50 protein-coding genes and 1 pseudogene are annotated in these 57,671 nt (G+C 39.5%); 18 read left to right on the top strand and 33 right to left on the bottom strand.

Annotated features, from left to right (window positions below; genetic code table 11):
• From Aru01_RS07480 to lptF, 3 genes and pseudogenes are all read right to left on the bottom strand, one after another.
• Positions 1 to 638, bottom strand: a pseudogene (locus Aru01_RS07480) (2,3-bisphosphoglycerate-independent phosphoglycerate mutase); the annotation flags it as partial.
• 129 nt (positions 639 to 767) lie between these two features.
• A complete protein-coding gene (gene lptG, locus Aru01_RS07485; protein WP_016654707.1) occupies positions 768 to 1,838 on the bottom strand; it encodes an LPS export ABC transporter permease LptG in 1,071 nt (356 codons plus the stop codon).
• Positions 1,838 to 2,938 (bottom strand): LPS export ABC transporter permease LptF, encoded by a 1,101-nt coding sequence (lptF, locus tag Aru01_RS07490; RefSeq protein ID WP_040330963.1) that lies wholly within the window; start codon positions 2,936 to 2,938, stop codon positions 1,838 to 1,840. The genes lptG and lptF overlap by 1 nt, the downstream gene beginning before the upstream one ends.
• A 146-nt stretch (positions 2,939 to 3,084) precedes the next feature.
• Between lptF and Aru01_RS07495 the strand changes: the two genes are divergently transcribed.
• From Aru01_RS07495 to Aru01_RS07510, 4 genes are all read left to right on the top strand, one after another.
• Positions 3,085 to 4,536, top strand: a complete 1,452-nt coding sequence (locus Aru01_RS07495) for a leucyl aminopeptidase (RefSeq protein WP_016654705.1) — start codon at positions 3,085 to 3,087, stop codon at positions 4,534 to 4,536.
• Complete coding sequence (locus Aru01_RS07500; protein ID WP_016654704.1) at positions 4,529 to 4,936, top strand: DNA polymerase III subunit chi; 408 nt, start codon at positions 4,529 to 4,531, stop codon at positions 4,934 to 4,936. The genes Aru01_RS07495 and Aru01_RS07500 overlap by 8 nt, the downstream gene beginning before the upstream one ends.
• Before the next feature lie 35 nt (positions 4,937 to 4,971).
• Positions 4,972 to 5,580, top strand: coding sequence for a hypothetical protein (locus Aru01_RS07505; protein WP_016654703.1), 609 nt, complete (start codon positions 4,972 to 4,974; stop codon positions 5,578 to 5,580).
• Between the two features lie 163 nt (positions 5,581 to 5,743).
• Positions 5,744 to 5,962, top strand: a complete 219-nt coding sequence (locus Aru01_RS07510) for a hypothetical protein (protein ID WP_016654702.1) — start codon at positions 5,744 to 5,746, stop codon at positions 5,960 to 5,962.
• 78 nt (positions 5,963 to 6,040) lie between these two features.
• On the opposite strand, the gene Aru01_RS07515 is transcribed toward Aru01_RS07510, so the two are convergent.
• From Aru01_RS07515 to glnK, 7 genes are all read right to left on the bottom strand, one after another.
• Positions 6,041 to 6,586, bottom strand: a complete 546-nt coding sequence (locus Aru01_RS07515; RefSeq protein ID WP_016654701.1) for a VTT domain-containing protein — start codon at positions 6,584 to 6,586, stop codon at positions 6,041 to 6,043.
• Between the two features lie 103 nt (positions 6,587 to 6,689).
• Complete coding sequence (locus tag Aru01_RS07520) at positions 6,690 to 7,349, bottom strand: riboflavin synthase (RefSeq protein WP_016654700.1); 660 nt, start codon at positions 7,347 to 7,349, stop codon at positions 6,690 to 6,692.
• A gap of 21 nt (positions 7,350 to 7,370) precedes the next feature.
• On the bottom strand, positions 7,371 to 8,669 hold the full coding sequence (locus tag Aru01_RS07525; protein WP_016654699.1) for a DNA adenine methylase: 1,299 nt from the start codon (positions 8,667 to 8,669) through the stop codon (positions 7,371 to 7,373).
• Positions 8,666 to 9,760, bottom strand: a complete 1,095-nt coding sequence (gene ribD / locus Aru01_RS07530; protein WP_040331007.1) for a bifunctional diaminohydroxyphosphoribosylaminopyrimidine deaminase/5-amino-6-(5-phosphoribosylamino)uracil reductase RibD — start codon at positions 9,758 to 9,760, stop codon at positions 8,666 to 8,668. Before ribD ends, Aru01_RS07525 begins: the two co-directional genes overlap by 4 nt.
• 37 nt (positions 9,761 to 9,797) lie before the next feature.
• On the bottom strand, positions 9,798 to 10,262 hold the full coding sequence (nrdR, locus tag Aru01_RS07535; RefSeq protein ID WP_016654697.1) for a transcriptional regulator NrdR: 465 nt from the start codon (positions 10,260 to 10,262) through the stop codon (positions 9,798 to 9,800).
• Between the two features lie 150 nt (positions 10,263 to 10,412).
• The gene (locus Aru01_RS07540; protein WP_016654696.1) at positions 10,413 to 11,810 is read right to left on the bottom strand and encodes an ammonium transporter; all 1,398 of its coding nucleotides are present in this window, start codon (positions 11,808 to 11,810) and stop codon (positions 10,413 to 10,415) included.
• A 62-nt stretch (positions 11,811 to 11,872) separates the two neighbouring features.
• A complete protein-coding gene (glnK, locus tag Aru01_RS07545; protein WP_016654695.1) occupies positions 11,873 to 12,211 on the bottom strand; it encodes a P-II family nitrogen regulator in 339 nt (112 codons plus the stop codon).
• A gap of 290 nt (positions 12,212 to 12,501) precedes the next feature.
• On the opposite strand from glnK, the gene Aru01_RS07550 reads away from it, so the two are divergent.
• Positions 12,502 to 12,735, top strand: a complete 234-nt coding sequence (locus Aru01_RS07550; protein ID WP_016654694.1) for an accessory factor UbiK family protein — start codon at positions 12,502 to 12,504, stop codon at positions 12,733 to 12,735.
• A 65-nt stretch (positions 12,736 to 12,800) separates the two neighbouring features.
• On the top strand, positions 12,801 to 14,291 hold the full coding sequence (locus Aru01_RS07555; RefSeq protein WP_016654693.1) for a YifB family Mg chelatase-like AAA ATPase: 1,491 nt from the start codon (positions 12,801 to 12,803) through the stop codon (positions 14,289 to 14,291).
• A 120-nt stretch (positions 14,292 to 14,411) separates the two neighbouring features.
• Here Aru01_RS07555 and Aru01_RS07560 read toward each other — a convergent pair whose 3' ends face one another.
• The 3 genes from Aru01_RS07560 to Aru01_RS07570 form a co-directional block, all read right to left on the bottom strand.
• Positions 14,412 to 16,883 carry a type VI secretion system Vgr family protein gene (locus Aru01_RS07560; RefSeq protein ID WP_016654692.1) on the bottom strand — a complete coding sequence of 824 codons (2,472 nt, stop codon included), beginning with the start codon at positions 16,881 to 16,883 and terminating at the stop codon, positions 14,412 to 14,414.
• Positions 16,884 to 17,287: 404 nt separating this feature from the next.
• Entirely contained in the window at positions 17,288 to 18,052 is a 765-nt protein-coding gene (locus Aru01_RS07565; RefSeq protein WP_016654691.1) for a TorF family putative porin, read from the bottom strand.
• Positions 18,053 to 18,326: 274 nt separating this feature from the next.
• Positions 18,327 to 19,079 carry a TorF family putative porin gene (locus tag Aru01_RS07570; protein ID WP_016654690.1) on the bottom strand — a complete coding sequence of 251 codons (753 nt, stop codon included), beginning with the start codon at positions 19,077 to 19,079 and terminating at the stop codon, positions 18,327 to 18,329.
• Positions 19,080 to 19,452: 373 nt separating this feature from the next.
• Here Aru01_RS07570 and Aru01_RS07575 point away from each other — a divergent pair, with 373 nt between their 5' ends.
• A complete protein-coding gene (locus Aru01_RS07575; RefSeq protein WP_016654689.1) occupies positions 19,453 to 20,748 on the top strand; it encodes an OprD family outer membrane porin in 1,296 nt (431 codons plus the stop codon).
• 93 nt (positions 20,749 to 20,841) lie between these two features.
• On the opposite strand, the gene ppa is transcribed toward Aru01_RS07575, so the two are convergent.
• Both ppa and Aru01_RS07585 read right to left on the bottom strand, forming a co-directional pair.
• A complete protein-coding gene (gene ppa / locus Aru01_RS07580; protein ID WP_016654688.1) occupies positions 20,842 to 21,369 on the bottom strand; it encodes an inorganic diphosphatase in 528 nt (175 codons plus the stop codon).
• A 125-nt stretch (positions 21,370 to 21,494) separates the two neighbouring features.
• On the bottom strand, positions 21,495 to 21,893 hold the full coding sequence (locus Aru01_RS07585; RefSeq protein WP_016654687.1) for an MAPEG family protein: 399 nt from the start codon (positions 21,891 to 21,893) through the stop codon (positions 21,495 to 21,497).
• 106 nt (positions 21,894 to 21,999) lie between these two features.
• Here Aru01_RS07585 and Aru01_RS07590 point away from each other — a divergent pair, with 106 nt between their 5' ends.
• Entirely contained in the window at positions 22,000 to 22,383 is a 384-nt protein-coding gene (locus Aru01_RS07590) for a hypothetical protein (protein ID WP_016654686.1), read from the top strand.
• A 79-nt stretch (positions 22,384 to 22,462) separates the two neighbouring features.
• Here Aru01_RS07590 and Aru01_RS07595 read toward each other — a convergent pair whose 3' ends face one another.
• From Aru01_RS07595 to Aru01_RS07620, 6 genes are all read right to left on the bottom strand, one after another.
• Positions 22,463 to 24,136, bottom strand: a complete 1,674-nt coding sequence (locus Aru01_RS07595) for a long-chain-fatty-acid--CoA ligase (protein WP_016654685.1) — start codon at positions 24,134 to 24,136, stop codon at positions 22,463 to 22,465.
• A gap of 145 nt (positions 24,137 to 24,281) precedes the next feature.
• Complete coding sequence (gene parC / locus Aru01_RS07600) at positions 24,282 to 26,507, bottom strand: DNA topoisomerase IV subunit A (protein ID WP_016654684.1); 2,226 nt, start codon at positions 26,505 to 26,507, stop codon at positions 24,282 to 24,284.
• A gap of 181 nt (positions 26,508 to 26,688) precedes the next feature.
• Positions 26,689 to 28,008, bottom strand: a complete 1,320-nt coding sequence (gene niaP, locus Aru01_RS07605; protein WP_016654683.1) for a niacin transporter NiaP — start codon at positions 28,006 to 28,008, stop codon at positions 26,689 to 26,691.
• 48 nt (positions 28,009 to 28,056) lie between these two features.
• Positions 28,057 to 28,698, bottom strand: a complete 642-nt coding sequence (locus Aru01_RS07610; protein WP_016654682.1) for a trimeric intracellular cation channel family protein — start codon at positions 28,696 to 28,698, stop codon at positions 28,057 to 28,059.
• A 62-nt stretch (positions 28,699 to 28,760) separates the two neighbouring features.
• Positions 28,761 to 29,225 (bottom strand): YchJ family protein, encoded by a 465-nt coding sequence (locus tag Aru01_RS07615; protein WP_016654681.1) that lies wholly within the window; start codon positions 29,223 to 29,225, stop codon positions 28,761 to 28,763.
• Between the two features lie 130 nt (positions 29,226 to 29,355).
• Positions 29,356 to 30,939, bottom strand: coding sequence for a TerC family protein (locus Aru01_RS07620; protein ID WP_016654680.1), 1,584 nt, complete (start codon positions 30,937 to 30,939; stop codon positions 29,356 to 29,358).
• Positions 30,940 to 31,280: 341 nt separating this feature from the next.
• Here Aru01_RS07620 and Aru01_RS07625 point away from each other — a divergent pair, with 341 nt between their 5' ends.
• The 5 genes from Aru01_RS07625 (at position 31,281) to Aru01_RS07645 (ending at position 36,045) form a co-directional block, all read left to right on the top strand.
• Positions 31,281 to 31,910, top strand: a complete 630-nt coding sequence (locus Aru01_RS07625; protein WP_016654679.1) for an LOG family protein — start codon at positions 31,281 to 31,283, stop codon at positions 31,908 to 31,910.
• Between the two features lie 104 nt (positions 31,911 to 32,014).
• Positions 32,015 to 33,406 (top strand): multidrug transporter subunit MdtD, encoded by a 1,392-nt coding sequence (mdtD, locus tag Aru01_RS07630; protein WP_370736882.1) that lies wholly within the window; start codon positions 32,015 to 32,017, stop codon positions 33,404 to 33,406.
• Between the two features lie 155 nt (positions 33,407 to 33,561).
• On the top strand, positions 33,562 to 34,239 hold the full coding sequence (locus tag Aru01_RS07635; protein ID WP_042111255.1) for a glycoside hydrolase family 25 protein: 678 nt from the start codon (positions 33,562 to 33,564) through the stop codon (positions 34,237 to 34,239).
• Between the two features lie 21 nt (positions 34,240 to 34,260).
• A complete protein-coding gene (gene dinB, locus Aru01_RS07640) occupies positions 34,261 to 35,319 on the top strand; it encodes a DNA polymerase IV (RefSeq protein WP_040331005.1) in 1,059 nt (352 codons plus the stop codon).
• A 372-nt stretch (positions 35,320 to 35,691) separates the two neighbouring features.
• Positions 35,692 to 36,045 carry a RidA family protein gene (locus Aru01_RS07645; RefSeq protein WP_016654675.1) on the top strand — a complete coding sequence of 118 codons (354 nt, stop codon included), beginning with the start codon at positions 35,692 to 35,694 and terminating at the stop codon, positions 36,043 to 36,045.
• A 95-nt stretch (positions 36,046 to 36,140) separates the two neighbouring features.
• Here Aru01_RS07645 and Aru01_RS07650 read toward each other — a convergent pair whose 3' ends face one another.
• The 3 genes from Aru01_RS07650 to Aru01_RS07660 form a co-directional block, all read right to left on the bottom strand.
• Positions 36,141 to 36,677: a DUF2726 domain-containing protein gene (locus Aru01_RS07650; RefSeq protein ID WP_016654674.1), complete on the bottom strand. Its 537-nt coding sequence runs from the start codon at positions 36,675 to 36,677 to the stop codon at positions 36,141 to 36,143.
• A gap of 436 nt (positions 36,678 to 37,113) precedes the next feature.
• Positions 37,114 to 39,477 (bottom strand): YgiQ family radical SAM protein, encoded by a 2,364-nt coding sequence (locus Aru01_RS07655; protein WP_016654673.1) that lies wholly within the window; start codon positions 39,475 to 39,477, stop codon positions 37,114 to 37,116.
• A gap of 302 nt (positions 39,478 to 39,779) precedes the next feature.
• Complete coding sequence (locus Aru01_RS07660) at positions 39,780 to 42,326, bottom strand: heavy metal translocating P-type ATPase (protein ID WP_016654672.1); 2,547 nt, start codon at positions 42,324 to 42,326, stop codon at positions 39,780 to 39,782.
• 72 nt (positions 42,327 to 42,398) lie between these two features.
• Between Aru01_RS07660 and cadR the strand changes: the two genes are divergently transcribed.
• Positions 42,399 to 42,851, top strand: coding sequence for a Cd(II)/Pb(II)-responsive transcriptional regulator (gene cadR, locus Aru01_RS07665; RefSeq protein ID WP_016654671.1), 453 nt, complete (start codon positions 42,399 to 42,401; stop codon positions 42,849 to 42,851).
• 170 nt (positions 42,852 to 43,021) lie between these two features.
• Here cadR and Aru01_RS07670 read toward each other — a convergent pair whose 3' ends face one another.
• The 7 genes from Aru01_RS07670 to Aru01_RS07700 form a co-directional block, all read right to left on the bottom strand.
• Positions 43,022 to 43,537, bottom strand: a complete 516-nt coding sequence (locus tag Aru01_RS07670; RefSeq protein WP_016654670.1) for a fimbrial protein — start codon at positions 43,535 to 43,537, stop codon at positions 43,022 to 43,024.
• 29 nt (positions 43,538 to 43,566) lie between these two features.
• Positions 43,567 to 44,595, bottom strand: a complete 1,029-nt coding sequence (locus Aru01_RS07675; protein WP_016654669.1) for a fimbrial protein — start codon at positions 44,593 to 44,595, stop codon at positions 43,567 to 43,569.
• Between the two features lie 10 nt (positions 44,596 to 44,605).
• Positions 44,606 to 47,188 carry a fimbria/pilus outer membrane usher protein gene (locus Aru01_RS07680; RefSeq protein ID WP_016654668.1) on the bottom strand — a complete coding sequence of 861 codons (2,583 nt, stop codon included), beginning with the start codon at positions 47,186 to 47,188 and terminating at the stop codon, positions 44,606 to 44,608.
• Positions 47,189 to 47,206: 18 nt separating this feature from the next.
• Positions 47,207 to 47,899: a fimbria/pilus periplasmic chaperone gene (locus tag Aru01_RS07685; RefSeq protein WP_016654667.1), complete on the bottom strand. Its 693-nt coding sequence runs from the start codon at positions 47,897 to 47,899 to the stop codon at positions 47,207 to 47,209.
• Between the two features lie 88 nt (positions 47,900 to 47,987).
• Positions 47,988 to 48,533 carry a type 1 fimbrial major subunit FimA gene (gene fimA / locus Aru01_RS07690; RefSeq protein WP_016654666.1) on the bottom strand — a complete coding sequence of 182 codons (546 nt, stop codon included), beginning with the start codon at positions 48,531 to 48,533 and terminating at the stop codon, positions 47,988 to 47,990.
• Positions 48,534 to 49,029: 496 nt separating this feature from the next.
• Positions 49,030 to 50,235 (bottom strand): MFS transporter, encoded by a 1,206-nt coding sequence (locus Aru01_RS07695; protein WP_016654665.1) that lies wholly within the window; start codon positions 50,233 to 50,235, stop codon positions 49,030 to 49,032.
• Positions 50,236 to 50,358: 123 nt separating this feature from the next.
• A complete protein-coding gene (locus tag Aru01_RS07700; RefSeq protein ID WP_016654664.1) occupies positions 50,359 to 51,174 on the bottom strand; it encodes a PhzF family phenazine biosynthesis protein in 816 nt (271 codons plus the stop codon).
• 614 nt (positions 51,175 to 51,788) lie between these two features.
• Here Aru01_RS07700 and Aru01_RS07705 point away from each other — a divergent pair.
• Genes Aru01_RS07705 through Aru01_RS18850 form a run of 3 tightly spaced genes read left to right on the top strand, consistent with a single transcriptional unit; the run spans position 51,789 to position 53,854 of the window.
• Positions 51,789 to 52,871, top strand: a complete 1,083-nt coding sequence (locus Aru01_RS07705; RefSeq protein WP_016654663.1) for a hypothetical protein — start codon at positions 51,789 to 51,791, stop codon at positions 52,869 to 52,871.
• Positions 52,872 to 52,883: 12 nt separating this feature from the next.
• Positions 52,884 to 53,549: an AzlC family ABC transporter permease gene (locus tag Aru01_RS07710; protein WP_016654662.1), complete on the top strand. Its 666-nt coding sequence runs from the start codon at positions 52,884 to 52,886 to the stop codon at positions 53,547 to 53,549.
• Positions 53,546 to 53,854 (top strand): AzlD domain-containing protein, encoded by a 309-nt coding sequence (locus Aru01_RS18850; RefSeq protein WP_016654661.1) that lies wholly within the window; start codon positions 53,546 to 53,548, stop codon positions 53,852 to 53,854. Before Aru01_RS07710 ends, Aru01_RS18850 begins: the two co-directional genes overlap by 4 nt.
• Before the next feature lie 12 nt (positions 53,855 to 53,866).
• Here the strand turns inward: Aru01_RS18850 and Aru01_RS07720 are convergent, their stop codons facing one another.
• Both Aru01_RS07720 and acs read right to left on the bottom strand, forming a co-directional pair.
• A complete protein-coding gene (locus Aru01_RS07720) occupies positions 53,867 to 54,244 on the bottom strand; it encodes a VOC family protein (protein ID WP_016654660.1) in 378 nt (125 codons plus the stop codon).
• Positions 54,245 to 54,444: 200 nt separating this feature from the next.
• Positions 54,445 to 56,400, bottom strand: coding sequence for an acetate--CoA ligase (acs, locus tag Aru01_RS07725; protein WP_016654659.1), 1,956 nt, complete (start codon positions 56,398 to 56,400; stop codon positions 54,445 to 54,447).
• A 279-nt stretch (positions 56,401 to 56,679) separates the two neighbouring features.
• Between acs and Aru01_RS07730 the strand changes: the two genes are divergently transcribed.
• Entirely contained in the window at positions 56,680 to 57,663 is a 984-nt protein-coding gene (locus tag Aru01_RS07730) for a mechanosensitive ion channel family protein (RefSeq protein WP_016654658.1), read from the top strand.
• Positions 57,664 to 57,671: the final 8 nt, after the last annotated feature.

Consider the following 57,671-nt stretch of genomic DNA (forward strand, 5'->3'; position numbering starts at 1 on the left):
CTTTCAGTCAATAGACGGTAAGCCTGTTCAACACGATCCCAACGGTTATCACGGTCCATAGCAAAGTAACGACCAATCATGCTGACGATACGACCTTGATTTGGATACTGTGCAAATAACGCATCTAATTTTGCCAAAGAAGGTTCAGCACTTTTCGGTGGTGTATCACGGCCATCAAGGAAGGCGTGTAAATAAACTGGCACACCGCGTTTTAATGCCAACTCACACATGGCAATAATATGATCTTGATGCGAATGTACGCCACCTTCGGAAAGTAGACCCATCACATGAACTGCTGCATTTTTTGCTTTAGCTTGTTCAACTGCATCAATTAAAATTTGATGTTCAAAGAATGCACCTGTACGAATATCTTTGGTAATACGTGTAAAGTCTTGATACAAAACTCGGCCAGCACCAAGGTTCATATGCCCCACTTCAGAGTTACCCATTTGACCATCAGGTAAACCAACATCTTCACCAGAACCAGAAATTAGACTATGTGGATGCTGATTTTTCATTGCTGTTAAGTTTGGTGTTTTCGCAGCAAGAAAAGCATTATCCTCCGTTGCCTCACGATGGCCTACACCATCCATAATGACCAATAGATGAGGAGTTTTGCCTACAGATGCATCCGTCATAATTCATACTCTTTTGTTTCGATATTAAACTGTATCTTAGCCAATTTTTAACCAAGACTCTAATGGGTGATTACGCTAAGCGCAATCTACTTTGCCACTAATCTATATGTAGCAAAGCATTCACAAGATTTATCTTGCTCGATATAGCAAATAGCCACCAACGATATACATGACAACAATGGGTAGAAACACAAACCATGCAGGTGATGGTGAGTACACCAAACTTGCATAACTTGCAAAGTCCTGAAGGTAATACACGCCGAGTCCGACAAACAATGCGATCACCAGACGAAAGCCCATAGATTGTTGACGTAATGGTCCAAAAACAAATGAACAAGCAATTAAAGTCAGAGCCAATAGTGAGAAAGGTGCACCCACTTTCTTCCAGAATGCTAGCTGATAGGTTTTAGGAACCTGACTATACTGCTTCATATAGCTCATAAAGCCGATTAATTCTGTCGGTGCCAGATCATCGGGATCTTGGGTCACCATATGAACAAATTTCGGTTGCAGTGCAAGGTTAAACATATGCTGAGGGATAGCTTGCAACTGCGCAGCACCACTATCGAGTATAGATAACTGTTGATTGCTATTTAACTGCCACTTACCCTCTTTAAGGAACTCACCTTGTTGTGCTTTCATTAAAGATTTTAGGCGATATTCATCGTCAAAGTTAATCACTTTGACATGGTTCAGTTTTCCTGCGGAGTTTGCGTAGTCAATATAGATAAAACGCTGTCCTTCACGAATCCAATAACCACGTACTTCACCCAAAACACTGACCGCTTGTTGGTCTTTGGTCAGGCGTGCTTTCTCTTTGGTATAAGGCAGTACCCACTGAACAACCATCAATGAGAGTAAAACTAAAACCAATGCAGGTCGCATCACCCAGCCCACGATCCGCCAAAGACTAATCCCTGCAGCACGCATCACCACCAATTCACTATTGGAGGCCATGCTCCCCAAGCCAAGTACAGCACCAATCAACGCTGAGATAGGCAAAATACGGTTAAAGTTATAAGGCGCATCCCACAGTACGTATTTGAGTGCTTCTAACGCACCATAGCCTTCTTTAAGGTTACTTAGCTCACCTACATAGGAAAATAGAATAAACAGAAAGGCCAAAACCAGTGTTGTTCCCAACATGGTCAAAGTCGTTGTCAGCGTCACATGGCGCGCTAAGATTTTAGTCGACTGCATTATGACCTCGCACGCTGTATACGTTTTTTAATTTTAGGAGCAAACTTTTGTTTACGTGAGAAAATTGCACCAAATATGGCATAAAACAATAAAACTGCAGGATAAGCCCAGACACCAACCTCTCCCTTGCTCATTCGTGTTTTGATCGCAATCAAACAAACAACCATACTGGCAAAAATTAAAATCGCAGGGAATAAACGGATATAGCGTCCTTGACGTGGTGTCACTTCAGACAGCCCCACAGCAAGAATTAAAGCCACAAACATAGAGAATGGCATAAAGATACGCCAACCTAACTCACTCAATACAACAGGGTTTTCTCGTCCTGCCCATAGCGTGCTCATTGTTAGGCCTTCGACTTCATTACTGCTATATCTGGCTTCTTTATCACTTTGAATACGAATACGATAGCTTTGGAACTCTGTCTTGGTATATTTTGCAGTAGTTGGATAAATCTCGTAACGACGCCCTTGAATCAAATCAACTACGCTCGCACCACTATCAGAGGTTTCGATACGTGTTGCTTCTTTGGCAAGAATCATGGTATCTGGCCGACTATCACGGTCAGCTCTTTGATAAATAAAAATATCTTTTAAATTTTTTCGATCTTGTGACAAAGAACCTGCATAGATCGTATAGCTTCCCGCCTGAATAAACTCTTGTGGACGTACAAGATCAAAACCTGCACGCACCGACTGAGTTGAATACAGCTGATAAAACTGACGTAATCCCCAAGGCGAGATCCACGTCAATAACAACATATGTGCGATTAAAAAGGCAATCGAGGTTGGGATCAGCAGACGAGCTAATCCATGCTTGCTCACCCCACTCCCATTGAGTACTGCCATTTCATGGTCAACATATAAGCGACCAAATACCAGCATTAACGCAATAAAGAAGCCAAGTGGAAGAATCAAAATCAGAAATTCAGGCAGACGAAATCCAATAATGCTAAACAAGATGCTGACATCGAGGTTGCCTTGTGCAGCTAAACCAAAGTATTTGATTAAGCGAGCACCTAATATGATCAAGGTTAACAAGCTCACCACCACCAATGTGGTTGCCATTACTTGTTTAAATAGGTAGCGTCTAATTATCAAATCAGATCTTCCAAAAAATTAAAATAAAGTTTGTGATCGCTAGTTTACCCGAATGTTAAAATATAAAACCACATCGATATTCGATTAATGATAGTCTTTCAATGTCTAAATGATTCATAACGTTAATGCAGGTAACCATACAGTTTATGAAAATCACCATAAATGCTGCACTTTCAGCACAAACTCAAAGCGAATATTTATCTATATTGGTTGATCAAAATGCACTTGCAAAGATCCAAACCACTTATCAAATTAATGACTTAGACAATCTACTGAATATTTCTCAATATAAAGCTGGTTTTGCCGAACAACTCCCTTTACTCGGTAAGATTGAACAACAAGCCAATGCAGCTTTACTGGGTCTAGACGATGCCGCGCAAGTGAAACCTGCCAAATTAGCCAAACTTGCTCAAACCATCTTAGACAATAGCCAGAAAAAGTTTAAACAAATTAGCATTGATATTTCAGCTCTTCCTCAAGAATTACATTATCTTTTTGCCCTGAGCCTAACTCAAGCGGCTTATGGTTATGATGCATATAAATCTAAAAAAAGCACTGCGATTCTCACTCAAATTGACCTAATTTCTGATGTAACCAGTCTAGATCAGGCTCAAGTTAACCTCATTCAAGCGGTTGCAAAAGGACAAAATTTTGCCCGTGACCTAGGTAACTGTCCTGGCAATATCTGTTTTCCTGAGTATCTCGCACAGCAAGCAATTGATTTAGCAGAGCAATATCCACAGCTATTGAAAGTCACTGTACTTGAAGAAGCTGAAATTACTGAACTTGGTATGCATGCTTTCTTGGCTGTGAGTAAAGGTTCTGATCGCCCGGGTCGTATCATTAGCCTAGAATACCGTGCTGACCTCGAACAAGCTCCAGTGGTATTGGTTGGTAAAGGCATTACTTTTGATACAGGTGGTATTTCATTAAAACCAGGCCCAGGCATGGATGAGATGAAATATGATATGTGCGGCGCAGCCTCAGTGCTGGGTACATTACGTGCGCTTTGTGAAGCAGAATTACCTGTACATGTAGTTGGTACAATTGCGGCAGCAGAAAATATGCCTTCTGGCCACGCAACTCGCCCAGGCGATGTAGTCACCAGTATGAGCGGTCAAACCATTGAAATTTTAAACACTGACGCAGAAGGCCGTTTAGTCCTATGTGACACGTTAACCTATGTCAAACGTTTTAACCCTGCTGTTGTTATTGATATTGCGACGTTAACTGGTGCTTGTGTTGTAGCTTTAGGTAAAGTGGTCAGTGGTCTTTTCTCCCCAGATGATGCTTTAGCAGATGAAATCACTCAAGCGGGACAAGAGAGTTTTGACCGTGTATGGCGCTTGCCGATTCTAGATGACTATCAAGAGCTCTTAAACTCAAGCATCGCAGATATTGGTAATATCGGTAATGCAGGTCCTCAAGCAGGTTCAATTACTGCGGCATGTTTCCTTGAACGCTTTGCTCGTGACTATCGTTGGGCACACCTTGACGTGGCGGGTACTGCTTGGGTTTCTGGAGCAAATAAAGGGGCAACCGGTCGCCCAGTTCCGCTTCTTGTTCAATTCATTGCCAACCGAATCCAAAATGACTAAGGTTAACTTTTACCTTTTTGAACAAAGCAATGAACGGTTAGTGCATAGCACTAGCCGTTTGTGTAGAAAGATCTTAAGAAAGCCAGTTAAAATCTGGTTATATTGTCCAGATCAACACTTACAGCAACAGTTGGATGATGAGCTGTGGAGTTTTGATGCCAGTAGTTTTTTAGCGCATGGTATCAATCAAACACAGGCACCAATTTGTATTTCTGCTGAACTACCTGATGATAAGACTTGGATCGTATTCAATTTTGATCAACACGCAATTGATCCAACAATACAATTTGAACATATCATCGAAATCATAGAAAATAACGAGCCTGCAAAAGTCATTGGTAGAGAAAAATTTAAAACATATCGCCAACATGGAATACAGGCACAAACCTATAAGCTTTGACGTATACGTCAACATCCGAATATGAGGAAAATATCGTGACATTAAATGTCGGTCAAGACTTTAAAAAACGTTGGCTCAATGCACCTGAAATTGTGCGTCAAACTTTACTTGAAGATTTAACACGTATTGGTGAGTTACTTAAAGTTGAGACGGATCTAGCACAATGGCTAGATCACGATTTACGTTCACAGCAAGTCTCTCAGCTGAAAATTGAACAAGCCCACATCGCGCTTAAAGAACAGCTCATTGAGGCAGCAAGACAACGTAAACAGCATGCTTTAGAACTGTCTCTTGCAGAAAAGCGTGCAACACAACAGGCTTATATCGAACAATTGAAGCACGATGAAGCTGAACAGTTCCAACAGCAGCAGCACAGTTTAAGCACACTAAAAGACAAAATTGATGCAGAAATAATCGCTTATAGTAATCGTTTTGATCAAGTGAATATCACTACTGAGACTGGTGGCTCGACTACAGCTCACCGAGTCGAAACTCAACATAGCGAACAAGAAATAGCCAATATTCGCCTACGTTTAGAACTAGAATCTGAGCAAATTATTCAGCAGGCGCTCAGTGCATTAAAAGTTAACTTACAACAAGCAGCTCAAGAAGAGATTAATTTCATACTGAAAAAACTTGGTTAATCATTGTATAACCCGCTAAATATGTGGTGAAAAATTTTGGTTGTCACAATACTGTAACTAAATCGTCACATCATATGCGTGTAACGAGATGAAGGATTTATATTTTTATTCTTCATCGTTATATGGACTCATATGAATTATAGCGACTGCAAAGGGATGTAAAATGACTGAGTTAAATCAAATTTGGAATAAAATTGCCCTACTGAGTTCTGGTGAGACATGGACAATATCTGCACAAGATTTATTGATTAGTCGTGCAGACTTTCATTCTATTTCAGCTTATTTATCTCATGAGTCTGAAAAAGGAAAATTCACCATCGAAATTCCCAAACAAACCAACGCCTGGTTTAATCAGACTTCATTCACTATTACCAAGTCTTAAGCAAATCATTATAAAGTCAATTCAACAGATTCAAGATATTCTGTTATATAAAATAGCAGAATAGTCTCTACGCTTTGCTTAAAGCCAATCTAAAACACTCGAAAACAGATTGCCCAAACCATAACCTACACCCAGTAAAAGACTAATCCAGATCCAACCACCTAAAACGTTATACAACATAAACGTGGTGTATTTCATATGACCTGAACCAGCAGCAAAGGGTGCAAATGAACGTACAAATGGGATAAAACGAGCCATTAAAATGGTTTTACCACCATGTTTTTCAAAATAATAATAAGTCTTTTTAATATATTCAGGTTTAAACCAACGTGAATGTTGATGGAAGTACTTCACTCCCAGCACCCGCCCGGTATGATAATTGACGATATACCCTAAAGTCGAAGCAATAAACAATAAGATGCCCATATAATGCAAATGTACATTATCAGCTGTCGAACACATTGCCCCGATTGCAATCAATAAACTATCACCTGGCAGAAAGAACATAAATACAGAGCCAGTTTCAGCAAAAATAATTAAAAATAGAATGGCATAAATCCACAAGCCATAATTTTCCAGCAAGGTCGGGAGCATTTGTTCAACATGCAGCAATATCTCCATCATTGCGATGACCCTGTTTCAAGTTGTTTCATGCACTTTATTCCCGAAGTAAAGTAATTAAAAAAAAACAGTCTATTGTATATGAGACAGTCTATTTTACGTATATTTACTTTAAGAAGCCATTTTCTGCTAAAAACTGCATACTAATATTTGATTTTTTATTTTGTTCAGCAGCACGATCACCCAGCATTAAACGCTCGATATAACGGGCAAGCACATCAACTTCAATGTTTACACGTGTTCCAACTTTCCATGTTGAAATATTGGTACGTTCAGCTGTGTGAGGAATGACATTAAGACTCATTACACAGCCGTGTAAGTAGTTGATTGTCAAACTAATTCCATCAATAGTGACTGAGCCTTTTTCAGCTAAATACTTGGCAATTTCAGCAGGAGCAGTTACTTCAAAATAAATTGAGCGCGCATCCTGTTTTAATTGTGTAATTTCACCTACCGCATCTACATGACCACTCACGATATGGCCACCAAATCTGGTTGTCGGCAACATGGCTTTTTCCACATTGACCACCAAACCAGTTTGCCAATGAGCAATCGTTGAACGCGTTAGACTCTCTTTAGACACATCCGCTGCGTACCAGTTTTTACCCCAATCGGTCACGGTCAAACAAATCCCATTGGTTGCAATAGAATCACCAAGATGTACATCAGAAAGATCAAGTTCAGTTTGAATTTGCAAACGTAGATCTCCACCCATATTCTGGATTTGCTCTACTCGACCTAAACTTTCAATAATGCCTGTAAACATAAGTACAATCTCGTTTATTAATTACCACAATGCCAATTGAGTGCTGACGCCTGAAGTATCTACCCCACCTAACTCAGCAAAATGATACAACTGCCCTAAAAGCTGTCGTAGTGGCGGTCCTGCTTTAGCATGCGTATCAGTAATCACAATAAATTCTAATACCCGTGCACGATCAGATTGACGTTGTTTGCTGACGCGATAGCGTGGTACATCTTGAGTCAACAACGTGACCTTGCCACGTTGTAAATTTGCTTTAAGCAAATCTTTGGCCTCAATATTACCATCAGTAGAATAACTGGTCAGAATGTAACGTGCATTAATTGTCGACAATAAAGTTTCATAAGCTTCTTGTGCGTGCTTAGATGAGTTATAAGAACTTGGACGTTCTTTACGCCATGCACGATCAATACCGCTCTTAAAACCTTTGGTATCTGGTGTAGGTAAATCGACCTGATCCCATAAAGTTAAGGAGTTTAACACATGATAATTACTACTATAAGCGTGTTGGTTATAGGGCGGATCTAAATAAGCAACATCAACCTCAAAACCACTCATTTGACTGGCCAAGTGTTGTGCATCGACACACCACATTTCTGCCATTGGACTTTGCGTTTTACTTGCACCGACATCACAAAATAGACTTGGGGTAAGCATCAGTTGAGATTCAATACGTTCTAATGCTGTACGAGTACGTCCACCCCAGCCCTGATGAAAACTTTTAAATACGCCACTGGTATTACTGACAAAACTTGCTGAATACAGCAAGGGGGCCAATAATGCACTCATCTCTACATCATCAATCGCACCTTGCGCTTGCCAAGTCGCAATTTGCTGACGAATCGCATCAATGCGCATTCCATTACGTCGTTTAAAGAACAGTCGATCACGACTTGGGTCATAAACTTCGTCATTTCGTGGACATAAATTATGTGTCACCCACCCCTTAACTTCGGGTAGACGGTTGAGATAATCTATGGCTTTTTGATAACCACCCAATTCCTTAAATGCAGGTGCAGATGTTGCAGATAAAATCGCATGATTGAGCGCATGACTATAGGGTTCCCAATCATTGGCGATTACACGGTAACCATGCTCACGAGCCAAACGTGAAACAACCCCACTTCCTGTAAAAAAGTCAGCAAAAATAGGCGCACGTTTCTTATCAGTATTGAGGGTGCCTGTCAGCTCTAAAGCTTCTAAAATCAAATGTAATAGACGGCGCTTATTGCCCAAATAAGGGACCAGTTGATGAAAAAGATACTCATCTGTCGTCCGCGCGGCATGACGACGCTTGTGATATACCGAAGTCTCTTGATTCATACTGTCTCTTGCATAGGGATGAGTCTTAAACGCAAATCGCGACCCACTTGGGTTACATCGATCAAGTTAAAACGTAGTTGTTCTGACATGTGGTTTAACTCACCAGCAAACATGCTGCGTGCAGACTGCCCAAGTAGCGTCGGCGCAACATAGCTAATAAGTTCATCAACCAAATTTTGTTGTAAAAAAGCAGTTGCTAAGGTTGCGCCTGCTTCAACCATGATGTCAAAAAATTGATAATTTTGACGTAAAAACACCAGTAAATCAGCCAGTGCCATGATAGGCAATTGTAACACACCCAAATCCGCTAAATCTTGGCGAAATGGCCCCATGACCATAACTGAATCAGGCTGTTGTAACATTTTAGCGGTTACAGGTAAGCGCCCCTGTCGATCGAGCACAATACGCATTGGCTGTACTAAATTGGCTTTGGCTTGTTCAACATAAGCGGGGATATCTCGGACATTCAGCAGGCAATCATCGGCCAGTACTGTATCTACACCCGTTATTACAGCTGCAGAGATCGCACGCCAATGCTGTACATCTAAACGAGCCTCAGCACCAGTGATCCATTTAGACTCACCCGATGCCATCGCTGTGCGACCATCTAGACTCGAAGCCATTTTCAAACGAACGTAAGGCTTCCCTTCAGCCATAGATTTTAAAAAGCCTCTGTTCAATGCAGCAGCTTGTGTCTCACAAACACCATGCTCAACCTGAATACCCGCCTGGGTTAATATCTCAACCCCTTTTCCAGCAACGAGCGGGTTTGGATCTAGACAGGCAATCACTACACGGCTCACCCCTGACTTGCTCAAAGCTAAGGCACAAGGCGGTGTACGACCATAATGTGCACAAGGCTCTAAAGTCACATAGGCTGTAGCACCATGGCTGTTGCTCCCTGCTTGATTTAAAGCAAAAACCTCAGCATGAGGCTGCCCAGCTTGGGGATGAAATCCCTCACCAAGCAATTGGCCATCTTTGACAATAACACAGCCAACATTAGGATTTGGTCGAGTCGTATAAATACCACGCTGCGCTAAAGAGATGGCATGTTGCATCCAATATTGATCTTGCTGTTGTGTTGACATTTGCGCTAGCTGCGCAGCACTTTGATAAGGGAGTGAATCAGTCATTTAAATCTCGGCGTAACATCGATTCAATTTGTTGACGAAAAGCTTCTACATCTTGGAAATCCTGATAGACCGAAGCAAATCGAACATAAGCAACATGATCTAAAGCAAATAACGCTTTCATCACAATTTCACCGATGAGTCTTGATTTAACATCACGCTCACCTAATCTTCTGATTTGTAGCTGAATATCACTTAAAGCACTTTCAATTTGTTCTTGTGTAATCGGTCTTTTTTGTAAGGCATGCATGAGCGAACGACGTAATTTTTCTTCGTCAAAAGGCTCATTTTTACCATTAGATTTGATCACACGCGGCATGACCATTTCATAACTTTCAAAGGTTGTGAATCTTTCCGCACAACTTACGCACTCACGACGACGACGGATTTGGCTGCCTGAAGCGGCTAAACGCGAATCGATCACTTTACTATCCGCGACATTACAAAATGGACAATGCATGCTGATTGGACTAATTAAAATATAAACCAGACCAGTCTACCAAAAAAAAAATAAATTGGCTGCGTTTAAAATCAATATATAGAAAAAAAACAGCTCATTTGAGCTGTTTTACACAAGATATAGTTATTGAACGATCAATTTAACTTATCATCACTCGATACGTTCGCCATGTTGACTTAAGTCAAGTCCCATGCGCTCTTCATCAGCTTCAACACGGATTCCTATAACAATATCAATAAGTTTTAGGAGAATAAAGGTCACTACAGCCGAATATGCAATTGTTGCCAATACCCCTTCTAATTGTATCCAGAGTTGATGCCCCATATGAGTCGGCACTTTGTCCCCCATAATCAACTCACTGGCAAATACAGCAGTCAATAATGCACCTGCGATACCCCCTACAGCATGTAAGCCAAAGGCATCCAATGAGTCATCCGCTTTAAGAATTCGCTTCAATGCTGTTGTACCCCAGAAACACAGTACCCCGCCGATTAAACCCATAAATAAAGCACCAGAAACATCAACAAAACCTGCAGCAGGTGTAATCACCACTAAACCTGCAATTGCGCCTGATGCACCACCTAAAACAGAAGCCTTGCCGCGAATAATTCTTTCTGCGAGTAACCAGCTTAGCATGGCTGCCGCTGCTGCAACTTGAGTTGTAACCAGTGCAAAAGCTGCTGAACCACTAGCTGTAAGTGCAGAGCCGCCATTAAAGCCGTACCAACCCACCCAAATTAAACTCGCACCAAGCACTGTTAAAGTGAGGTTATGGGGCGCCATAGATTCTTTGCCTAGCCCCATACGTTTGCCCAGCATATAAGCAGTCACCAAACCAGCCACACCTGAGTTAATATGAACAACCGTGCCCCCAGCAAAATCTAGTGCACCATCATTCATTAACCAACCACCACCCCAAACCCAGTGTGCAATCGGTGCATAAACAATGATCACCCATAAACTAATAAAAGCAACAAAGGCACTAAATTTCATACGTTCAGCGATAGAACCACTGATAATAGCCACAGTAATAATAGCAAAAGTCATTTGAAAAATAACAAATAAAATTTCTGGAATTGTGCCACTTAGTGTATCTGGTGCTATGCCTGCCAGCATGACTTTATCAAAGTTACCAACAAAGGCATTCCCTGAACCAAAGGCTAAAGAATAACCAATAACCACCCAAACAATGCTGACCACTCCTGCAGCGACAAAACTATGCGCCATAGTACTCAGTACATTTTTTTTACGGACCATACCACCATAAAACAGAGCTAGACCCGGAATGGTCATAAGTAAAACTAAGGCGGTGGAGATCAGTACCCAAGCGGTATCACCACTGTCAATTTCGGCTTGATCAGTGACTGCGACAGTTATGCTTGGATCATTGGAAACATCAGAATGTGTCGCTACTGCGACTGTTGTTGTACTTGGTGTATTAACTTGTTCTGTAGTATTTATGGATTCAGGCGCATTGCTTTCGGCCCACACGCCCGAACCAGAAAAAAGTGCGCCAGACAAACTGAGCGCTAGCAGTATTTTTTTCATTGTTCCCCAACCTATTTTTTTCAGTTTTGACTTAGTTTGCGATGAGCAAAATTTATGCCAAATCAGACCGCATCTGGACCAGTTTCACCTGTACGAATACGGATTACTTGTTCCAGATTTGTGACAAAGATTTTGCCATCACCAATTTTTCCAGTACTCGCGACACGGGTAATAGATTCAATGACTGGATCCACGAGTTCATCACTAATCGCGATTTCAATTTTCACTTTAGGGAGGAAATCAACCACATACTCAGCACCACGATAGAGTTCGGTATGACCTTTTTGACGACCGAAGCCTTTAACTTCAGTTACAGTGATGCCTTGGACACCAATTTCCGAAAGCGCTTCACGCACGTCGTCGAGTTTGAATGGTTTAACAATTGCAGTTACAAGTTTCATTTTGTTTTCCTTCGGCTTTTTTCACCAGTAAGGTTCTATGTTCAATAATCATGCCAAAAGCTTCATAGCGGTTGGGGGTGCTAATAACTCTTGTCATGCGTTGTCTTTTATAACCTATTTTATAGGGCGACTTATAGTGTCCCTTTAAAAAAAACACATGGAATCTCAGGAAATTTAATTTTTATTATCGATTTAATATCAAATTAATGCTCTTAGTCAGTTATGGCTAGGGACTCCCGTCCTAGCAATGTTACACTCAGCCGTATCAAGCCAAATTCGATGGATCAATCATGATTGAAGTACTTGTACAAGCTATCTTAGAACAAATTGAACAACCTAAAAAAGACCTTGAACACAACTTACATGCCCTACTCAGTGAGGCTGTAACTAAAATGGATCTAGTGTCTAAAGAGGAAATTCAACGTCAACAAACGATGCTCGATAACGCTAATTTACGTCTCGCCCAATTGCAGGCACAACTTCAAGCGCTCGAGACAGAATTACAGCGTCAAAGTTCAAACTAATTGCACCATTTTAAAGCAAAATAAGCAAAATTGACTAAAAATAAAGCAAAAATGGATAATAATAAATGTCTTTTGCCAAGATTTACACGCGTGCTTTACTTGGCCTACATGCAGCTTCAATAGAAGTTGAGGTACATGTGAGCCAAGGTTTACCTTCTTTAACCATTGTTGGTTTGGCAGAAGCAGCCGTACGTGAAAGTAAAGACCGAGTACGTTCTGCGATTATTAATAGCGGTTTTCAGTTTCCCAACAAACGACTCACCATTAATCTTGCCCCTGCTGATTTGCCCAAAGATGGGTCACGTCTTGATCTTCCGATTGCACTCGGAATTTTAATTGCCTCTGGGCAATTACCTGAGCAAGTCACAGATGACTTTGAATTTGTTGGAGAACTTGCACTAGATGGTCATCTGCGCCCAGTTTCTGGTGCACTAAGCATTGCTATGGCTTGTCAGCGGGATCAACATCGTCTGATGATATCGCAACAAAATGCAGCAGAGGCTGCCCAATTACCACGCATTGAGGTTTTTGCAGCATCTCACTTAAAGCAGGTCTGTGAACACTTTTTAAAACAACGGCTCATTGCCCCCATAACCAAACAATATATCCAGCATGATCATCATTACCCTCTCGACTTAGCCGATGTTAAAGGCCAATTACGTCCTCGACGTGCACTCGAGATTGCAGCAGCAGGTGGACACTCTATTTTATTCCGTGGCCCTCCTGGTACAGGAAAGACTTTATTGGCTTCTCGACTACCGAGCATTTTACCCCCACTCAACACCGAAGAAAGTTTAGAGGTTGCCAGCATCTACTCTATTGCCAATCAACAAGTTACCCTTGGCCAGCGCCCCTTTCGCAATCCACACCATACTGCATCAGCAGTAGCTTTGGTTGGTGGTGGCTCGCAGCCTAAACCTGGAGAAATTACTTTATCGCACTTGGGTGTATTATTTTTAGATGAACTTCCTGAGTTTGATCGCAAAGTTTTAGAAGTTCTCAGACAGCCTCTTGAATCAAAAACTATTATCATTTCACGCGCTGCACGACAAATTAGTTTTCCAGCCAATTTTCAACTGATCGCGGCAATGAATCCTTGCCCTTGTGGTTATGCGTTTAACCAAGACAGTCGCTGCCAATGTTCAATAGATGCGATTAAACGTTATCAAAATCGGATTTCTGGTCCGTTATTAGATCGTATTGATTTACACATCGATGTTCCACCACTTAAAGCGCAAGAACTTCAAAGTACAACCCCAGTTGAAGATTCCGCTCAAGTCAGACTTCGCGTCAAAGCGGCTTATCAACTACAAATTCAACGTCAGCAACAACTTAATCACAACTTAAGTCCACAACAACTCAGTCGTTATGCAGAATTAGATGCAACTTCAAACCATATTTTGGATCAGGCCCAAAAACGTCTAAATTTATCTGCACGTGCCTATCACCGCATTATCCGTGTTGCACGCACCATAGCTGATTTAGCCCAAAGTACAAAAATCGAAGCTCCCCACATCACTGAATCCTTGTCGTATCGACGAGCTGAGATAAATTAACAAGGTATTTAATTAATTTAAGCTCAATAGCCGTTTCAAATCTAACTTTTCAAATAAATGTTTATCGATATCTTCTATGGGCACTGTTAAAAAGTATTGACCAGCCTTGTACTGCAACTTCTAGTGACTACAAATTCTCACTCCATCTGGACCAAGTTCTATCTGTGAAGCATTTACAGTCAGAAGAATTTTCTTTCTAGCCATCAGCTCAACCTTATCTTCTGTCGACATGATTTGAATTTTACTGCGGGCAATTAAATCCATCACACCATCATGCGCATGAATTTCAACTGGTCCTTTAGCAGCAACCAATTTCATCCCATTTTGTGCGGCAAACAAACTGATCCGCTCTAAAGCTTGAGCAATTAGATTATGCTGTGTACTTAGATTGATACTATCACCAGCACACTGATGAATTTTTCCATCTGCAGAAAGATAAATGTGATCCTGACTTGAGAGCGCGATAGCTTCTGGTGAGGTCAACAATAAAATTGCCTTATTAAATCTGGCAACACTGCCCTCAATTTGTGCAGCGAGTTGTTGTAATTGCTCAACAGATTCGATTTCATCTGTTTGTTGATTCTTAGCAACATCACTTAGTGCTTTAACGCGTTGTTGACTCGATTCAAGCTGTGTTTTGGCGGGTTCAGCATGAAGATGCTCACCCTGTGCTTGATCTTGTTTATAGGTTGAAATTAATAGTCCTTCTCCAGCACGTATCGCCCCCCATTGATCCGTTCTTAACTCAAAACCTTCACCGCGATCATCTGATTTTTCACTTTCTTTAGGCTGACTCAGTTTTCCTAAGTTAAGTTGACTGGCTCCATGGCTACTCTGTAATTGGCTACTGATCTGACCAGTACTATCATCAAACCTAAGTTGCCCAAAGCCCTCGCCATGCACCTCTTTTGAGCGGATGCCACTCAGCTTTTTTGTTTCTGGCAGTTTGGCTTTTCCATCAAATTGCGTTGGATTACGTGAACCCTCATGAATACGTCCAAGTACGAAGGGTCGATCGATATTGCCATCAAAAAAATCTATCACCACAATTTCACCAATGCGTGGTAAAAACCTTACCCCATAGCCCTCACCAGCCCAAGGCGTAAGCACATCAACCCACGCTGAGTCGGTATCATTGTCATTTGAACCAGCACCACCATCATGACGATGGTCTTCATCACGGGTAAATAAAAAACGAACTTTAATTCGCCCCCATTCATCGACATGAATTTCTTCACCCGCAGGTCCTACAACTTTAGCGCGCTGTGGATGTGCAATAGGACGATGTTGTAATGGATGATAAGCAGGTACGGTTGCAACAGTGCGCCGCTGTAATGTCAGCAGATTAGCTTGACGTTCAGCTTGCTGACTTAGATCTTGAATAGGCCAATGACTTTGTGTAAGCAAAGCCACCACCTGATCATTTAAATCTTTAGGTAAATTATTTTGATGAAAAAAAGTCTTTGAGGTAATCAAGAACTCTCGATCTGTTGCGCTATGTAAGTCAATTTCAGGATGCCCATTTAACGCAAACCAGTACCCAACTTGTGCATCTCTTACACTAGAGCGTGCCATAAACTGTTTGGCTTCAGATTCATAATAAGTTGATAAATTTCGATTAAAACGTTCCACTTGCGCATTTCCTGAAGCCGAGACTTGATCCTCTCCCTTGAGATCTTGCATCCAAGCTGGACTAAAGTGCCAAGCTTGTTCTAGATTTAAGCTGGAATTATCTTGTTTATCACTGTGTTGATGATGACTTAAAACAGAACCTGCACCATCTTCTTGCTCAAGCGCATCAGCTTGCCAACGCTGTATATGTACTGCTGTGGGCTGTAAACAACGCTGTGCCACAAAACTATTAATGTTATCTTGCCGTTCAGTTGCAGAACTACGCTGAAAGTATATGTTACGACGCTCTAAGGCCTGAAACTGGCTACTGTCATCAATTAGGCGAAGCTTCTGTGGCTCAATCTGTGCCAAAGGATGATCTACCACGAGCTGTGCTTCATCGATTAAAAAGTTAATACCTTCTTGGCGCATTAAACGTTTTAAAAATTCATCGTCCGTTTCATTGTGTTGCATCACAAAAGGCCGGATATCATAGTCAAGTTGTAGGCCGCTCAAATCTAAACTCAAGCTGGCTGCAAAAACAGGACTCTTCTGTTGCCATTCCTTAAAGATAATTTCAATAATTTCTATCACTGACTTCGACATAAATACCCGGCTATTACGTCGATGTTTCCAGAGTGCTGTTGGGTCTTGAAGTTGTAATTTATAGACTGTTAATGCACCATCAGACTGGCCCTGCTGTGCACCCGTAACAATGCCTGAACATCGAAAAAATTGACCACGATCTGTCACATTATCAACAGCTACTTGGCTACCCACGAACTGTTTAAGTGAAATCGTTGCATCAGTGGACAAACAAAGTAACTCAGCATCCAAGCCTTGGTTTAATGCATGTTTACCGTCTATGCGCTGTAAATAAAGCAATTGATTTAGCGCTACATTAGAAAATTGTATGTGTAATGCGCCTTTTTTTGCACTCAACCCTAAATTTTCAAGGGCATTTTGAATATTTCTGAGCATTGTTGTAATGACCGTATTTTTATTTAGAAAATATTAACAATAAAGGCAGTGTGTTCACAATTCAGCGAATTTTTATTTTGTTTTAATTCGGTTAATAGTTTTGATCAGATATAAAGTGCAGTGTCATATCAAGCACCATTTATGTAAAACTGACTAAGTGAAATTATGCTTAAAAATTCAACCAACGATCAGTATGAAATGATCAGCAAGATCAAATCCATCCTATCCTCTTGATATAAAATATTTTTATTATTAAAAACCTTAGTGAAACCCCAACACTAATTAGAATTACTAAACAATAATCCAATCGTTTCTGACGTTTAAATACTACGTAATCTATTTATCAATACGCAAAAAAGGCGGTGGTCAACCGCCTATGATCTATGCGAGCTTTGATGTGTTTTTTAAAAATTATAGCTGAGACCAAATACCACTTTATTTTTTTGTTTTTCATCCATTCGATCGTAGCCACCCACAATATAATCTAAATTCATGTTGGCACCTGTATTGCCTAAAGCATGGCTTAGACCGACTGTTAAATGACGAAAATTAAAATCATCTTTGGTCTCTAAGTTATTACTTTTTTTACCATAAAGATAAGCACCCAATGCAGCACGGCCAGTTAGCTCATAAGGTAGTTCATGTGAATAGCTCAGTAAAAAGTAAGTATCACCACGATTAGCAGTATCAACGTTAGATGTTGCCGTTTGTGCACTTAAAGCCACATCTTTGTAATTAAGTCCTAATAGGGTTTCAAAAAAATCAGACTTAGCATCTGAACCATAATAGTAATAATAGGTTCCCCCTACGGTATATCCCCAGTCGTCGTTAATCTTACCGCGATAACCTAAATTAAAGTCATTTTCAAATGCATCCCGACCTTGGTATTTTTCTGTTTCAGCATCAAAATCTGTCAATGAATAACCCAGTGTTGAGCCCCAATATCCCAAATAAAACCCAGTAGGATGTGCATACTCTAATCCGGCTTGTAATGTCACTTTGTCGTTTTCTGGCGCATTGGTAATACCACGAAAGTCATAGCTAGAAAGTACTGCGATATTTCCAGTTATTTCCCCAGGAAAAGGAGCGAGCTTTTTATCTTCTGCATAGCTAAGACCTGATACAGTGGATAATAAAATGCTTAAGGATAGACTTTTATTCAAATTCATATGGATCACACTCCGTTTGAGTAATTTTTAAATCGTGATGTGCCGCGCTCTTACTCAGCAAATGCTATGCCAACGCAAACAGACAACCGTAAGATTTCAACCAAACGTAGTATTCACTGGGATCGCGTAAACTCTCTATCCCCCTTTTTAAGACTGTGCATAAAATTTTCATAAAAAAAACATGCACTAAAAAAGGCGCATAAACAAAAAATTTATGCACCTAAAATAATCAATATTATTAAATCAGAAGAAATGATGATTCAGATTGGATCAATTAGAACTGATAGTTTAAGCCAAACACGACATGATCTTTTAGGTCCTCACCGATACGATTTTTGCCACCATAAATATAATCTACAGAAGCAAGTAACCCTGTATTGGCAAACTGTTTACTCAATCCTAGGCGTGCATCACTTAGAACAAAATCTTTTGTTGTCGTCACGATCTGGTCATCTCGACTGCTGTTATAAGCTGTCGCGCCAATAGATGTGTTTAAACTAAAATCATTGACTAATGGATGACTATACGCAGCACCCAAGTAGGTATCACCTGCATTACTTGTTGCAGCATCAGCAACGATCACTGCGGCCGATAAATTCAAATTTTTATAGATCACATTTGCAGAAACATCATAAGTCGTGATATCACGCTGATCACCCTGCTCTGCACTCACTTTATTGGCATCATGGTAAATATAAGCCATGCTTTGCAATCGATAGCTCCAATTTGTAGTAAGTTGTTGGCCATAGGCAATATAAAGATTATGTTCAAAGCCTGTGGCTTTCTCCTCACGACCAGGGTTGTAATCTAACGTCGATCCCCAATACCCTACGCGCATACCACTTTGATGTGCATACTCCAATCCACCTTGTGCAGCAAGATCATTACTTTCCACACCACCACGATAGATGTATTTACTCACTACGCCAACGTTACCTGAGATTTCAGACTCAGCAGCAAAAGTTGAGTATGAAAAAGTCGAAAATAATAAAGCGAGAATCACTTTGTACTGAACAATAGGCTTCATATCACGAATCTGTCTAAGTGAAAAATTTGAAAGGCGGCATTTTACTGCGGATTTAATTAAATTGGTTCAATTTTTAGTGACTTTTATCAGTGTTAATATTTTCTTATCGAAAGCAATGCATATGCACATAAGCACAAGCGCCTAATTGACTGTAATATGCATCACAAGTTTTATGTATTTCTTTGTAGATTCCCTAAAAAATCAATTTATTAGAAAAAAATACTCATCGTACTTATACGATTTTTTACTACTTTTAGTAGAAAAAAAATAATTAAAAACCACAAAAACGATTTCTTTTTTTTAAATTACTTATACAATCTAGTTTTTTCTGAGCACAGTAAAAAAACTGTAATTAATTGAGAAGAGGCTTTCAATGCTAAAAGCACAACAACTTACACTAGCAGTTCTGATTCAAGCTGCCATGATTAGCTCTGCGGTCGCTAGTGAACAAAGTGAATCAAAAGGATTTGTAGAAGATGCTGAAGCTTCGGTTTTATTTCGTACTGGCTACTTAACTCGCGATAAAAAACACGGTGTACCAGATACTAGCTCAACGGCTCAAACTGCAATTGTAGACATTGATTCTGGTTTTACCCAAGGAACCATTGGTTTCGGTGTAGGCTTTGTCGGTGATGCCTCATTTAAATTGGGCAGCAACAATAATACTGGCAATGACATGATCCCACAGAAGAGTACGACAGGTACTGCTTATGACACTTGGGCCCGTGGTGGTGCAAGCATCAAAGCCCGTGTTTCAAACACAACGATTCGTTATGGTACTCAAGTTCTCGATATTCCTGTACTTGCAAGTAATACTGCACGTCTTGTTCCTGAATACTTTACAGGGACTTTACTTACCAGCCATGAAATCAAAAATTTAGAAGTGATCGGTGGTAAATTCACTAAAAATACACTATCAAACCAAATCAGCACAGATGGCAACCACCTTCGTAGTGCTTGGGTTTGGGGTGCTAAATACCAATTCGATGACAACTTAAAAGCGGCATACTATGGTTTAGACGTTAAAGATAAACTTGATCGTCACTATATCAATGCGAACTATAAAATCCCATTGGCAGAGCAAAGTGCTTTAACTTTAGATTTCAGTGGTTACCGCACTACATTTGAACCGGGTGCAGATGTATATTCAGCTTCTGGTCCAGCGGGCGAAGAAAAAACAAATAATATCTGGGCTGTCTCAAGTACTTATAACCAAGGTCCACATACTGTAATGTTGGCTTACCAACAAAACACGGGTGATGTGGGTTATGACTACGGTGGCAATGGTGATGGTAAACAGAGTATTTACCTGCCGAACTCATATTTGTCTGACTTTATTGGTAATCGTGAAAAATCAGCTCAAGTTCAATATAACTTAGACCTCGGTGCCTTTGGTGTACCAGGTTTAAATTGGACAACTGCATATGTTTATGGTTGGAACATTCACGTAGCAAACTCAAAGAATCCGAATGAGTTGCTTACTGATAATGCAACAGAACGTGAATTCTTTAACCAGTTGAAATATACCGTACAAAGTGGTTTTGCTAAGGATGTAAATCTACGTGTACGTAACTCTTATTACCGTGCAAGTGCTGACTATAATCCAGCCTACATCGGCGATACCAACGAATGGCGTATCTTCCTAGATATTCCTGTGAAATTCTTCTAAGACTGATTTCACAAAGTTAAAAAAACCTGCAATTTAAAATTGCAGGTTTTTTTATGTCATCGTGATCTAAGAATAAACCACTATTTCAATGTCTTATTTTTTAGCAGCTTCGATTGATTTCAATACTTCAGCTTTAGCAACTTCAGAACCTTCCCAACCAGTCAACTTAACCCATTTACCAGGTTCAAGATCTTTGTAGTGTTGGAAGAAATGCTCTACTTGTTGGATCAGTAGTGCAGGAAGATCTGTGTATTCCTTCACATCTTTATACAATGGAGAAAGTTTTTCGTGTGGTACAGCGATCAATTTAGCATCAATCCCACCATCATCTTCCATGTTTAGTTTACCTACAGGACGGCAGCGAATCACTGAGCCTGGTACAACTGGGTATGGAGTAACAACAAGTACGTCCAGTGGGTCACCATCTTCAGACAAAGTATTTGGTACATAACCATAGTTTGCTGGGTAGAACATCGCTGTACCCATGAAACGGTCAACAAATAATGCATCTGAATCTTTGTCTACTTCGTATTTGATTGGTGCTGCGTTTGCAGGAATTTCAATAACGACATAGATATCATTAGGTGCATCTTTACCTGCAGGAATATTGCTGTAACTCATAACAATCTCTTTTAACACTTCAGTTGTATGTAAATTCTTGACAATTATAACCCGTTATTGATTCATCTGTTTTTATTTATAGTCACCGAAATCGTAAAAATCAGTTAAAGCAGATAAAAAACGAATTAAACCAAACGGATGATACTGATCAGTAGCCAGATTGGGCAAGCCATTGAGAGCACCCATATGACAGATCTTAAACTTGACCAATTCGCCAAATAGCAAATGCCATAAAGAATACGCAGCACAATATAGGCAATACCCATCATCATAATCAGGATCTGAGGAATAACCATATATTCAGCCATTAACACTGCAGCAATAAATAAAGGTAAACTCTCAAAACTATTTTGTTGTGCAGCATTGGCTCGAGCAGCTAATCCTGTTGTCTTAGCAAAAAATGCGCGTGGATCTTGGTTATCTTCAACTTTAAAACCACCAAATAGTCTTGCAAGTAGCGAAAAGACATAAGGTAGTAAGCACGCGATTAAAATCAGGTAAACAATGCCTTGAATTCCAGACATGATTTTATTCTCAAGAAAAATCTATGTTTAGTATCATAGCATGGTGTTAAACCAATAATTTTTGTTAAATACAAGGTTTTGGTAAATTGTTCACATCGGAGGGAAAATGCCCCATTCAGAACAACAGCAAATGTTGGATCAACTTGCCGAACAAAAGCTGCGGCAAAAACAAGTCGACCGTATCCTCAAGATGGTTTTACCTGTAGTCGCCTTTTTAATCACTGTGATTTGTGCCAACTTAAATTGGCAATCAACCTTAGGGACTTTTATCGTCTTTTGGCTTGGCCTATATGCAGTGGGGATTTGGCGTTTCAATTTATATTACAGCATGGCAGCTGTTGCGGTGTATTGCTTGGTTGATATTTATTTAAGCTTTCATGGCACACTTCCAGTTCAAGCTGTGGGTAGACAAATGGGTACCCTACTGACATTTATGCTGATTCTTGGCTTAAGTCGACCTTATATTGACCGCTGGATGGTAAAAAAATAACTTACGCTCCGATTTGAAAAAACCGAGCGGCAAATGACTCTGCGCTCGGTTGATCGATTTATATGATGCGATGCTTGAATTATTTACGTAGATCTTTACGTAAAATTTTTCCAACATTCGATTTTGGTAATTCATCTATAAATTCAACATAACGTGGACGTTTATAGCCTGTTAAGTTCTCTTTAGCATAAGCCAAAATTTCTTCAGTGGTCAGTGATTGATCTTTTTTCACGACAAATAATTTCGGCACTTCACCTGATTTTTCATCTTTGACACCAATTACAGCAACTTCAAGCACTTTTGGATGATTCGATACTACTTCTTCAATTTCAGATGGATAAACGTTAAAACCTGAAACCAAAATCATGTCTTTTTTACGGTCAACAATCTTGGTATAACCGCGCTCATCCATGACAGCAATATCACCAGTACGGAAGAAACCGTCAGCAGTCATGACTTTCTCAGTTTCATCTGGACGGTTCCAATAGCCCTTCATGACTTGCGGACCACGAATTGATAATTCACCCTGTTCACCTAAAGGCATGTGATTACCGTCATCATCTAAAATCGCAATATCTGTAGACGGTAAAGGAATACCAATTGTTCCAGTAAATTCAGTACCAGCAGGTGGGTTTACAGTTGCAACAGGAGAAGTCTCTGAAAGACCATAGCCTTCAACGATGTTCGAACCTGTAATTTTTTTCCATGCTTCAGCCGTAGATTGCATTACCGCCATACCACCGCCCATCGAAATTTTTAGACGGCTATGATCAAGCTGTTTAAATTCTTCGTTATGCACCAAAGCGTTAAACAAAGTATTTACCGCTGGGAAGAATGTTGGTTGATATTTACGTAATTCTTTAATCACCGCAGGTAGGTCGCGTGGGTTAGGAATCAAAATATTTGCTTGACCTTTGTACATCCCATAAAGAGCACAAACCATAAACGCAAAAATATGATAAAGCGGTAACGCACAGAAAACGCGATCATCTTTTTCGCTATCACCTGGACCAAATTTACTTTGGAAGATCCCATCACATTGCAACAAGTTCGCAACCAAGTTACGGTGCGTTAATTCTGCACCTTTAGATACACCTGTTGTACCGCCTGTATATTGTAATAATGCTGTATCACTTAAGCTAAGTTGAGGGCGCTTATAATTATTTGCATTAGTTTTTTCCATCGCTGCATTAAATTTAATGTAGCCTGGGATATTCCATGCAGGAATCTGTTTACGTACTTTACGTAGTACAAAATTAACCAAAGTGCCTTTGAGCGTGCCCAACATGTCACCGACAGTGGCAACGACGACATGTTTAACTGCAGTTTTACCCAAGATAGCTTGGTAAATCGTTGCAAAGTTCTCAATGATGACCAATACCTCAGCACCAGAGTCATTCAACTGATGCTCAAGCTCACGAGAAGTATAAAGTGGGTTAACATTGACCAATACCAAACCAGCACGGAACACCGCAAGTGCCACGACAGGATACTGTAAAACGTTAGGCATCATGACAGCTACACGAGTACCTTTAGCCAATCCTAAACTCTGTAAATATGCTGCAAATTTACGACTCGCGATTTCTAATTCGCTAAAAGTCATTACCTTATCCATAAAGATAAAGGCATCACGTGAACCAAATTTTTGAAAATTGCGTTCGATAATATCGACCAGCGAAGTATTTTCAGATGGCAATTCTATAGACTCTGGGATTCCAGTTTTTTGGTATTCAGCCAACCAAGTTTTTTCCATAACGCCACAGTCTCCAATTAATTATCCTGAGTTGTAAAGTATTTTTTCTCGATATCAAACCTAATTTTTGGGTTTCTTCACGTTTGATATGACAGACACAACTGTAAATACTTACTGCTTTATAACGTATCTCGCATTAAGGATGCTAGCCCAAATCATGAATCAGCAGTTTATTTACTTTTTGGTAACCACGAGGCAACGGTTGCCCTTTTGTTGCGCGTTTACCAATAAATTTTTGTAGGTCCGCACCTTTTAATTTTAACGATCGTTGTCCGACAATTACATGAATTGTATCGCTAAGTTTCAAAGGTAACATGAACAAGATTCGATCATCGGCCTCAAGTTGTATCAGTTTATTTCCTTTACCTTTACTCAAGACTGGCAGTTCTTCAAGGTCAATCACCAACATACGTCCAGCTGCTGTTACCAAAGCGAGATGACTCGCACCAGTGATATTGGACAATGGCAATGCTTCACCATTCTCGGCAACATTTAAGAAAGCTTTACCTGCTTTAGCATTGGTATCTAGCGATTGGGTCTGTGCTTTAAAACCATAGCCTAAATTGCTCACCGCAACTAATTCACTTTGTTCATCAGCAATATATACTTGAATAAAACCCGCACCTTTCGCTGGCGAGAGTTTAGAACTCAATGGCTCTCCCAAGCCTCGTGCTGATGGCAAACTGTTAATGGCTAAAGCATAACTTCGCCCTGTTTGATCTAATACATAAACTTTTTGGTTAGATTTACCTTGTGCATGACTGAGATACTGATCTCCAGCACGGAAATTCAGGCCACTCGCATCAACCTCATGCCCTTTCGCTGAACGCACCCAGCCAGCTTCGGATAAAACCACTGTCACTGGTTCAGCTGGCATAAGATCTTGCTCACTAATCGCACTCGCTTCAGCACGACGAACTAATGGCGAACGACGGTCATCACCGAATCTTTTTGCATCTTCTTTTAATTCACTGATAATTAAGTTTTTCAATGATTCAGGATTTGCCAATTGCTCACGAATTATGGCTGCTCGTGCCTCTAGCTCATCCTGCTCACGGCGAATCTCAACTTCTTCAAGTTTGGCCAAGTGACGTAATTTTAAATCAAGAATTGCTTCAGCCTGAATCTCATCAATATTAAAATGAGACATCAACTCTTGTTTGGGTTGATCTTCTTCACGAATAATCTTGATCACTGTATCAATATCAAGATATGCAATAAGTAAACCAGCCAAAATATGTAGACGTTTTTCAATCTTATTTAAATGGTATTGCAAACGACGCGTAACCGTTTGCTTACGAATCTCAATCCACTCTAATAAAATACGACGAATAGACTTCACTTGTGGTCGTCCATCGGCACCAATCATGTTGAGATTGACTCGATAACTTGATTCCAGCTCAGTTGTCGCAAATAAGTGACTCATCACTGTTTCAGCATCAATACGATTAGAACGTAGTACAACCACCAAACGAGTTGGATTTTCATGATCCGATTCATCACGCAAATCAGACACCAAAGGCAGTTTTTTTGCCTGCATCTGGTCTGCGATTTGGCTAATCACCTTGGCACCAGAAACTTGATACGGAAGTTCACTGATGATGATTTCATTTTTTTCAATACGATATACCGCACGCATGCGATAACTACCACGTCCAGTGGTTTGGATTTTAAGTAATTCTTCTGGTGGAGTAATGATCTCAGCCTGAGTCGGTAGATCTGGACCCGTGATGTATTCTGCTACTTTTTCGTCATTCAGATTAGGATTACGAATCAAAGCGATTGTGCCCTTCACCACCTCACGCAAGTTGTGCGGTGGGATATCGGTTGCCATACCTACAGCAATCCCTGTCGTCCCATTTAATAAAATATTCGGCACTCGTGCAGGTAGCGTGACAGGTTCTTTCATACTGCCATCAAAGTTATCTTGCCATTCACAAGTCCCTTGACCAAGTTCTGAAAGTAACAAATCACTATATGCAGACAACTTAGCTTCGGTGTAACGCATCGCAGCAAAAGACTTAGGATCATCGGGTGACCCCCAGTTGCCCTGACCTTCAATAAAAGGATAACGGTAACTAAACGGCTGAGCCATCAATACCATTGCCTCATAACAGGCTGAGTCACCATGTGGATGATATTTACCTAACACATCACCAACGGTACGCGCAGATTTTTTCGGTTTAGAACTTGGTTTTAGTCCCAACTCACTCATTGCGTAAATAATACGTCGTTGAACAGGTTTTAAACCGTCACTAATATGCGGCAGTGCACGATCCATAATCACGTACATGGCATAGTTGAGATAAGCTTGTTCGGTAAATTCAGCTACGGAACGGTTTTCTGTCGCATGATGCGCAAGGCTTGTCATAACAACCTTTAATCCTAATTAATTGTTTCTTGTTAAGTTGATAATGCTAAGTCGCTGACGCCTTTTCCACAAGGGTATTGTTTTAATCTAAGCGACAGCTCATGTCTTTTGCTCTAAGCTTGTTCAGTTTTAGCTCATTTATTGTAATTCTGCCAAGCGCATAATACAGTGCATTTACTATTTATAAACCAATCGATTCTAAAGTTTTACCTTGAGTCTCTTCGCCAAGGATCAGAACTACCGCTGCAACTGCAAATAAAACCGCTGTAAACATCATAAATATATGACTAAAGCCATCATTTAAAACCAACATCTGCGTGACAACCAGAGGTGCAACGATGCCGCCCAAACGACCAATCGCCGAGGCCCAACCTGAACCAAAAGCACGGATATTGGCTGGATACAACTCTGGTGTATAGGTATATAACACACCCCAAGCACCCAAGTTGAAGAATGACATCAAACAGCCCCAAAACATAATACTATTGACTGTATTTGCTTGACCAAAGAAATATGCTGCAACTGCACACATCGCGATAAAGCCTGCCAATGTCAGTTTACGCCCAAGTTTCTCGACCAACCACGCTGCAGCGATATACCCAGGTAACTGTGCCAAAATCATCAGTAAAACATATTCAAATGACTGTACGATGCTATAGCCTTGTTTCACCAGTAAACTCGGTAACCATGTAAATATGCCATAGTAAGAGTAAACAATCCCAAACCAAATGAGCCATAGCATTAAACTTCGACGAGCTAACTGCCCTGACCATAACTGAGCAAATGAAACAGTATGCTTTTGTGCTACAGGCTTAACCAGCAACTCTTGAACAGGTTCCAGCCCACATTGTTGTTCGATTTTCTGTAGTAAACGATGTGCTTCCTCTACGCGACCTGCATTGATTAAAAATGGAATAGACTCAGGTACTTTCTTAAATATCACAAAGACATAAAGTAGCGGTAAACCACCAACCAGAAAAGCCATTTCCCAGCCGTATTGAGGAATAACGAAATAGGCAACCAAGGCTGCAACTAACCAACCTAGGCCCCAAAAACTTTCTAGTAAAACAATAAAGCGACCACGAACATGGGCTGGAATGTATTCACTGACCAAGGTAACAGCAACAGGAAGTTGTCCGCCCAATCCTAGACCAACAATAAATCTAAAAATCAATAAGTAGGTGAGATTGGGTGCCACTGCACATAAAGCTGTCGCAATACTGTAAATTGCTAAGGTCAGAGCAAAAACATTTTTACGTCCAAGACGATCAGCCAATGCACCAGAACATACAGCACCAATGGCCATACCAACAAAACCAATGGAAACAATCCAGCCCTTATCCGCGGCTGTAATCTGCCAATCCTCTGCGATACGCGTCAGGATAAAGGCAATTAGTCCTGTATCCATGGCATCAAACATCCATCCCAGACCGATCACAGCCAGTAAACTATAATGAAAACGTCCAATAGGTAAGCGTTGCACACGCGATAGGAGATCCATAAATTTACTCTGCTGTTATTGGAGTCTATGACTGCACATGGTTAATCGTTAAACATCTTTAGAAGAGGCAGACTGTTCATCATCATCTTTATAAATAAATTTCGGCATTTCTAAGCCATAATAAATAGCAATACAGCGCAAAGAGAAACCAAAAACCAATGTAGCGATGACAGTCACTTCCAAGGATACGCCATAGTGCTGACAAGCCCAATAAAAAATCACTGAAACGAAGGATATACTGGCATAAAGCTCACGCCTAAATACTAACGGTACATCGTTACACAAAATATCGCGCAAGATCCCGCCGGATACACCTGTGAGTACACCTGCCACAGCAGAAACCACAAAACCATGTCCCATTTCTAAAGCAATTTGACAGCCGATAATGGTAAAGCCTATCAGGCCCAAGGCATCCAACAATAAGAATACCGAATGTAAATGACGCATCCATTTCGCGATAATGATCGTAAAAAATGCTGCCCCACAGGTTAACACCAAATATTCTGGATGTTTAACCCAAGTTAAGGGGTAGTGTCCCAACAATACGTCACGAACTGAACCACCACCAAGTGCTGTCACTGAGGCGATCAACATCACGCCAAACCAGTCCATACTACGACGTCCTGCCGATAGTGCACCTGTCATTGCCTCTGCGGTAATCGCAATAATATAAATCACCAGTAAAAGCATCGCTGTTATTTTTCCGCTGCCGATGTATTAGGCGGCTATTCTAAGACAAAACTTAAAAAAAGTTACAGATATTGAGCACAACAATGCTTAAATTTTTTTAATGAACCACAAACACAGGGCTGTTTCATCGTAGGTAATCCTGTTGTCGTTGGATCTAAAAAAAACCAATGTTCGTCAAGACGCACAAAATAAGAACGTTCGTGATGTTGTTGTGGTTGCCCATCATCATAATGTGCCCGAAACTCGACCAGAGCATGGTGCTTATCGAGCTGTTCATTGGTCTGCAAAACCTCCAAACCTAACCAACGATTACTTTGACTCCAGTCTGTAATCGCAGCACGATCTAAAGTCGCTTGTTGAGCGATCGCAGTGGTCTGAACAATATAGTCAATTTGTGCTAATGCAAAAGCACTATAGCGTGAACGCATCAATTGTTCAGCAGTCACTGCGTGAGCCTGACCAAGATGCAATGGTTGACAGCACCTTGCATACTCCGCGCCTCCACATGGACAGCTTTGTATAGGCATCACAATTTTCTCCTTGTATCATTTCATGTATGTTCAATGATTCACTAATGAAAAAAGCAGCCCCGAACTGAGCTGCCTTTTCATTATAAATCACTGTATTTGACGTTTACATCAACTCTTGAACTCGGGCCTAAGAAGATTGATTATCTTCCTGCTCAAGTACAAAGATATGAACTTTATCAATTTTATGACCATCCATCGTCATCACTTCAAAACGATGGTGATATGCTGTTAGACTTTCACCATTGGTTGGCAATCGACCAAGATGGAACAAAATAAAACCTGAAAGCGTTGAGTACTGTTCAGACTCATCCACCAAATCACAGCCCAACAACAAAGAAACATGACGAATATCAGTGGAGCCCTCTAAAATAAGTGAGCCATCTTCAAGACTTGCAGCTTGAGTTTCAATCTCACCTTCGTCAGGGAACTCCCCTGCGATTGCTTCTAACACATCGATAGGCGTTGCAATACCCTCAATCGAACCATATTCGTTCAATACAATGGCTAATTGTAGTGGTGCTTGGCGTAATTGTTCCATCACCATGAGTACTTGTGCATTTTCGTGCACAATCACTGGTTCACGTAAATGTTTTTCAAAATTAAGCACACCAGTTTCAATATAGTCATTCAGAACTTTATGCGTTAGAACGATACCGGCCATGTTATCAAGCTCGCCACGAGCAACAATTAAACGAGAATGGGTCATCGACATTAAGTTGCTCTTAATCTCGTCTGGATCATCATCCAAATCAATCCATTCAAGCTCAGGACGTGGCGTCATCACAGATTTCACAGGACGCTCTGATAAACCTAACACCCCTTGTACCATCACACTGTGATAAATACTATTTTCAGGATCAAACAGTTCTTTTGCCAATGCTTCGGTCTTTAACACGTCTTCAACGGGTAAATGATCAGCACTGTGATTTTTCCCACCCAACATACGTAATACCGCTGATGCAGTTCGATAACGTAAATCATTGGTGGTAACACGCTTTTCTTGGTTTTTACGACTGACTTGGTTAATCATTTCAATTAACACAGAGAAGCCTATCGCAGCGTACAAGTAGCCTTTCGGAATATGGAAACCAAAGCCTTCAACGATCAAAGAAAAACCGATCATCATCAAGAAGCCTAGACACAAAATCACTACGGTAGGATGTTTGTTGACAAAGTCCATCAGTGGTTTTGATGCCCAAAGCATGATGCCTACAGCAATCACCACTGCCACCATCATGATGGACAACTCTTTAACCATACCTACAGCAGTAATCACGCTGTCGAGTGAAAAGACTGCATCTAGCACCACAATCTGAACGATCACCATCCAAAATGCAGCATGTACAGGATTTTCTTCTTTAAAATGTTGTTTGCCTTCGATACGTTCGTGTAATTCCATCGTGCCTTTAAACAGCAGGAATACACCACCAAACAGCAATATCAAATCACGCCCAGAAAAGGGATGATCAAAAAGATGAAACAGTGGCGCGGTTAAAGTCACCACCCAAGCAATTGATGCTAGTAGAATCAAACGCATGACTAAAGCCAGCGATAGACCCAACAAACGTGCAGCATTACGTTGTTCTGGTGGAAGTTTTTCCGCCAAAATCGCAATAAAAACTAAGTTATCGATCCCGAGTACAATTTCTAAGACGATGAGGGTAGCCAGTCCTACCCAAGCCGAAGGATCAGACATCCACTCAAAGATCATGACCCGACTCCATATTGGATAAAACTATTATTTGATCAAGGTTCTGTTGTTGCACACAGAACTCTATCTGGTTTTGAGAGATTATTATTTGAAAAAAAGGAAAATTTTTCGAGTGACTACAACCACTACCCATGTTCATTCATTAGTTGCTAAACGAAGTAGCCAGTATAACAAGATCAAACAGAAATTCATCTTATTTCTGTGTATTATCGTAATTCCTGCGGCTCTTTTTCCTCAGATTGTGTCCTTTTCACGAGCTTGTTATTGTTCACATTCTACTGTCATATTTATGACCTAGACTGTAAAAAACAAAACAGCAAAACCGTAGCGAGATCATATCATTGATAAATTTAGTTCCAGATCAAAACAATCGAAAAAAAACTCAAGATCCAACAACGGACCAAACCCTCATTGCGCTATATTGTGGTTCTCGTGCTGGTCATTCACCGATTTATAAAGAAAGTGCTATTCAACTTGCACAGTTTATTGCTGAACAAGGTTTTGGCATTGTCTATGGGGGTGCAAGTATTGGCCTGATGGGACAAGTTGCCGATACAGTTGTTGAGCATGGCGGTACAGCAGTAGGGGTCATTCCAGAGTTTATGTTGGATTATGAAATTGCCCATAATAGTCTGACCGAATTACATATCGTCAAAAGCATGCATGAACGTAAGTCAATGATGGCTGAACGTGCTGCTGCCTTCGTTGCTCTACCGGGCGGCTTAGGTACTTTTGAAGAAATCTTAGAAATTGCCACATGGGGCCAATTAAATCAGCACAATAAACCCATGATGCTTTATAACGTCAATGGTTTTTATGATGCACTCATTGCTCAACTAGACCATGCGACCCAAGAGGGCTTCCTCCCCCCACAGCATCGCGCTAAATTGATGGTCTGTGAAAATTTAGGACAAATCTTTGAAATCATTCAACATGTAGAACGCCAACCCCCCGAGAAAGTTTTGTTTTAACCACCTAACTCTATCCAGCACATCGATAAGCGTCTATATTGGTTATTGTCATCCTATGCTGAGTGAACCTTAATGGATTCACTCAGTTAGTTTTAGTTATTAAGATCAGTACTATGCAAATCCAGCAAAGCTTAGCGCCACAATATCGCCTCTTGGTATTTTTGGTGTCGATTGGCTTTTTTATGCAAGGTCTTGATACCACCATTATCAATACTGCATTGCCAGCCATGGCACAAAGTCTCGAGATCAATCCGCTGCAAATGCATAGTGTGGTGATTAGTTATGTGCTTGCAGTTGCTGCGTTTATTCCATTAAGCGGTTGGCTTGCTGATCGTTTCGGTATTCGCCACGTTTATATTGCTGCTATTGTGATCTTTAGCTGCTCATCATTAGGCTGTGCGCTGTCAAACAACCTAAATCAACTTATTGGCTTTCGAATCCTACAAGGGGTCGGTGGTGCACTGTTGATGCCGGTGGGTCGCTTAGCTCTGCTCAAATTAATTCCACGCGAACAGTTTCTGGCCGCCATGAGTATGATGAGTTTAGCTGGTCTGATTGGTCCACTGATTGGTCCAAGCTTAGGTGGCTGGTTAGTTCAATATACCACTTGGCACTGGATTTTTTTGATCAATATTCCCATGGGAATTTTAGGTGTTTTTGTCAGCTTCAAAGCCATGCCAAACTTGCGTGAACTTAAAGTCAAAACATTTGATTTTAGTGGTTTTATTTTACTGATGTTGGCCATGGTTGGTTTAGCACTTGGCATTGAACAAATTGCGGTTCCCAACAGCAGCTTAAGCTTTAGCCTTACACTGTTTCTTGTCGGTGGGTTGGCCAGTTTATATTATGTTTATCATGCTCATACCCATAAAAATGCGCTGTTTAGAAGTAAGCTTTTTAAGCATCAAATTTATCGCATAGGCGTTTTAGGTAATTTTTTTATCCGACTAGGTTCTAATGCCATCCCCTTTCTCGTGCCACTCATGTTGCAAATTGCGTTCCACATGGAACCACTCATGGCAGGGATTATGATGACGCCCATGGTACTCGGATCTTTATTTTCCAAACCAATTATACGTCCTATGATTCAAAAAATCGGCTATCGTACTTTTCTGATTGCCAATAGCCTATTACTTGGCCTATGTATTGCCAGTTTTGCACTCACAGCAGCAGATACACCATTTTGGTTAAGAACCTTACACTTTTTTATCTTTGGTATTTTAAATTCACTGCAATTTGTCAGCATGAATACTTTAACTCTCAAAGACTTACCCCAACAAGATGCCAGTAGTGGCAATAGCTTTTTGTCAATGATTATGATGCTATCTATGAGTATTGGTGTAGCTTTGGCAGGAACACTATTAAATATATTTAATGGTATATTTGATGGTCATGAAACGGCTTTAGCCTTTCAACTGGCTTTTGTCAGCTTAGGTTTTCTCAATATATTATCAACATGGATTTTCTGGAAATTACCAAAAAATCAGATGATTTAGCAAGTATTTCATTATGACAGTGCTATGCTAGAACAAACTGTTTAAGGCCGATACCAGCACTGATGATAAATTCGATATTTGCTGTGCCAAGATCTTCCTCTGAGCTAAAAGCACAACCAATCCTTAAAGGGCGAGATCATCTGCCCAACAGTAGTATGCAAACAATCTTGCAGCTGTGTTTATTTATCCTGTTATTGATCAGTCATCCTAGTGTTGCACAGTCCCAATACAGTGTTCGTGGTTTTGATGCATCGCATCACCAAGGTACGATAAACTGGACAAAAATTTCACCACAGCATTATCAATTCGTTTATTTGAAAGCGACTGAAGGTGGTGACTATATTGATCCTAAATTTCAGGACAATTGGCTTGAAGCACGAGAACAAGGTTTACGTGTTGGGGCTTATCACTTTTATAATTTATGCCGCGATGCTGAAGTACAGAGCCAAAATTTTATTCATACCGTGCCTAAAAAAGATAATGCCTTAGCCCCTGTGATTGACTTGGAATATGACACTCGCTGTATCAACCAAAGTACTAAGGAACAATTACTCAAACAAATCAAGATTATGCATGATCGTTTATACCAGCATTATGGCAAAGCACCCATTTTTTATACCACACCCAATTTTTATGCACTCATTCTTGCAGGTCATTTTAATCAAACACCGTTATGGATCCGCGATTATCAAGCACAACCACAGCTCAAAGACCGGCAATGGACTTTCTGGCAGCATAGTAAACAAGGTAAAATTAACGGTATTCAAGGTGAAGTTGATCTCAACGTTTTCTATGCAGATCAAGCAACTTGGCAGCAATTTATTCGACAATAATCTGGGTAATAGTACATGAGCATACGTAAAATCATACATATTGATATGGATGCATTTTATGCCTCTGTCGCACTACGTGATCGCCCAGAACTCAAGTCTCTACCCGTTGTTATTTCCTCACAGCACCCTCGTGCGGTGATTGCAGCTGCATCCTACGCCGCACGCAGCTTTGGTCTTCGCTCAGCTATGCCCATGTCTCAGGCGCGAAAGCTTTGTCCTAATGTCGTGGTTATTGAACCTGACTTTGCTCAATACAAAGCTGTTTCAGCACAAATTCATCAAATTTTTCAGCGCCATACTCACCTTATCGAGCCCTTATCCTTAGATGAAGCTTATCTAGATGTCACTGAAAATTTACAGCAGCTTGCCAGTGCAACTGAAGTCGCTGAACGTATTCGTGCTGAAATTTTTCAGCATACTGGGCTTACGGCTTCAGCTGGTGTTGCTCCGAATAAATTTTTAGCCAAAATTGCTTCAGATTGGAACAAACCAAATGGTATTTGTGTAATCAAGCCACAGCGAGTGCAGCAGTTTATTCAGGATCTTGATTTAAAGAAGATTCCAGGTGTAGGTCGAGTCACCTATGAAAAACTTAAAGCGCTTCAACTGACTACACTCGGTGACCTACAACGCCTAGAAGAACATGTATTAATTCAGCATTTTGGCAAATATGGTCAACAACTATATCTATACGCACAAGGCATTGATGAACGCCCCGTACAAAATGAACGTCAACGCCAACAGATTTCTAAAGAAACTACATTTGACCAAGACCTCACACTAATCCAATGCCAGCCCTACTGGGCTGAGCTTTGTCAAAGTGTTTGGCATAGCCTACAACAAAAACAACTACAAGCACGTGGGGTGAGCCTCAAGCTAAAACTCAAAAATTTTCAAACGATTCAACATAGTAAAAGTTTTAAACAAGCACTCCAAAGCTTGGAAGCATTACATTTGGCATTGGAACAATTGTTAAATGAAGTACAAGTTTCAGCACATGCACAGTTCAGGTTAGTTGGGGTTGGGGTTTACCAACTTGAAGAACCTCAACAGCGAGTTCAGTTAGATCTATGGGCTTAGTTGATTGTTTTTTAGACAATCGAGTGATTTATATGCAAAGGTACTGCCATATTGGTTAAAAATAGCGTAGTCTATTGACTGCTCTACATTTATCCAATGTTGAAGCTGAGTTGCTAAAACTGACCTATATTTTTAGCATACTGTCCTGTGATTGCCGTGACGATCAAATCCGAAAATGACAGGGCACTCAGAATATGCCGTTCGGCTCTTCTTCATCTCCTTGATTCTAATTATATTTAAAATTTCTTATATTGTTGGCTCCAACAATATTGGGTGTCTGTCTTCATTTTCTTTCTTCATCAAACATCTGCACTTTTGTAGTTTGCAAAATGTTCACGTAAACTAATCGCACATATCAATAAGAGTATTCCCATGACTGTGCAACGCTTACGTGTTGAAAAACGCTTCTCTGAAGTGGCAATTTCAGGAAATTTGGTTCATTTGGCTGGCCAATTGGCTGAGGACACCTCAGTAGGCATCCGTGAACAGACCCAACAAACTTTGGCACTGATTGACCAATTATTAGCAGAAGCAGGCACAGACAAGCGTCATATCATGTCTGTGATGATTTTTATTAAAAATATCGAAACTGATTATGCTGCAATGAATGAAGTATGGGATGCTTGGTGTGCAGATATGCAAGCACCACCGAGAACCTGTGTCGAAGCGAAACTTTATGCTGCTGATGTTTTAGTTGAAATGACTGTAGTGGCTGTTAAGCCCTAATTATTTCTATAAATATGGCAAAAGATGTCGCAATGTAATGGTCAATGCCATACATGAGTTAGATTATAGCAAGCAAAAAGCCGAGGCTTTTTGCTTTAGCCAAAAAGACGATTTTTTCCCAAACGCTCATGATAACTTTCTGTAGTTAATAAGCGATCCATGATGGCTTCATCACGCTGTTCATGCAAAATATCCGTCAGAAAATCAGACTGTAATTGATCTAAATCAGGCATGCCCACATAACGCAATACACGATAACCTGCTGTTTTTAAAACAGCATCTTGATAAGCTGCAGAACGCGAGCGTTTTAATATATTGGTATCATCAATCGCAACCACAGCGATTACACGATAATCACTGTCTAAAATAACAAAATCCGCAATCATTTTTTGATATTTACGTCGAGTATGTAAATACTTAGTTGTTAAAATCGCATCAAATGAAACATGCGCCAATACTTGTGCCTGAGGTAATGTTTCTTTTAAACGGCTAAATACAATTTGCTCACCAGCACTCAGTAGTGCCTTTTGTCTAAGAGGACTATCTTGTCGTTTTGTACTTTTCAGATGATGGTAGGCCAAAGCTATAACAAGCCCTAGCATGACCACACTGGCAATTAGCAGTATTTCCATCCCTTTTCCTTTTATAGTTAGTTTTTGATAGTTGGGTAAGTTCACCCAATTCCGATCGATTTCAAATTATTTTGCCTCATTCCTTTTTATCACCATCCACTTTAGGAAAAATCTCACTATTGTCTCAATATTTTTACACCACTATTGATGTAAATTTACTCTATTTCAGACGGACGACTTTTCATTTTTTTTGATATTTAATGCAACTTGCCTAAATTTTATTTGTGCAATATTAAAGATAAATGAATATTGCCAATAAGTTCGTTATACCGAGATCTGTTCAAAAATACAATCGGAAAAAATTAAATATTATTGAACATTTGATCATTAATATGAATTACAGCTTAAAGTTCACGCAAATGAACGTAAAAAAAAACCAGATCAGTAAACTGATCTGGTTTTTACTGCAACATAAATTGTGATCAAGCTGTAATGCTTAAGCTTTAACAAAACGTCCTTTAGACTTCGCTTTTGGCTTTGCTTTTTTTTGACCCGTTTCACGCGGTGGTAAACCTGTGTGTTGAGTCAAAATCTGACCTGCTTCAGGACGAGTTGTACGTTGACCACCATGACGTTTTTGCGAATCGCCTGATACACTCGAATTTTTCTTACGTGCTGACTTATAGTCTCCTTCACTACCTTGTGGCTGGTAAGTTGGAATTAAGTGTTGCTTCGAGTTACCAATTAAGTCGGCACGGCCCATTTCTTTTAGCGCCTGACGTAATAATGGCCAGTTGTTTGGGTCGTGGTAACGTAAAAATGCTTTATGTAGGCGACGACGTTTTTCACCTTTAACAATATCAACATCTTCGGTATAGCGTGCGACCTTCGCTAGTGGGTTTTTCTGGCTATAGTACATGGTTGTTGCTGTAGCCATTGGCGAAGGATAGAAGGTTTGAACCTGATCGGCACGGAAACCATTCTTTTTCAGCCAAATCGCTAAATTCATCATGTCATAATCAGTTGTACCAGGATGTGCTGCGATAAAATAAGGAATCAAATACTGTTCCTTACCCGCTTCCTTACTAAATCGATCAAACATTTGCTTAAAGCGATCATAAGTCCCAATACCAGGCTTCATCATTTTCGACAAAGGCCCTTTCTCAGTATGCTCAGGAGCAATTTTTAAATAGCCCCCGACATGGTGTTGTACCAGTTCTTTGACATATTCAGGATTGAGTACCGCGAGGTCATAGCGTAGACCAGAACCAATTAAGATTTTCTTAATACCCGGTAATGCACGTGCTTTACGATAAAGCTGAGTCAAAGGTGCATGATCGGTATGTAAGTTCTGACAAACGCCGGGGAATACACAAGAAGGTTTACGACAGTTCTTTTCAATTTCTGCATCTTTACAATGCAAGCGATACATATTGGCAGTTGGGCCACCTAAGTCAGAGATAATACCTGTAAAGCCTGGTGCGCTATCTCGAATTTTTTCTACTTCACGTAAGATCGAATCCTCAGAACGGTTCTGAATAATACGTCCTTCATGTTCTGTAATCGAACAGAAGGTACATCCGCCAAAACAACCACGCATGATGTTGACTGAGAACTTAATCATGTCAAAAGCAGGGAAACGTGCATTGCCATAAGCAGGATGAGGTAAACGTGCGTATGGTAGATCAAACACGTAGTCCATCTCTTCTGTGGTCAATGGAATCGGTGGTGCATTTAACCAAACATCACGTTCGCCATGTCGCTGTACTAATGCACGCGCATTGCCCGGATTGGTTTCCAAATGCAAAATACGGTTTGCATGGGCATAAAGCACTGGATCTTCTGCGACCTGTTCAAACGCAGGTAAACGTATCACCGCAAGTTCACGTGGTGGTAACTTATGTTTAATCGCTTTACTTTTCGGTGCTTGAAGTTGCACGATCTGCGTGTCAGGATCAAGTTCATCGCCTGCACGTATAATCGGATTTGAAACTAATTCTTTTTGAAAATTTTGATATTGCGTTAGGCTATTGCCCTTATCTTTTTCGATTTCACATCCATCAAGATCTTCTGTCATCACATAAGGGTTAATAATAGGATCAACCCGACCGATGCTGTCTACATCATTGGATGCAATTTCTACAAACTGTGCTTTGCTTGCACGATTAGCTTTATTCACAATAAAAGCTGTGCCACGTACATCGGTAATCTCGTGAATTTTTTCACCTTTAGCCAACCGATGCATGACTTCAATGATCGAGCGCTCACCATTACCATAAATCAACAGGTCGGCTTTTGAGTCCATCAAAATCGAACGGCGGACTTTATCTGACCAATAATCATAATGTGCAATACGACGTAATGAGCCTTCAATCCCCCCCAACAAAACTGGAGTGTCAGGATAAGCTTCGCGACAACGTTGACAATATACGGTTGCAGCACGATCAGGGCGTTTATTTGGTAGGTTATCTGGCGAATAAGCATCATCAGAACGGATTTTACGATCTGCCGTATAACGGTTAATCATCGAATCCATATTGCCTGCGGTTACCCCCCAAGCAATTGTTGGCTGACCTAATGCACGAAAAGCATCGACACTGGTCCAGTCTGGCTGAGCGATAATACCCACTCGAAAACCTTGTGCCTCTAATACACGACCAATGATTCCAGAGACAAAAGATGGGTGGTCAATATAAGCATCGCCACAAACTAAAATAAAATCACAAGCATCCCAACCGAGTAGATCCATCTCGGCTCGAGACATAGGCAAAAATGGCGCAGGTTCAAAGCAAGACGCCCAATATTTGTCATAGTCAAACAACGCCTTCGGCGCAGTCTGAGCAGTATAAGCTGTCGACATGTACATCATCTCGGTGAGTTGAGGAAAAACGAAGTGCCTAGACAGAGCTGTCTAAGTGAAAGGTGCTCATTCTAACATGAATTTTACTCATGATGTGCGCTCAAAAAAACAACGATACATTTTTTTCACCACAACATCGTGTGGAAATTACTCGTTTTTAAAATATAAATCTTACAATTACCTAAAAAATACCGAAGTCTAATAGGTTAGACTTCGGTAACTTCAAACGACTCCATCACTGACCAAGCATCAAATTGGATCACAGCGAATCATTTGATGAGCATCCCTTTAAACATTCAACTCTAGCGATGTCTTAATAGTCTTAAGCCATTTGCCACAACCAGTAAACTGACTCCGACATCTGCAAAGACAGCCATCCACATCGTACCCAAGCCCATCATGGTAATAACCAAGAAGATTAATTTTGTGACCAAGGCCAGACTAATATTTTGAATAAGTATGCGATGGGTCTGCTGTGATAACTGAATGAAACTTGGAATTTTACGTAAATCATCATCCATCAAGGCAACATCAGCGGTTTCAATCGCAACATCTGTGCCCATAGCCCCCATGGCAAAACCAATATTGGCACGAGCTAAGGCTGGTGCATCATTAATGCCATCACCCACCATCCCGATATGACTCGTGTCGGCATAGCTTGCCACCAAATTTAATTTATCTGCAGGTAAGAGATTGCCTCGCGCATCGGTCATGCCTACTTGATCTGCAATCACCTTAGCGGTATGACTATTGTCACCACTGAGCATTAGAGTTTTTACACCCATTTGCTGTAACTGGTTCATCGCCTCAGCACTATTGGGTTTAACGGTATCAGCCACTGCAATTAAAGCGAGTACTTGCTGAGGTTTAGCCAACAATACAACTGTCTTACCTTGCTTTTCCAAGGTCTCAATTTTCTCTTCAAGCTGCGGTGAACAATACTCAAGCTCATGAATAAGACGGTGATTCCCTAGCCAATAACTGACTCCTTCAATCACACCTCGTGTGCCAAGACCAGCAAGTGCAGTAAAATCCTCAACATCTAAGTGCACGACTGCATCAGGCGCTGCTTGTACCATCGCTTGTGAGACGGGATGGTCTGAGCGTCCCGCCAAACTCAGCACCAATTGTTGAACTTGAGTTGCATCGCCTGATAACACAACAAAGTCTGTTTGCTTTGGTTTACCAAAGGTAATCGTGCCAGTTTTATCAAATGCCATGTAGTTCAGTAGGCGACCTTGTTCCAGATACACGCCACCTTTGATCAAAATACCCTGACGTGCAGCTGCCGCAAGACCACTGACCACAGTTACAGGTGTTGAAATCACCAGCGCACATGGACATGCAATCACCAAGATCACTAAGGCCTTGTAAATCCAATCAAACCATACCCCACCCATGAACAGTGGTGGAATGATTGCAACCAATATCGCAAACAGAAAAACTAAAGGGGTATAGATCTTAGCAAAGCGATCAACAAATCGTTGTGTCGGGGCTTTTTCACCTTGTGCTTCTTCTACAGCATGGATAATCCGTGCTAAAGCAGTATCATCCGCTTTAGATACAACACGGTATTCAAAAGAACCTGCTGTATTGATCGTCCCTGCAAAGACCTCATCACCTTCAATCTTATCAACAGGTAAGCTTTCTCCTGTAATCGGTGATTGATCAATACTCGACTGACCTTTCACAATTACCCCATCTAGACCAATTTTTTCACCAGGTTTAACACGAACGATCTCACCAATATTGACTTCTGCAGCTTCTATGACTTGCCACTGACCATCAGCTTGTAACACCGTGACGCGCTCGGGTGCCAACTGCATCAGTTGCCCAATTGCATTACGCGCACGTTCCAAAGAGCGTGCTTCTATTAACTCAGCTAAGGTAAACAGCACCATCACCATTGCTGCTTCTGGCCAATGACCAATAAGCAAAGCACCTGTAACCGCAATACTCATTAAGGCATTGATATTGAGATTCAGGTTTTTAACTGCCAACAAACCCTTTTTGTATGTTCCCAAACCAGATAAAGCGATCGCAATCGCACTCGCTGCAATCACCAACCACGTTGGTAAGTCGAACCAACCTGACAATTCTGCACCTAAAGCAAAAACACCAGCAATGGCCAAAATCCAAATCGATTGTTTTTTTTCAACTGGTGCTGCACTGAACTTACCTTGCTCATTCGCGAGTTCAGGCTCAAAATCTAACTCCTTCAACGCCTTGACGACCTTAGCTAAGGCACCTTCTGTATACACCACGGTCAGAACACGTTGCATCAAGTTAAATTCGAGACGAATAACTTCTGGCATTTGTCCTAATTTCTTTTGAATCAAACCCTCTTCTGTTGGACAATCCATCTGCATGATACGCATACTACTGCGGTAGTACTCACCTTCTTTGCTGGTTGCCGCAAGCTGCTGCATGTCTTGTTCTGATGCTGCACGACTACAGGCTGTACTGCTTGTACAACAAGAACTGGTCTGTAATGGAGCTGGTGTTGAGTCACAACAAGTAGACGTTTTAGTTTCTGCTAACTTTGGCTCACAGCAACTCGATGTCTTATTTTCTGCTGACTGTGAGTCACAACAGCTAGATGTTTTAGTTTCAGCTGATTTTGATTCGCAGCAACCTGTATCCTGTGCGTGTTCAGCCGCTGAACCATCACAACTGGTCGCTACAGAAGCATAGGAGGTCGAAGCACAACACCCAGTATCTGATGTTTTTTTCGCAGTTGAATCACCACAGCTTTTATCTGTACCAAGATGAGATGCTGAACCACAACAGTCTGTGTCTTTTGCTTTTACATCAGCATGCACATCTTCTTTTTTATATGTTTGGCTCATAATTGATCCTTTTTGATGCTATGTTATGATTAAACACCCTGAAGCAGCTTCAGACTCAAGTGGAATATTAAAATGAAAATTGGTGAGCTTGCCCAACACGTCGGTTGTACAGTTGAGACCATTCGTTTTTATGAAAAAGAAGGTCTACTGCATAAACCATTACGTAATACCGAAAATAATTATCGTGAGTATCAATCACACCATCTAGAACGCTTACGCTTCATTCGACGTTGCCGTTCTTTAGGGATGACGCATGATGAAATTCGTACCCTACTTGCTGCACGCAATCAACAAGATGACTGCCTAGGTATCAATCAATTGGTTGATCAACATCTGCAACATGTGCAGCACCGTATCCAAGAGTTACTGACCTTAGAAAAAGAGCTACAAGAGCTTAGACTGCAATGTCAGGGCGATAGCTCGGTTCAGTCCTGTGGTATTTTGCGTGAATTGGAACGTGACGCACCATTAAATGATGGTTTAGAAAACGTGCATAGTGGACAAATCTGTAGCAGCAAACACTAATATTCACTATGACACGGTTGAGAAATATTTTAATTTTACAATTAGTTATAGAAAGTATGCATATTAATTGAGTCGTGTATCCAAAGACCATTTCGAGCCTTAAACAAAACCAAGCTCAATAGGACAAACTGTTAAAACGGCTAAGCTGCTTCATTTATGAGATATGTGACCTAATCATAATTAAGAACAAAATTAGCTGTTGAGTTCGCTGTGCCCGCAGTTACATTTTTACGCGTCGCAAAATAGTTCGCAAAGAAGTTTAGCTGTAAGTTCTTATTCGTATCTACTGCGACAGGCTTAGTAAATGTTTCAATAGGCAATAACTGACGATCCTTATCTAAAATTTGAATTGCCACATTAGTTGCGGTTGAATCATCAGATAGAGCCAAAAACTGAGGATTGGTCGTATCCTGAGGCCCCTTAAATGACAGTGAAACATTCTTGGCAGAACAATCCGTTAGACGAATGGAAAATGGGATTGGACGAGTTTGATCACCAACATTCACCATATTTTTGGTTCCCCAAGTCCCAAGCGCAACATTAATGTTTTGGCTTTCCGGCGAGACTGTACAAGTGCGATCAACAATCATCGCTTTAAAACGTAAATTTATCTTGACCAAAGGGTCGGCGTGCAAAACTGGTGCGCATAGCACACAGCCGACAATCAGTAACTTTATAATATTCATAATATTGACCTTATATATCATCTAGCCATTTACTGAAAATCAATCCGTATATGACCCTGTGCAGCAACAGGTCCAGGTTGAGGAATTTGCCCTGTTATACTCACTGGCCAAGATTTAAGTAAAAAATTACTACGTGCATTTTCATCTAAACGAAATGGGATAAAACTATTGATATTATTTGGAATCAGGACATGGTCGCTACTATCCGCCAACTGAAAACCAACGTTAGGATTATCTGAAATAATCATATTATCTTTATAGTTTGCAACTTCGAGTCGAGCCGATAGCATTTGTTGTGCATCGATATTTTTACATTCGATACCGATATTTTTAGTAATGGTATTCACGCCTTGAGCTTTATTGCCTGCACCTACTGAAAAAGCGCTTGACGGTATTGGGCCAAAGTCAAATTCAATAACATCACCCACATCAAAACTACAGGACTGTGGCACAGTCATCACTGCATTTAATCTAATAATAACGATGGGCTGACTTGGATTATCCGTAGCAGCTGAAGCGGCATAGACATAACCAATATCACGGTTAACTAAAAAGGATTGTCCAACAAATTTCTTTTTAATCTTCAATTTGACTTTGACTTGACCCCCTGTGCCATAGCTCGTAGAACAACCACCATTACATTGATTACTAATTGCACTTTGTGGTACATCAAAAAAATCACGTCGGTTTCCCGCAACATAAACTTTCATTGCAACTTGCAGATAGTCATTGTTCGGTACATCGAACCACTGAGCACCACCATCACTGCCTGCCTGTGTTAAACCCGTTGCTGCTTTAAAAGTAAAATAGGTATTTTGAATAGGTCTTGCACACGCACCACCCACAGAATAAGTTCCACCTCTTGATAGGTCTTTCCAAGGTGGTGAATAACCTGGGTAGTTCTGCGTAGAATTAAACGAATATTCATGGTTATAAATAAAAGGCGAACTCAGCGGATAACAATCCGCAGCATATGCAGAGTTTATGCCTAACATTGTCGTTAAAAGTAATGCCGAATTTCGGATGCATGTTAGAGCTGGTTTTATTGTTAGACTCATCTTATTTTTCCTATTGGCAATTTAATTCAAGTGTTGTAATACCGGCATCTGAAGTCTGCTGAGTAAATGCATATGCTGCATTACAGCTTTCATTTTCAGATGTGCCCCAAGAAATTTTAAGTGTGCCCTTTTCTTTCAAACCACTTAAGTACGTTTGACCTTCTTGCCCTACAATGCTTGTAACATTCTGCTCTTCCTCAGTAATCGTTGAACCATATGGAACATATTCACCAAGATGCTTAATCGTGATCAATGCTCTTTGTCCAATACGCGTATCAAACTTAGCGCGTACAATTGCACCTTTCATCGGAACTAGATTTTGTACGTTGGTTAAAATCTCAGTTTGATCATTCAAGCTATCCGCTTCTAAAGCGATACGATTTAAACGGTAATTTTCAGCAAAAGGTAAAATTGCATAACCTCTTGAATCTGTATGAATATTCGTCGAGTTTTCAAGTTTTACATCTTTTGCACCTTGAGCATCAACCAATACGTTGGTATCACCTAAAGTTTGACCAAAAGTTACACCACCAGAGTGAATAATCAGACCACCAGCAAGATCATAGTTAAAGCTCTTTTCTTTTCCTCCATCGGCAAAGCTATAACTCGCCCCTGCACTACCATATTTTGTTTCTAAACGTGCTGAAGCCATACCAAATCCACCAGTATCATTATTATGGCCTTGTTGAATGTTATAGCTAAATTGGCGATCTTCACCCAAAGAACCATTAATACCAGTTTGTATCGAATTACTACCCGTTGAGTTCCGTACAAAACTAGAGTTACTGTAAATATCGTTGCGTACTCGATCTCGACTACCAAAAAATGCATTTAAAGGGATGGCAATACTGGCAGCAATAGAGTTATTTTTTTCATTATAAATATTTGGTGAATCTTGCATCGACCAAGATAATGAATAGGTAAAATATTTAAGCGCGTTAGAGTAACCTATTTGATAATTCTTCGCTGTTTTTGGTGCATTCCAATAAGACTGATAATTTGCAGAAGCGTACAAAGAACCATATTGACCTAAGTTTTGGTTGATACTTAATTGGAAACGACCTTTTTTGGTATAGTTTAAATTGTAATATGAGCTTGGGTCATAATAACTATTACCAAAATCATCAAATTTCTCTTCAGGTTCAAATTGCTCCATTGACTTATATGCAACATCATTCAAGGTATAAAAACCTTTAGTTGAATAGCGATAGCCTAAAAGCTGTAATGTCGTACCAATCTGATTTAAAGATTTAGAATAAAGTAAACGATAAGACTGACCTTTGTAATCTTGATCATTTGCTAAAGTACTGTTGGCATGGGTCATATCAAAGGAAAAAGCTCCCCACTCCCCCATGTTTTTACCAACACCTAGCAAGGCAGCTTGATATTTAGAAGCGATTTGTGTTCCACCAAAGAGAGTAACACCAGAACCTAAACCACGACTGAGCGTTCCTTGAAAAAATAAAGGATTGTCTTGATCCTTATTACCACTTCGGAATTCACCCGCTGTAATATCAAAAACGGTCCTTCCTTCACGCAGTAACATAGGGATCCCAGAGTAAGGCACGATAAAATGCTGTTTAGCACCAGCACTTTCCTCAACCGTTACATCTAAATCACCACTCAAAGCCATTGCAGTTAAATCATTAATTTCAAATGGCCCAGGATTGACATTAGTTTGATAAACGATATAACCATTTTGACGAATAGTAATGATACTTTTGCTGTTTGCAATACCACGGACTACAGGTGCATAACCTTGCATGCTACTTGGCAACATTGCCTCAGAACTGTATAAACGAGCACCCCGGAAACCAACACTGTCAAAAATCATATTTTGAACATTACTGTCACCTATGACCAGCTCACTTTTTAATGGAATAATTGATTTTTCCACAAAATTTTGAACATTATTCCATTCTGAGCGATGTGAATTCTCGTCACGATGATTAAAATAATTATAAGTTGAAAGATTTTTAAATCTAAAACCTGCAATATTAAATCCAGAATTTAACGATACAAAAATATTATCGCTCTTATCAGTCACATTCCCATTTAAATTGTAATTCAAATATGCAGCAGTTATCCCTGAATCCCATTCAGATGGAGGAATATAGCCTTGTGCATTATTCTTCATCCAAATTTGAGGAATACTAATATCAAGACGTTGCAAATTAAAATTATAAACTACAGCAGCTTCTGGAATATATTGTTTTATGTCCAAACAGCTTTTATCTTTTAGACTTTCTGCTTCAGGTAAATCATAAACTTTGACACCTAATGACAGTAACCACTTACTGTCTATACACGGTACTAAGCCACCAGAAACTGAATCACTTTTTTCAGCCTGATTGAAGTTTAGTTCTTTGGTAACAGCAAAATTATCATTAACGTAAACATTTACTCGATAATTTCCTGGTAACTGGAAACCTTGTTCAAAATTAGATAAATCGGCAACCTGAGAACCTTCAGTATTTAATAATAATGCAGGATTAAAATACTCTCGTGCATGTACTAAGTTGCCAGATAAAAGAAGAGAGCAAAGAATCGTATTTAAATAAAGTGTCTTTCCTGAAAAATTTAGCTTTACCATACTTGTTACTCTTCATTTCTATTGAATGGTTATTTTTCTTTCTTCAGTAAATGCACCATAGTCATTAATCGTTTGGAATTTAATTTCACGACCAAAGTGGTCTAAAGCTTTTTCCGAAAAAGGGTCAAGCATGAAAGTAATTTGTTTTTGATTATCGACAGACAAATTGGCAATTGTCATAAAATATGGTGTTGGATTTTTAATGAAGATTTTATTATTACTAACAGAAGTTGTTAATAAACCAGGTGCATCCTCAACACGGATGGATAAATTCGGTGGACGTACCATCATCTTAATTCGCGACAATATCGCCAATTGCAGTACATTAGTTTGTTCTAATTCTTCTTTACTCACCGATGGAATTGCTTGCACATTTAAATAGTAAAGCGTTTCTCGATCACGTGCTAAGTTTTGATTGGTGTTAATAATACGTAATGAGCTTTCAGATTTAGCCTCACTAACAAACATAGGTGGAGTAACGATGACTGTATTTATTTTTTTTGATGATGCATCTTCGACCCAAGAGTTAATTAAAAATCTTTTATCAGTTGTACTGTTCACAACAGGCATAGATGCTTGCTTTTTATCTTGATCATAAATCAATCGGGTAGCACCTAAGGCAATACCACCAGCAGCATATGAGATATTCACTAACAGTGCAGATGCGACTATAATTTTTATAATAAACTTCGAAAATACATGCAACATCATTTTGAATTCCAATTTAAAGTTGATCAAAATTAGTTCTAAAAAAATAAAAATGGTACTCCTATATTGAATAGAAGCACCAGACAATCAATTAATTATAAGTAATTACAAAGTTAGCATCTGCATAAGCTTGACCTGCAGTTGCAGCAGCAGCTGTTGCTTTATAACGAGCAACGAAGTTGAATGTGTTGTTACCATCAATTAATGTTTGAGCAGCAGAAAGAACTGTACCGTCTGGAGTTAAAATTCCACCTTTGCTGTCAGAAATTTCAACACCAACACCAGTCGCAGTTACAGCGTTAGCTGAAGGACCTGAATGAATTTTTAATAATGTTGTATCAGTTGAATCTTGTGGACCAGAGAATGCAAATTGAGCAGTTTTAGATACTTCAGTGTCACAATCAACTAGCTTAATTTGGAATGGTACATTCGAAGTATAATCACCTGCTTTAGTAATTTTAGCTGTACGATGTTGACCAAGATCTACAGTTTGGTTCGCAGTATCTGAACTCACTGCACAAGCAGCATTGACAAATTCACCTTTAAAGTGAACTGTCCCGCCATTTACAGTCGGCGCTGCTTGAACTAAACCAGCTGTAAATAGAGTTGATGCTGCGACTAAAAAAGAAATTTTCATTTATATATTCCCATACTTTAATTGGACATTTTTTTGCATAAATTAAATAAAGCGTGAACTAGTTGGCTTTATTTGTGTGTATTAAATAAAATTTATTTCCGTATGTAAAGTAAAACAAAAATTCTTATTTTTTATAAATATTAAAACTAATCATTACTTTAATTTAAATATTCTAAAGAGTATGGCTGGCGTACTGTCTGAGCAGTGTAACTCTTACGTAACTTAACAAATGCACTAAAAAAAGCCCAAAAGGGCTCTTAAAATTAAATATATTTAGTTATATAAACAGACACAAAAGTAACAAAAATTGATCAAAAAACAGCTTGAATTATTTGTTCAAAACATATGCTGTTAACCATGAGTCAACTTAGAAGTGAATTGGGAAACTCAAGAGAAGCCATTAATAAAAATTTAAGTCTAACTAAAGAGACTTAACTTAAAATCATATTCAGACTTTTGGATTTTTTTAACTGGATATGCAAGGTACATGATGTACTTAAGCTTGCTGTGGCTGTCTTAAATGATAGGCCGCGTAGAGTCCAATAAGTAAAAATATACTTATTTCAAACTGGATGCCTAACCAGCCCCACTGTTCCCAGACCAAGCCACTCGCACTTCCCAGCAAACTCGAACCCAGATAATAACAAAACAGATAAAGAGATGCTGCAACAGCTCGATACTGAAGAGCTTGTACCGAAACCCAACTACTTGCTGTTGAATGGGCTGCAAAAAAAGAAAAAGTGAAAATCACTAAGCCAAGCAAAATGAAAACAAGTATTTCTGATCGCATCACCCATAAGCCAAGTAACATCGCCAACAGCATATAAAAAATCACACGGTCACGGCCATATTTACGACTCCATGCTGCAGCACGCGGTGAACTATATATTCCCGATAAATAAGCAACTGAAATTAAACCAATCCAAGTTTGTGATAATGCAATCGGCTGCTCAAGCAGATGATAGCTCATATAATTAAATACGCTGACAAAGCAGCCCATCAAAATGAAACCTTGTAAAAAGAGCAAACCCAAACGACGGTCAGCTAAGGTGTTTTGAAAAGCTTTCTTCAGTAAATATGGACTCAGACGTGTTGCAACGAAATGCCGTGAAGCAGGAAGTGCCAAGTAAAATATAGTTGCGATCGCTATATTAATCACACCGATCAATAACGTTGCGATCTGCCATGTGGTGAAGTCCAGCAATACCCCAGCAATCAAACGACCACTCATACCACCAATAGCAGTACCTGATATATATAAGCCCATAGCAAAGCCTACATCTTTCTGAGAAATTTCTTCACCGATATAAGTCATCGCAACTGAGGCTACCCCACTGACTGCCATGCCGAGCACAAGTCGTGTTGCTAAAAAAATTTCCCAGCGGGGAAAAGCCACACTCAATAAAAGCAATAAGGCTGTCGAAAATAAGGCAAATACCATTATATTCTTACGGCCATAACGATCAGAAATGACACCTGCAAATAAAACTCCCAGTGCAAGTGCACTGGTAGAAAAAGACAACGGAAAGCTACTTTGTGTTGCACTGACATGAAAAAACTTAGCCAAAAATGGCATCATCGGTTGGACGCAGTACAAGGAGGAAAATATTGCAAAACCAGCTAAAAATAAAGACAGTAAAATTGCACGAAAAGGCCGTGTACCATATTCAACGTAGTCTTTAGACTGGTCAACAGCAGACATAATTATTCCTCCAATCGTTTCAGTATACGCCTCCTCTGCATGCTTAGGTTATCCTTCAAATGAGTGAAACTATATTTTTCGAGAGCATTAATTCATAATAATTATTCGCTCTGAGAAATAATTTTAAATATAAATTTTTCCTTCTAAATACAATTTACAATGCCCTGTAATTTCAATTCTATTATTTTCTAATAATTCACAATACAGTATCCCACCTCTTTTTGACGCTTGATAAGCAGCAATGACTTTCTTATCAATCATGGGCTGCCAGAGTGGTATTAATGAGGTATGCAGTGATCCGGTGACAGGATCTTCATCAATACCCATTGAAGGCGTGAAGTATCTTGAAATAATATCAATATGATTAAAATCATCGTTTTTAAAATTATTTAATGCAGTAATCGCAACCCTTTTTCCACCTAAATTTTTAATTAATTGAAAATTAGGTTGCTCTGCCAAAACACTTTCAGGATCTGGATATACCACAATATATGCCTGATCGTTGGCATATACGGAAACTGCTGAAAAATCTTGATTGAGTGAATTCTTCAAATCTTCAGGGATTGTCTCCACTAAAGTTGGAGGTTGTATCGGCAGATCCATGATAATCCGATCATCATGACCTTTTCGAATGTAGAAATTACCCAATCCTTTTACTTTAAAAATTATACGAGTTAATTGAGGGTTCTCTTTAAAAATAATAAAGCTTGTTGCCAATGTGCCATAACCACAAAACTGGACTTCTTTGACAGGTGAAAACCATCTAATTTCATAATTATTATCATCTATTTTTTTTGAAAAACTGGTCTCTGATAAATTGTTTTCCATTGCAATTTTTTGCATGACTTCATCATTAAGCCAATCATCTAAAATAATTACAGCAGCGGCATTACCTGCAAAAACTTGTGAACTAAAAGCATCAACTTGATAAATTTTCAAAATTTAAATCTCTTTATTGTGTAAGTTAAATTTATATTCTTTTTTTTATACTGTCTATTCTCTCTATTTAATCTTGAAGTCTGTTGGGAAAAATACAATATTCTCTCGACATCGCTAATTGAGTTACTTCAATTACACTAATTTACAATTTATTAAAAAACGAATGATATATCAGCTTTAACTTAACTGATTTAGACGAATAAGTTTAACTTCACAGTTAGCTTGATGTAATCAGATAAAATATAGATTTTAAAATATAGTTTATTGTTCTAAATTATTTTTACATTTTAGTTTTTGTTAAAAATAGATCAATACAAAAGTTATTGTGGCAGAATAATCAGGCCAAATATTAGATTGGCAAATTAAACGGAGTTATAGTTATGAAAAATCGTAAAAAAAATGCTGAATACTTAGGCACTCTGCTAGGTTAATCGCATTACTTATAAATAGTTTTCAATATAATTAAAACAGGAGTTATGGTTATGAAAAACCGTAAAAAAAATGCTGAATATCTTGGCACATTATTAGGATAATTAAATCTTCATTGATTTAAAATTAGCATATCATTTCAAATGGTATGCTAATTATTATTCTTTTAAACATGGTGATAATTTATGGAAATTTTAAATATAAGACCAAACCTCATCAAAACCTTTTCAAATCCTAATAATGATTTTTTTTGCATAATTACCAATGATTCACTTAAAGATAAAATTAAAATTACCGATGATAGCAATTACGTTGAAAGCAAAATAATTATATATAAAGAATCGGATAAATTTGAAGATATATTAAACAATGATATTCCTGAAAAATCTCATGTACTCGTCATATCTCCTGATGTCTTTTTTCAATCTCCGCTACAACAGCATATTGGAAAAAAAAGAAAGTTGATTGCGATGGCATGTAATTCAACGCCAACAGACATTAGCTCTATCAATCATTTTTTAAGAGTCATAGAGAACACAGATCCAAATGAACAACAAAAATTTGCTGATCGCTTTTTTTATATCGGTGAAAACTCAGAATATTTAGAATTTATTGACCCTATTCATCATACCTTTGCCAAATTTGATCATTTGAATGAAAGCTACCTCTGGAGTGAACAAGCAGGCCATCTTGGATATGGAGAGCAGCAACTCGCACCAGCAGGAGAAATCAGTGTTTTACCATTAAGGATTCAAGAGTTTGATGAAAGCTTACGACTTAATTTTAATGGAACAATTGCTTTAAAAGGCACTCCTGTACTACACAATGGTACCCCAAGCTTCTTAAGATCAGATCAAAAAAGACTTTTTTTGGGGTTAAGTGAAATAAAAAATCACCCTATTATCGCCAAAGTCGAACATGGCACTATAGTTGAAATATCAGATCCTACGGGCAAATGCCCTAATGCGTATCGAATTTTGATGAGTATGTTTGAAGTTGATTCTAGATATAAAATTTTATGGGAAATAGGATTTGGAGTGAATACCTCAAATAAGATCTTAGAAGGTAATCACGCCATGAATGAAACTTTTGGCAACACCAATGGGGCAATCCATTTTGGTCTTGGTTTAACCCCTTATACCCAGTATCACTTAGACATAATCTGTCCTAATACTGTTGTAAAAAATAATAAAGATGATTTTTTAATAGGGCAACCCATCAATAAAATTCCAAGAAATAAAAGTATTGGTTGTCCATGTATAGAATAGCCTCTTAAAGATATGATGAATAAAAATAAAATATTAAAACGTTGTTTTCCTGTTTGTCTGGCACTAATGCCAATAGGCGTTTTATTCGGGATTCTTGCTGGACAGCATGGATTTAATTTTTTAGCAGTACTTCTTTTTAGCGCTTTAGGATTCACAGGTAGTGGTCAGTTTATATTCTTAGGTTATTACCAAGATGATTTTTTAAGTGTTGGTTATATCACTGCTTTTATTATTATATTAAGCATGAATATCAGATACATACCAATGACTCTAGTAAATACGCCTCAAGTAGAAAATCATCAGAAACTGATTTTATATGCACACCTATTGTCAGACGAATCATTTGCTATCGAAAAAATTGAAGATGACTATCAAACTCACTTTAAAATTAGAGTATATGTTTTCTCAACATGGATTGTCTCAACGTTGATCGGTCAAACATTATCATACCTAATTCCGCAAAATATAATTTATTTACTGAATATTTCATTCCCCATATCTTCTACCCTCTTAACCCTAAGTCTATTAAATATTAGATCCAGCTTGAGTAATGATAAAAAATATTTATTTATACTGCTATTTTTACTCAATATAGCCTTAATTAAACTGATTAATCCAAGCCTATTCTGGATCCCTGCAATCATTTTAAACTATCTTATTTTAAAATTAAGAACATGAATACAAAAATATTAATTGGTGTTTTGATGCTATTTATAATTAGCATTATCGTAAGAATAATTCCTTCATTATTAAAAAATAAAATAAATATAAAGTTGATAGAAAATATAGAAAAAAATCTTCCAACATCCATTTTTATAGCAATGTCGAGTTATCTCTTTATCACTGAATTAAATAAAAACCCAATACCAGCCACAATTTCTATTGGACTTATTTTTTTTGCAATATATATGAAGATTAAAAATATCATACTCATTGTTATGAGCTCCACACTATTATATGTGATTATTGATCAATTTCTTTGAAGATTGATACTGCTAAAGACGGCATACTACCTCCATATTATTCTTATCTAAATCAATAATATATGCAGCATAATAGTGATTATTATAGTGTTTCCTAAACCCTGGTTCACCATTACTTATCGCTTTATTTAGTAGTGCTATTTTATAAAAATTATCAACCATAACCTGAGAATTTACAGCAAAAGCAATATGCGCTTTTGATATTATTTCTTGAGTGCCCTGAGCTATCCAGAAATAAACTCGGGTATCTCGACCAAATCCATAGGCAGTCACGCGCTCATTTTCCTTTCTCGTTTTGATCAAATGATAGTCAATACTGGCCAATATTTCTTTGTAAAATATAAAACTTAAGTTTAAGTTTTTCACTTTTATTTCAATATGATCAATCATTATTGTTCCAATCTTTTGTATTAAATTAATATAGTATTCTTTTATAAAATTGCTTTATTTCTAAAATAATATCTCAGTTATTTTTATAATTTTTTAAAATAAATTAATAAAAATCAAATATATAAATTCAAACCACCAAGCTAAACCGCCTATCACTATAGGTGGTTTAGCTTTAAAATTATCATCATGTGCTTATTCGTTCACGGCGCTGAAGATGATCTGGCCTGTACTTCCGCAATCAGCTGATCAACCACTTGTGGTTCAGCCAACGTTGAGGTATCTCCCAAACTATCGAGCTCATTGGCGACAATCTTCCTCAGTATACGACGCATAATTTTACCCGATCGCGTTTTCGGTAATGCAGGTGCCCAATAAATTGCATCAGGTGTTGCAACAGGTCCGAGTACCTTGCGTACCCATCCATACAACTCATGACGCAAGTCTTCAGTGGCAACGACATCAGCTTGTAAAGTGACATAGGCACAAATACCTTGCCCCTTAATTTCATGTGGCATCCCCACTACGGCTGCTTCAGCCACTGCCTCATGCGCCACTAAAGCACTTTCAACTTCAGCTGTACCTAAACGGTGGCCTGAGACATTGAGTACATCATCAACTCGGCCTGTAATCCAGTAATAACCATCACGGTCACGGCGTGCACCATCACCTGCAAAGTAATAACCAGGATAAGCACTAAAATATGTTTCAATAAAGCGTTCTGCATCCCCCCAAATACTGCGCATTTGCCCTGGCCAAGAGTCTTTAATAACCAGATTACCCTCAGCTTCTCCTTCGAGTTCATGGCCTTGCTCATCGAGCAATGCCGGTTGAATTCCAAAAAATGGCCGCGTTGCAGAACCGGGCTTAAGTGCTGTCGCCCCAGGTAAAGGTGAAATTAAAATGCCACCTGTTTCAGTCTGCCACCATGTATCAACAATCGGACAACGGCACTCTCCCACCACACTATAGTACCAATGCCATGCTTCTGGATTGATTGGCTCACCCACTGAGCCTAATAAACGCAGACTGCTTCGATCACTTTCTCGTACAAATTGATCGCCCTCTCGCATCATCGCGCGTATCGCAGTTGGGGCAGTGTATAAGATACTGACATTATGTTTATCAACAATATGCCCTGTACGCGCCCAAGTTGGGTATTGAGGTACACCTTCAAACATCACGGTCGTTGTACCATTGGACAGTGGGCCATAAATCACGTAAGAATGCCCAGTAATCCAGCCGACATCAGCAGTACACCAAAACACATCATCTTGTTTTATATCAAAAACTTCTCTAAACGTAGTGTTGGCATAAGTTAAATAGCCTGCTGTGCTATGCAGCACGCCTTTCGGTTTTCCTGTAGAGCCTGAGGTATAGAGAATAAAGAGAGGATCTTCGGCATTCATGGGTTCTGCTGGGCAAATATCATTTACCGTCATAATTTCCATGTGATACCACAAATCACGCCCAGCTTTCATCTCAATCGGGTTTCCTGTACGGTGAACCACAATCACAGTTGCAGCAGTCTCTGTCCCTTCGATTGCCAATGCAGCATCAACATTGGCCTTTAAGGGAATCGGCTTCCCGCCACGCATGCCTGAATCTGCTGTCACCACCAATTTTGCCTGACAGTCTTCGATACGACTGGCCAAAGCATCGGGTGAAAACCCTCCGAATACTACACAATGCACTGCCCCGATACGGGTACAGGCCAACATCGCAATTGCAGCTTCTGAGGTCATGGGCATATATAACACCACCCGATCGCCTTTATGAATTCCATGTTTTTTTAATACATTGGCAAAACGGCAAACTTCGTCGTGTAATTCTTCAAATGAAATAATCTTGTGTCGTGATGGATGGTCACCTTCCCAGATGATCGCTGGCTTATGCGGATGTTCTTTTAAATGACGATCTAAACAATTGGCACTTACATTTAACTGGCCATCGGCAAACCACTCTATTTTAAAATCATCCTTGTCATAACAGGTATTTTTGACCTGAGTAAAAGGCTTGATCCAATCCAACTTCATCGCTGCATCGGCCCAAAACTCATTCGGATGTTCAATAGATTGCTGGTAACGCTCAAAGTACTGTTGTTCATTGGTACGCGCAGTTTTAGCGAAGTCTTCAGATACTGGATAAATTTGATTCATTCGACTCTTCCTTGTTGTTTTATCTCATCATGAGAAGGTTAATCGTACATGCCTCTGTTACTTTTTTTCTGACGATGACGCTATTACCATACCCCAAATTATGCGTTTCAGGGATAGAAATCGCTGACTATTTGTTCAATATTTTTATCATATCCTCTGCACTTCGCCAATGTCAGTTTTTTCATCGAGATACTTACAAAACTCGACGAATATGTTAAATAAGATAAATTCAGATATCTAAGCAATCTACTTTTAAGGCAAAATATCAACTCATTTTCAATGGAAAATAACGTGACTACTCAAACAGATAAATTGAGTACGGTGGGTGAAAATACCGCACAACTACTACAAAATGCCGGTGAAAAAACAGCTCAAACCGTAATTGCTCAAACAGCTAAATATAATGATGCTTACTCTATTATTGATAAAATAATGGATAGTTTTTGGCAGCGGGTACCTTATATTATTATTGCCATTATTGTCCTTTTAATATTTTGGCTGCTCTCGAAACTCTTTAAACTTTTTATCAGTAAAACGATTGCCAACCGCTCATACACACGACAAAACCTCGTGCTCGTACTCAACCGTATTGGCAGTACACTCATCGTTTTCTTTGGTTTTCTTATTGCGATGGTGATCGCTATCCCAGGATTTACTCCTGCTCAATTGATGAGTGCTTTAGGGATTGGTTCTGTTGCCATTGGTTTTGCCTTCAAAGATATTTTTCAAAATATGCTATCTGGTATTTTGATCCTACTGGGTGAACCCTTTCGCATCGGCGATACGATTATTGTCAATAGCATGGAAGGTACTGTTGAAGACATTCAAGTCCGCGCAACGTTCTTACGTTCACCAGATGGCCGACGAGTTGTGATTCCAAATGCGACTGTGTATACCAGTGCCGTCATCGTGAGTACAGCCTATAGGCAAAGACGTTGTGAGTTTAGTGTTGGGATTGGTTATGAAGATGATGTGCAAAAAGCCAAACAAATTATTTCATCGATTTTAGACCGAGAACAGACAATCCTTACGACACCGAGTTTTAGTGTAAACGTCAGTAGTCTTGGTGATTTCTCAGTTAAGCTCAGTGTAACTTGGTGGGTCAATACCCAAGAAACCTCAACCTCAGCGTCTATCAGTCAAATTCAAGAACGTGTGGTTGAAGCTTTCCACCAAGAAAAAATTTCTATCCCCTACCCTGTACAGGAAGTCAAAGTTTATCGTGGTGATAACAGCCTCACTGCTGCCTCTAAAGATGAATAAATGCTGGG

Source organism: Acinetobacter rudis (assembly GCF_000829675.1).
GTDB classification, from domain to species: Bacteria; Pseudomonadota; Gammaproteobacteria; order Pseudomonadales; family Moraxellaceae; genus Acinetobacter; species Acinetobacter rudis.

Bases quoted from the DNA above. Each gene is read 5' to 3' on its own strand.
- lptG (WP_016654707.1), bottom strand. From the start codon at position 1,838: ATGCAGTCGACTAAAATCTTAGCGCGCCATGTGACGCTGACAACGACT.
- Aru01_RS07495 (WP_016654705.1), top strand. From the start codon at position 3,085: ATGAAAATCACCATAAATGCTGCACTTTCAGCACAAACTCAAAGCGAA.
- Aru01_RS07500 (WP_016654704.1), top strand. From the start codon at position 4,529: ATGACTAAGGTTAACTTTTACCTTTTTGAACAAAGCAATGAACGGTTA.
- Aru01_RS07510 (WP_016654702.1), top strand. From the start codon at position 5,744: ATGACTGAGTTAAATCAAATTTGGAATAAAATTGCCCTACTGAGTTCT.
- Aru01_RS07515 (WP_016654701.1), bottom strand. From the start codon at position 6,586: ATGATGGAGATATTGCTGCATGTTGAACAAATGCTCCCGACCTTGCTG.
- Aru01_RS07520 (WP_016654700.1), bottom strand. From the start codon at position 7,349: ATGTTTACAGGCATTATTGAAAGTTTAGGTCGAGTAGAGCAAATCCAG.
- Aru01_RS07525 (WP_016654699.1), bottom strand. From the start codon at position 8,669: ATGAATCAAGAGACTTCGGTATATCACAAGCGTCGTCATGCCGCGCGG.
- ribD (WP_040331007.1), bottom strand. From the start codon at position 9,760: ATGTCAACACAACAGCAAGATCAATATTGGATGCAACATGCCATCTCT.
- nrdR (WP_016654697.1), bottom strand. From the start codon at position 10,262: ATGCATTGTCCATTTTGTAATGTCGCGGATAGTAAAGTGATCGATTCG.
- Aru01_RS07540 (WP_016654696.1), bottom strand. From the start codon at position 11,810: ATGAAAAAAATACTGCTAGCGCTCAGTTTGTCTGGCGCACTTTTTTCT.
- glnK (WP_016654695.1), bottom strand. From the start codon at position 12,211: ATGAAACTTGTAACTGCAATTGTTAAACCATTCAAACTCGACGACGTG.
- Aru01_RS07550 (WP_016654694.1), top strand. From the start codon at position 12,502: ATGATTGAAGTACTTGTACAAGCTATCTTAGAACAAATTGAACAACCT.
- Aru01_RS07555 (WP_016654693.1), top strand. From the start codon at position 12,801: ATGTCTTTTGCCAAGATTTACACGCGTGCTTTACTTGGCCTACATGCA.
- Aru01_RS07560 (WP_016654692.1), bottom strand. From the start codon at position 16,883: ATGCTCAGAAATATTCAAAATGCCCTTGAAAATTTAGGGTTGAGTGCA.
- Aru01_RS07565 (WP_016654691.1), bottom strand. From the start codon at position 18,052: ATGAATTTGAATAAAAGTCTATCCTTAAGCATTTTATTATCCACTGTA.
- Aru01_RS07570 (WP_016654690.1), bottom strand. From the start codon at position 19,079: ATGAAGCCTATTGTTCAGTACAAAGTGATTCTCGCTTTATTATTTTCG.
- Aru01_RS07575 (WP_016654689.1), top strand. From the start codon at position 19,453: ATGCTAAAAGCACAACAACTTACACTAGCAGTTCTGATTCAAGCTGCC.
- ppa (WP_016654688.1), bottom strand. From the start codon at position 21,369: ATGAGTTACAGCAATATTCCTGCAGGTAAAGATGCACCTAATGATATC.
- Aru01_RS07585 (WP_016654687.1), bottom strand. From the start codon at position 21,893: ATGTCTGGAATTCAAGGCATTGTTTACCTGATTTTAATCGCGTGCTTA.
- Aru01_RS07590 (WP_016654686.1), top strand. From the start codon at position 22,000: ATGCCCCATTCAGAACAACAGCAAATGTTGGATCAACTTGCCGAACAA.
- Aru01_RS07595 (WP_016654685.1), bottom strand. From the start codon at position 24,136: ATGGAAAAAACTTGGTTGGCTGAATACCAAAAAACTGGAATCCCAGAG.
- parC (WP_016654684.1), bottom strand. From the start codon at position 26,507: ATGACAAGCCTTGCGCATCATGCGACAGAAAACCGTTCCGTAGCTGAA.
- niaP (WP_016654683.1), bottom strand. From the start codon at position 28,008: ATGGATCTCCTATCGCGTGTGCAACGCTTACCTATTGGACGTTTTCAT.
- Aru01_RS07610 (WP_016654682.1), bottom strand. From the start codon at position 28,698: ATGCTTTTACTGGTGATTTATATTATTGCGATTACCGCAGAGGCAATG.
- Aru01_RS07615 (WP_016654681.1), bottom strand. From the start codon at position 29,225: ATGCCTATACAAAGCTGTCCATGTGGAGGCGCGGAGTATGCAAGGTGC.
- Aru01_RS07620 (WP_016654680.1), bottom strand. From the start codon at position 30,939: ATGATCTTTGAGTGGATGTCTGATCCTTCGGCTTGGGTAGGACTGGCT.
- Aru01_RS07635 (WP_042111255.1), top strand. From the start codon at position 33,562: ATGCAAACAATCTTGCAGCTGTGTTTATTTATCCTGTTATTGATCAGT.
- Aru01_RS07645 (WP_016654675.1), top strand. From the start codon at position 35,692: ATGACTGTGCAACGCTTACGTGTTGAAAAACGCTTCTCTGAAGTGGCA.
- Aru01_RS07650 (WP_016654674.1), bottom strand. From the start codon at position 36,677: ATGGAAATACTGCTAATTGCCAGTGTGGTCATGCTAGGGCTTGTTATA.
- Aru01_RS07655 (WP_016654673.1), bottom strand. From the start codon at position 39,477: ATGTCGACAGCTTATACTGCTCAGACTGCGCCGAAGGCGTTGTTTGAC.
- Aru01_RS07660 (WP_016654672.1), bottom strand. From the start codon at position 42,326: ATGAGCCAAACATATAAAAAAGAAGATGTGCATGCTGATGTAAAAGCA.
- cadR (WP_016654671.1), top strand. From the start codon at position 42,399: ATGAAAATTGGTGAGCTTGCCCAACACGTCGGTTGTACAGTTGAGACC.
- Aru01_RS07670 (WP_016654670.1), bottom strand. From the start codon at position 43,537: ATGAATATTATAAAGTTACTGATTGTCGGCTGTGTGCTATGCGCACCA.
- Aru01_RS07675 (WP_016654669.1), bottom strand. From the start codon at position 44,595: ATGAGTCTAACAATAAAACCAGCTCTAACATGCATCCGAAATTCGGCA.
- Aru01_RS07680 (WP_016654668.1), bottom strand. From the start codon at position 47,188: ATGGTAAAGCTAAATTTTTCAGGAAAGACACTTTATTTAAATACGATT.
- Aru01_RS07685 (WP_016654667.1), bottom strand. From the start codon at position 47,899: ATGATGTTGCATGTATTTTCGAAGTTTATTATAAAAATTATAGTCGCA.
- fimA (WP_016654666.1), bottom strand. From the start codon at position 48,533: ATGAAAATTTCTTTTTTAGTCGCAGCATCAACTCTATTTACAGCTGGT.
- Aru01_RS07695 (WP_016654665.1), bottom strand. From the start codon at position 50,235: ATGTCTGCTGTTGACCAGTCTAAAGACTACGTTGAATATGGTACACGG.
- Aru01_RS07705 (WP_016654663.1), top strand. From the start codon at position 51,789: ATGGAAATTTTAAATATAAGACCAAACCTCATCAAAACCTTTTCAAAT.
- Aru01_RS07710 (WP_016654662.1), top strand. From the start codon at position 52,884: ATGATGAATAAAAATAAAATATTAAAACGTTGTTTTCCTGTTTGTCTG.
- Aru01_RS18850 (WP_016654661.1), top strand. From the start codon at position 53,546: ATGAATACAAAAATATTAATTGGTGTTTTGATGCTATTTATAATTAGC.
- Aru01_RS07720 (WP_016654660.1), bottom strand. From the start codon at position 54,244: ATGATTGATCATATTGAAATAAAAGTGAAAAACTTAAACTTAAGTTTT.
- acs (WP_016654659.1), bottom strand. From the start codon at position 56,400: ATGAATCAAATTTATCCAGTATCTGAAGACTTCGCTAAAACTGCGCGT.
- Aru01_RS07730 (WP_016654658.1), top strand. From the start codon at position 56,680: ATGGAAAATAACGTGACTACTCAAACAGATAAATTGAGTACGGTGGGT.